Annotated in this window: 41 protein-coding genes, 1 pseudogene and 1 riboswitch (1 of these 43 only partly in view); of the genes and pseudogenes, 6 read left to right on the top strand and 36 right to left on the bottom strand. The window is 37.7% G+C overall.

What is annotated here, in order from left to right; all coding sequences use genetic code 11:
* Positions 1 to 80: 80 nt before the first annotated feature.
* A pseudogene (locus tag MHB53_RS15405) lies at positions 81 to 924 on the top strand (cbb3-type cytochrome c oxidase subunit I); the annotation flags it as partial.
* Between the two features lie 133 nt (positions 925 to 1,057).
* Here the strand turns inward: MHB53_RS15405 and MHB53_RS15410 are convergent.
* Positions 1,058 to 4,096, bottom strand: a complete 3,039-nt coding sequence (locus MHB53_RS15410) for a DEAD/DEAH box helicase (RefSeq protein ID WP_340919921.1) — start codon at positions 4,094 to 4,096, stop codon at positions 1,058 to 1,060.
* Positions 4,097 to 4,290: 194 nt separating this feature from the next.
* Here MHB53_RS15410 and MHB53_RS15415 point away from each other — a divergent pair, with 194 nt between their 5' ends.
* Positions 4,291 to 5,217, top strand: a complete 927-nt coding sequence (locus MHB53_RS15415; RefSeq protein WP_340919924.1) for an aldo/keto reductase — start codon at positions 4,291 to 4,293, stop codon at positions 5,215 to 5,217.
* A gap of 449 nt (positions 5,218 to 5,666) precedes the next feature.
* Here MHB53_RS15415 and MHB53_RS15420 read toward each other — a convergent pair whose 3' ends face one another.
* The 9 genes from MHB53_RS15420 to MHB53_RS15460 all read right to left on the bottom strand — a co-directional run bounded on the left by MHB53_RS15420 (position 5,667) and on the right by MHB53_RS15460 (position 16,006).
* Entirely contained in the window at positions 5,667 to 7,139 is a 1,473-nt protein-coding gene (locus MHB53_RS15420) for a xylulokinase (RefSeq protein WP_340919926.1), read from the bottom strand.
* A 2-nt stretch (positions 7,140 to 7,141) separates the two neighbouring features.
* Positions 7,142 to 7,933 (bottom strand): tryptophan synthase subunit alpha, encoded by a 792-nt coding sequence (gene trpA / locus MHB53_RS15425; RefSeq protein ID WP_340919928.1) that lies wholly within the window; start codon positions 7,931 to 7,933, stop codon positions 7,142 to 7,144.
* The gene (locus MHB53_RS15430; protein WP_340919930.1) at positions 7,930 to 8,901 is read right to left on the bottom strand and encodes an ABC transporter permease; all 972 of its coding nucleotides are present in this window, start codon (positions 8,899 to 8,901) and stop codon (positions 7,930 to 7,932) included. The genes trpA and MHB53_RS15430 overlap by 4 nt, the downstream gene beginning before the upstream one ends.
* On the bottom strand, positions 8,898 to 10,412 hold the full coding sequence (locus MHB53_RS15435) for a sugar ABC transporter ATP-binding protein (protein WP_340919932.1): 1,515 nt from the start codon (positions 10,410 to 10,412) through the stop codon (positions 8,898 to 8,900). The genes MHB53_RS15430 and MHB53_RS15435 overlap by 4 nt, the downstream gene beginning before the upstream one ends.
* A gap of 25 nt (positions 10,413 to 10,437) precedes the next feature.
* Positions 10,438 to 11,376, bottom strand: a complete 939-nt coding sequence (locus MHB53_RS15440; protein ID WP_340919934.1) for a sugar ABC transporter substrate-binding protein — start codon at positions 11,374 to 11,376, stop codon at positions 10,438 to 10,440.
* Between the two features lie 215 nt (positions 11,377 to 11,591).
* Positions 11,592 to 12,551, bottom strand: a complete 960-nt coding sequence (locus MHB53_RS15445) for a sugar-binding transcriptional regulator (RefSeq protein WP_340919936.1) — start codon at positions 12,549 to 12,551, stop codon at positions 11,592 to 11,594.
* Positions 12,552 to 12,831: 280 nt separating this feature from the next.
* The gene (locus MHB53_RS15450) at positions 12,832 to 13,800 is read right to left on the bottom strand and encodes a hypothetical protein (protein ID WP_340919938.1); all 969 of its coding nucleotides are present in this window, start codon (positions 13,798 to 13,800) and stop codon (positions 12,832 to 12,834) included.
* A 172-nt stretch (positions 13,801 to 13,972) separates the two neighbouring features.
* Positions 13,973 to 15,205 carry a Zn-dependent hydrolase gene (locus MHB53_RS15455; RefSeq protein WP_340919940.1) on the bottom strand — a complete coding sequence of 411 codons (1,233 nt, stop codon included), beginning with the start codon at positions 15,203 to 15,205 and terminating at the stop codon, positions 13,973 to 13,975.
* Between the two features lie 432 nt (positions 15,206 to 15,637).
* Complete coding sequence (locus MHB53_RS15460) at positions 15,638 to 16,006, bottom strand: DUF488 domain-containing protein (protein WP_340919943.1); 369 nt, start codon at positions 16,004 to 16,006, stop codon at positions 15,638 to 15,640.
* Positions 16,007 to 16,437: 431 nt separating this feature from the next.
* Here MHB53_RS15460 and MHB53_RS15465 point away from each other — a divergent pair, with 431 nt between their 5' ends.
* Positions 16,438 to 17,835, top strand: a complete 1,398-nt coding sequence (locus MHB53_RS15465) for a purine-cytosine permease family protein (RefSeq protein WP_340919946.1) — start codon at positions 16,438 to 16,440, stop codon at positions 17,833 to 17,835.
* A gap of 258 nt (positions 17,836 to 18,093) precedes the next feature.
* Here the strand turns inward: MHB53_RS15465 and MHB53_RS15470 are convergent, their stop codons facing one another.
* The 10 genes from MHB53_RS15470 to hprK form a co-directional block, all read right to left on the bottom strand.
* Positions 18,094 to 18,531, bottom strand: a complete 438-nt coding sequence (locus MHB53_RS15470; RefSeq protein ID WP_340919948.1) for a CBS domain-containing protein — start codon at positions 18,529 to 18,531, stop codon at positions 18,094 to 18,096.
* A gap of 172 nt (positions 18,532 to 18,703) precedes the next feature.
* Positions 18,704 to 20,503, bottom strand: a complete 1,800-nt coding sequence (gene ade, locus MHB53_RS15475; RefSeq protein WP_340919950.1) for an adenine deaminase — start codon at positions 20,501 to 20,503, stop codon at positions 18,704 to 18,706.
* Between the two features lie 102 nt (positions 20,504 to 20,605).
* Positions 20,606 to 21,907: an NCS2 family permease gene (locus tag MHB53_RS15480; protein WP_340919953.1), complete on the bottom strand. Its 1,302-nt coding sequence runs from the start codon at positions 21,905 to 21,907 to the stop codon at positions 20,606 to 20,608.
* Positions 21,908 to 22,042: 135 nt separating this feature from the next.
* Positions 22,043 to 22,144: riboswitch (purine riboswitch) on the bottom strand.
* Positions 22,145 to 22,584: 440 nt separating this feature from the next.
* On the bottom strand, positions 22,585 to 24,327 hold the full coding sequence (locus MHB53_RS15485) for a hydantoinase B/oxoprolinase family protein (protein WP_340919955.1): 1,743 nt from the start codon (positions 24,325 to 24,327) through the stop codon (positions 22,585 to 22,587).
* Entirely contained in the window at positions 24,324 to 25,802 is a 1,479-nt protein-coding gene (locus MHB53_RS15490; RefSeq protein WP_340919958.1) for a hydantoinase B/oxoprolinase family protein, read from the bottom strand. Before MHB53_RS15490 ends, MHB53_RS15485 begins: the two co-directional genes overlap by 4 nt.
* Positions 25,799 to 27,907, bottom strand: coding sequence for a hydantoinase/oxoprolinase family protein (locus MHB53_RS15495; protein WP_340919960.1), 2,109 nt, complete (start codon positions 27,905 to 27,907; stop codon positions 25,799 to 25,801). The genes MHB53_RS15490 and MHB53_RS15495 overlap by 4 nt, the downstream gene beginning before the upstream one ends.
* A gap of 27 nt (positions 27,908 to 27,934) precedes the next feature.
* Positions 27,935 to 29,293 (bottom strand): cytosine permease, encoded by a 1,359-nt coding sequence (locus MHB53_RS15500; protein ID WP_340919963.1) that lies wholly within the window; start codon positions 29,291 to 29,293, stop codon positions 27,935 to 27,937.
* Positions 29,294 to 29,311: 18 nt separating this feature from the next.
* Complete coding sequence (locus tag MHB53_RS15505) at positions 29,312 to 29,695, bottom strand: OsmC family protein (RefSeq protein WP_340919965.1); 384 nt, start codon at positions 29,693 to 29,695, stop codon at positions 29,312 to 29,314.
* Positions 29,682 to 30,320, bottom strand: a complete 639-nt coding sequence (locus tag MHB53_RS15510) for a TetR/AcrR family transcriptional regulator (RefSeq protein WP_340919968.1) — start codon at positions 30,318 to 30,320, stop codon at positions 29,682 to 29,684. Before MHB53_RS15510 ends, MHB53_RS15505 begins: the two co-directional genes overlap by 14 nt.
* A 379-nt stretch (positions 30,321 to 30,699) precedes the next feature.
* Positions 30,700 to 31,629: an HPr(Ser) kinase/phosphatase gene (gene hprK, locus MHB53_RS15515; protein WP_340924759.1), complete on the bottom strand. Its 930-nt coding sequence runs from the start codon at positions 31,627 to 31,629 to the stop codon at positions 30,700 to 30,702.
* A gap of 561 nt (positions 31,630 to 32,190) precedes the next feature.
* On the opposite strand from hprK, the gene MHB53_RS15520 reads away from it, so the two are divergent.
* The gene (locus MHB53_RS15520) at positions 32,191 to 32,358 is read left to right on the top strand and encodes a hypothetical protein (protein WP_340919971.1); all 168 of its coding nucleotides are present in this window, start codon (positions 32,191 to 32,193) and stop codon (positions 32,356 to 32,358) included.
* A 206-nt stretch (positions 32,359 to 32,564) separates the two neighbouring features.
* Here MHB53_RS15520 and MHB53_RS15525 read toward each other — a convergent pair whose 3' ends face one another.
* From MHB53_RS15525 to MHB53_RS15595, 15 genes are all read right to left on the bottom strand, one after another.
* A complete protein-coding gene (locus tag MHB53_RS15525; RefSeq protein ID WP_340919973.1) occupies positions 32,565 to 32,744 on the bottom strand; it encodes a hypothetical protein in 180 nt (59 codons plus the stop codon).
* 155 nt (positions 32,745 to 32,899) lie between these two features.
* Positions 32,900 to 34,525 (bottom strand): MDR family MFS transporter, encoded by a 1,626-nt coding sequence (locus MHB53_RS15530; RefSeq protein WP_340919975.1) that lies wholly within the window; start codon positions 34,523 to 34,525, stop codon positions 32,900 to 32,902.
* A 26-nt stretch (positions 34,526 to 34,551) separates the two neighbouring features.
* Positions 34,552 to 34,971: a MarR family winged helix-turn-helix transcriptional regulator gene (locus MHB53_RS15535; protein WP_340919978.1), complete on the bottom strand. Its 420-nt coding sequence runs from the start codon at positions 34,969 to 34,971 to the stop codon at positions 34,552 to 34,554.
* Positions 34,972 to 35,188: 217 nt separating this feature from the next.
* Positions 35,189 to 38,407: a DEAD/DEAH box helicase gene (locus MHB53_RS15540; RefSeq protein WP_340919981.1), complete on the bottom strand. Its 3,219-nt coding sequence runs from the start codon at positions 38,405 to 38,407 to the stop codon at positions 35,189 to 35,191.
* 215 nt (positions 38,408 to 38,622) lie between these two features.
* The gene (locus MHB53_RS15545; protein ID WP_340919983.1) at positions 38,623 to 38,922 is read right to left on the bottom strand and encodes a TFIIB-type zinc ribbon-containing protein; all 300 of its coding nucleotides are present in this window, start codon (positions 38,920 to 38,922) and stop codon (positions 38,623 to 38,625) included.
* 286 nt (positions 38,923 to 39,208) lie between these two features.
* A complete protein-coding gene (locus MHB53_RS15550) occupies positions 39,209 to 40,483 on the bottom strand; it encodes an MFS transporter (protein ID WP_340919986.1) in 1,275 nt (424 codons plus the stop codon).
* Positions 40,484 to 40,680: 197 nt separating this feature from the next.
* Positions 40,681 to 41,955: a cation:dicarboxylate symporter family transporter gene (locus tag MHB53_RS15555; RefSeq protein ID WP_340919987.1), complete on the bottom strand. Its 1,275-nt coding sequence runs from the start codon at positions 41,953 to 41,955 to the stop codon at positions 40,681 to 40,683.
* A gap of 174 nt (positions 41,956 to 42,129) precedes the next feature.
* Positions 42,130 to 43,020 carry a response regulator gene (locus MHB53_RS15560; RefSeq protein ID WP_340924761.1) on the bottom strand — a complete coding sequence of 297 codons (891 nt, stop codon included), beginning with the start codon at positions 43,018 to 43,020 and terminating at the stop codon, positions 42,130 to 42,132.
* Positions 43,002 to 44,303, bottom strand: a complete 1,302-nt coding sequence (locus MHB53_RS15565) for a sensor histidine kinase (protein ID WP_340919990.1) — start codon at positions 44,301 to 44,303, stop codon at positions 43,002 to 43,004. Before MHB53_RS15565 ends, MHB53_RS15560 begins: the two co-directional genes overlap by 19 nt.
* 684 nt (positions 44,304 to 44,987) lie before the next feature.
* A complete protein-coding gene (gene frlD, locus MHB53_RS15570) occupies positions 44,988 to 45,770 on the bottom strand; it encodes a fructoselysine 6-kinase (protein WP_340919994.1) in 783 nt (260 codons plus the stop codon).
* An 85-nt stretch (positions 45,771 to 45,855) separates the two neighbouring features.
* The gene (locus MHB53_RS15575) at positions 45,856 to 46,869 is read right to left on the bottom strand and encodes an SIS domain-containing protein (protein ID WP_340919996.1); all 1,014 of its coding nucleotides are present in this window, start codon (positions 46,867 to 46,869) and stop codon (positions 45,856 to 45,858) included.
* A 200-nt stretch (positions 46,870 to 47,069) separates the two neighbouring features.
* Positions 47,070 to 49,280, bottom strand: a complete 2,211-nt coding sequence (locus MHB53_RS15580) for an ABC transporter ATP-binding protein (protein WP_340919998.1) — start codon at positions 49,278 to 49,280, stop codon at positions 47,070 to 47,072.
* Positions 49,281 to 49,426: 146 nt separating this feature from the next.
* Positions 49,427 to 49,984, bottom strand: coding sequence for a DUF1854 domain-containing protein (locus tag MHB53_RS15585; protein WP_340920000.1), 558 nt, complete (start codon positions 49,982 to 49,984; stop codon positions 49,427 to 49,429).
* Positions 49,985 to 52,276: an ABC transporter transmembrane domain-containing protein gene (locus MHB53_RS15590; RefSeq protein ID WP_340920003.1), complete on the bottom strand. Its 2,292-nt coding sequence runs from the start codon at positions 52,274 to 52,276 to the stop codon at positions 49,985 to 49,987. It lies immediately after the preceding gene.
* A gap of 450 nt (positions 52,277 to 52,726) precedes the next feature.
* Positions 52,727 to 53,617 (bottom strand): LysR family transcriptional regulator, encoded by an 891-nt coding sequence (locus MHB53_RS15595; RefSeq protein WP_340920004.1) that lies wholly within the window; start codon positions 53,615 to 53,617, stop codon positions 52,727 to 52,729.
* A 113-nt stretch (positions 53,618 to 53,730) separates the two neighbouring features.
* Here MHB53_RS15595 and MHB53_RS15600 point away from each other — a divergent pair, with 113 nt between their 5' ends.
* Complete coding sequence (locus MHB53_RS15600) at positions 53,731 to 54,921, top strand: coenzyme F420-0:L-glutamate ligase (RefSeq protein WP_340920006.1); 1,191 nt, start codon at positions 53,731 to 53,733, stop codon at positions 54,919 to 54,921.
* A 56-nt stretch (positions 54,922 to 54,977) separates the two neighbouring features.
* On the opposite strand, the gene MHB53_RS15605 is transcribed toward MHB53_RS15600, so the two are convergent.
* Entirely contained in the window at positions 54,978 to 56,021 is a 1,044-nt protein-coding gene (locus MHB53_RS15605) for a flavin-containing monooxygenase (RefSeq protein WP_340920008.1), read from the bottom strand.
* A gap of 266 nt (positions 56,022 to 56,287) precedes the next feature.
* Between MHB53_RS15605 and MHB53_RS15610 the strand changes: the two genes are divergently transcribed.
* A protein-coding gene (locus MHB53_RS15610) for a class I SAM-dependent methyltransferase (RefSeq protein WP_340920011.1) crosses the window boundary here: on the top strand, positions 56,288 to 57,671 show its 5' portion. The gene runs 707 nt beyond the window's last position; the window shows 1,384 of its 2,091 coding nt (coding positions 1-1,384); the start codon lies at positions 56,288 to 56,290; its stop codon lies off the right edge, out of view.

Raw genomic sequence — 57,671 nt, forward strand, 5'->3', positions numbered from 1 at the left:
GAATTCGGACAATTTAGAACCTTCTTAACAACCCTATTGCTATAAAAAATTGTCAAAACTGCAGGATTTATCACCTATAACTAACAGAGCCTGGCATCTCAAGTTTCTGGAAGGTCTTGCAGATTGTATTGACGTTCATGGTCATTGTTCCGTCACTCATGACTGCATTTTCCATGTTGCTACATTTGAAATTGCTGGGAGAAAAAAAGGCGGAAGTGGATTATTTGACTGGTTTCCTCAACTGCCGTGGAAAGATGTTCGCTTCACATCGATTTTTATTGCTATGTTATTTTTCATTCCTGGTGGAGCAGGCGGGATTATCAATGCAAGCTTTCAGTTGAATGAACTTGTGCATAATACGCTTTGGATTGTTGGACATTTCCATATTACAGTCGGAACCCCAGTAGCGATGACTTTCATGGGAATCTCATTTTGGCTTGTTCCTTATTTGTCAGGTAGGAGGTTTACAAAATCTCTACAGAAACTTGCATTCATTCAAATTCTTACTTGGCCCATTGGTATGCTGCTAATGTCTGCACAGCACATTTTAGGACTGCTTGGGGCGCCGCGCAGAACAGCATATGCAGGATATAACGGGCATCCGTCTGCACTGGAATGGTTTGAAGGACTTTTAGCCAATCATGTCACGATGGCTGTTGAGGGAACAATCTTATTCTTCTCTGCGATGCTCTTAATCTATATCATAATTAATCTTATGTTTTTTGCTCCAAAAGCAACATTGCCAGGAAGTTGAAGCATTTCCAATTGCGGAAAGTGATACATCGCATACACCGAAGTTTTTGGAAAACTGGTGGCCTTTGGATTGGCCTTGCAGTCGCCCTTATTGCCATGGCATATGCAATCCCACTAAACGATATGATTCAACATTCGTCCCCTGGTTCGCGCGGGTTTATCACTCGGTAGGAGATGATGAATATGTTCTTAGCTATTTTAGCAATGTTAATAGTGATTACCGTTGAAATTAATACACTTGATTATGATTGAAACAATAGAAAGTCGGAAATCAAGTATATGAAGTCCGACTTTCTGTTACTTTTTAGAGTTTCAAAAGCTCACTATCAATGGTTCCATAATAATCCTTTTCCTTAAATCTTTTTCTGTCACCAACAATATAGAACTCCTTTTTTGCTCTTGTTACAGCAACATTGATCAAATTGGGCTTTGAACAAGACCATTGGGCGGCACCATCGGATTGATCATCTGTTCCACAAATAAAGTATACGATATTCGCTTCTTTGCCCTGGAAAGTATGCACGGTACCAATTGACTTTTTCACCCAATCTTCCACTGTCTTTTTATTAAATCCGGCCCCTATCAAACTCTTTTTAACTATTTTCATTGTTTCGTTTTTCACAGCCGAAAATGGCGTGATAATATAAACATTTGGAAGTTTTCCGGCTGATGATTTCCCCCAATATTCTACCATTTTTTTCGCCACATATTCTCCTTGCTCAGCTACATATTGATCTTTTTTCGTTTTTCCTTTGATATCAAACCAGTCACCTTTACCGGCCCCATCTTCAGCGTTCACCATTTTGGAGTTATAGGCTATCTTATTAGCGATATTAAACATTAGATTCATACATCTTCTATGTACCCACAGTGGCGTGCCAATCCATTCTTTCTCTTTATACATTCCATATGAGTTTGCATGGTCAGCTAAAACCTGAACAGAAGCTGATAATCCAACAAACTTTTCATCTACATCGAATTGTTTTCTAATATCAGACAATATTGTTTGGTCTGTAGTTACTACCGGCTCAATTTGGATCGGATCTCCAACAGCTACTACACGATTTGCTCTCCATATCGCACCAACAGCTTGTTGTGGACTAGCCTGGCCTGCTTCATCTATAAATAAATAACCAATACTATCCTTTCCTATTCCTTTAAACATTGAACCGAGGCTGGCAAAGGTAGTACTTGTAACCGGCGTAATTAGATGAATCGTTTGCCACATATGATCAAGTAGATGTAAGTTTTCTTTAATATTCATATCTACTGATTTTCGATTCACTAATATACTTAACATAGATTTAAGCGGCTTATGATTAATTGCATTAAAGATTTTATGTATATTTAACGCTTTAATAAATAATAATCCTCTTTCGAACAATAAATCATCTGTTAACCAAGGTGTATTTTTTTGACGTTGATCATAATTCTCTTTAGCCCAATATTGTTCATTAGGTAATGTAATGTTCTGCTGTTGATACTTATCAAGGCTTTTCTCATATAATTTTAAATCACCAATAATCAATGCTAGTTGATTATTTCTTTCCTTAGCATCACTAACCAGTCTATCTTTCTCTTTCGCTAATCTTTCTATTTCTTCAATAATATGGAGTTTTTCCCCTTTGAGTTCTACCTTTTTAGGGCTTTCCTTACCAATCAATCTTCTTAAAATAGATTCCTTAGGAAGTAACTCTAACTTTTTATCTACAGTGTTTTTATCTACCTGTAATGATTCTATCTTAAGCTGTAATTCTTCGGTTGATTTTTTGATTGATTCCATTATATCTTCCAAGTCCGCTTTTTCAGTAAACTTGTTTTGACAATTATAAAAGTCATCATGGAATTTCTGTAAATCATCTTTCTTTCTATTAATTTTTGTAAGTAAATCATTAAATTCTTTTACCGCATTCTCCCAAGCATCAGAATCTAATGATTGATTATATTCTTCAAGTTCTTTAATGAAAGGAACATTACCGATATTTGCTTTCGATGTAAAAAGGGACCAAGCATAGTTATCAATGTTTGGGCCTCTGCCAAGTGCAGCGGAGAAAAGCCCCCAGTTTTCGTTTTCATTTATCTCCTTACCATTATTCTTTAACAATGATGACGCTTTACTAAATAAATTTAAAGATTCCATCTCTACTTTATAGCTATTTTCATACTCTTTATATGTATCTTCGGGATCTATTTCCCTAATAATTTGATCTCTCTCTGGTAACTCTTTCGATATATTTTCTACGGCTCCATTATTACTAGATGCAACAACAATCGAGTGATTTTGAAGTTTCTCATCCAAATGATAGCTTGTATAAGGAAATCCATTTAGGTTGATTTTCCCTACAGCTTCAAACGCTTTAGTTGGATCAGCAAATGTCGTCATTTGAACAGCTCTATTTACTACAATATTAGCAATAGCATCTTTTAATAAAGTTGTTTTACCTGTACCAGGAGGACCATTTACAGAATTAATTGGTTGATCATTATTTACAATTTGATTAACAGCTACTTGTTGCATTAACGATAATCGAAATTTAATAGGTGATGGCCATCTAGCAATAGGAAGATTTTTAGGTTGTAACACATCCTCCAGATACGCTTTGTTTTCATCGATATCTATTTTCTTATCCGTCCCTTTGATAAATTGCTCAAGTGATCGATTATAACTTTTTTCTGTGAGAATTGTTTCGATATCTTTTATGTAAAAACTAGTGAAATTCATACTTTCTTCTTGTTTATCTTTCCATATGTTTACTTCAACGTATGGCTGACGATCCCCGCCTAATAAAATTAAATACTCACCTAGACATAGCTTAAATTCTGCATAACTAGAATCGTTTACGCCATTTAAAAACAGACGGTTTGCTTCCTCACTTAACTTTTCAATTAAAAAATGGTACTTTTCGCTTAGATTTTTATAATCGATAGAACCGCCTTTTTCCATCTGAGATAAAACATAGATTACCTGCGGAATAAATAAAGAGTCTTTTATATACTGACCCTCTTTATCAACCTTGTACGAACATCCAAAAAGACGCGACATATCCTTATTAATGATTTCGTCCTCAATTTGATAATAGGATCTAAAGATCTGTAACATTTCATATTTTCGATGAATATGTGAATACACTGTAAACTCAATATTATTCTTATATTTCTCTTCAACACCTATTTCTTCAATATTTTCCCACGGTAGTTTATCAGTATCTAAAGGACCTATTTTAGGGATCTTTTTATTGTCTTTTAAAAATTTCTTCTCCATTGTATCTGTCAATTTAGGTAGTTCACTTGGTGTTAAAGTCTCTAACAAATGCCAGGACTGTAAAGCCTTTTCCACTAACATCTATGATCTCTCCCTCATAAAAATCCCTTATATTACGTTATTGTAATTAGTTTCCTATTACTTATAGTACCAAAATATAGAGTGTTCCGATAATAACTTGATAATGTAGCGATTCTCAAATCATTTCGTTCACCATTTCTATTCATTATAGGTTATTGTATTAGTGTAGATAAAATTGAGGGAGGCTTTTACGCATGAAATATAATCAAATTAAAAACACTGATTTAAACGTGTCTAATATTGTCATGGGGAATATGCGGTTACCACAGCTTTCAGTATCTGAAATTGAACGTTTAATTCGCTCGGCGATGGAAGAGGGCATTAACTTCTTTGATCATGCTGATATTTATGGTGGCGGACAGTGTGAAGAGTTATTTGCTGAGGCCATTCAAATGAATGCGAGTATCAGAGATAAAATGATTTTGCAAAGTAAATGTGGGATTAATAGTAAAGGAAACTATTTTGATTTCTCAAAAGAACATATTCTTTCATCTGTCGATGGAATTTTAAAGCGCTTAAATACAGAATATCTGGATATTTTACTACTCCATCGTCCAGATCCATTAATGGAACCTGAAGAAGTCGCAGAGGCATTTGATGAATTACATAACAGTGGAAAAGTAAGGTATTTTGGGGTATCGAACCAGAATCCGGCTCAGATTGAACTACTACAAAAGTATAATTCACATAAATTAGTAGTTAACCAGTTACAGTTAAGCATTGCACACACACCAATAATTGACTCAGGTATTGCCTTGAATATGAATATTGACCAATCTATTAACCGAGACAGTAGCATTTTGGAATATTGCCGTCTGAATGATATTACTATTCAAGCATGGTCACCATACCAAAATGGTTTCTTCAAAGGCCCGTTCCTTGGTGATGTCGAGAACTTCCCTGAGTTGAATGAAGTGATTGATAGTATTGCTGATAAATATGAAGTGACGAACACAGCAATCGCTACTGCATGGATTACTCGCCATCCTGCCAATATCCAAGTCGTGCTTGGAACAACGAATGCACAGCGATTGAAAGATGCTTGTAAGGGATCTGAAATCGCTTTGACGAGAGAAGAATGGTATCAAATTTATAAAGCTGCAGGGAATATCGTACCGTAAAATAGGCGGTATATGTGCCTTGTTAACATTTCTAGGGGGGCTAAAAAGTCATATAATTGGCTTTTTAGGGGCCCCTCTTAATTTTATTCTCATCGCGAAAAAGGCACGACCTGGTCATGGGACGCACTTCGATGTCCCCTCACTGCGAAAAAAGCAGGACTAGGGTAAATCGAACGTCTACCGATTTACCCTTACTGCAAAAAGAGCAGGACTAAGGTAAATCGAACGTCTACTGATTTCCCCTTACTGCAAAAAGAGCAGGACTAAGGTAAATCGAACGTCTACTGATTTCCCCTTACTGCAAAAAGAGCAGGACTAAGGTAAATCGAACGTCTACTGATTTCCCCTTACTCCAATCAACTTACATTTTATAAATTAGAGCAAGATGAAAAATCAACAGAAAGCCGTTTTACCGATTCTCCTGCTTATCGGACAGCTACTTTTTTATATTAACTATAAATATTTTTCATTAGTGGATAAAGCTTTAAATAGCGTTCATATGCATGATCGTATGTATCTTCTGTTTCCTTATTAGGAATATATCTATCTGCTTGATTACTTAATATGAATGTATGAACAAACTCAGAATATGACTTTACCCATCCTAAATGGAGAAAAGCAGATGATGCAGCACCATATGCCGGTAAAAGTTCCGTATTTCCAGGAACCCTTACCTCTTTTTGTGTAACATCTGCCAGTATTTGGCACCATACTTTGCTTTGTGCGCCTCCGCCAATGAGTGTAATGTTTCCATTTTCCTCATTCATTAGCATTTCCATGATTTGACGAAGTGATAGGCTGATACCTTCTAAAACCGCCCTAAGGAAATCTGGTGTTCTTGTGCTCGGTCCAATCCCCCAGAAAGCTCCTTTTGCTTCATTATCTATAACTGGACTACGCTCGCCATACATATATGGCAAACAGAGCAGACCATTTGCACCTGGCTCAGTTTCCATGACACATGCCTCATACAAGTCATAGTTTTCTTGGGCCAAAAAAGAGTGCATTGCCCAGCGATGAACATTCCCGACGTTAAGTAATGGTGCAATAGCGATATTAAGATTAGGGACCATATGTGCCAATGTAAAGATACCTGAAGGTTTTATAGTTGGATCAGCTGTAGGAACAGCCACCCAACCAGTTGTCCCCAAATACAAATAACAGTCTCCTTCGTTAATGGCACCTGCCCCAATCGTACTAGCACCCGCATCCCCAGATCCGCAAAGGACTGGCGTACCTTCAACAAACCCTGTTAGCTGTGATGCATAAGCTGAAACATTCCCGATAGATTTATCCGGTGCGGTTAATTGCGGTAGGTTTATATGATGAATACCAACCGTTTGCAAAAGATCGGGCTCCCACTGGCGTGTTTTCAGATTCATTAGTCCAGTAGTGGCACTTGTAATGTAATCCGATACAATTGCTCCTGTAAGTTTATAGAGAATATAATCTTTAGCACTAAAAACCACAGACCGTTGCTGCTTCCCAAACTCTAGGTCATTTTTCTGCATCCAAAGTAATTTTGCAAATGGGGTTGATGCTGCAATTTTATTTCCCGTTATCTTTTCCAGTTCAGGCAATTGTTCACGAATAATCTCTGCTTCGGCAGAAGCACGAGTATCCGAGTACAGAATTGCGCGTGTCGTTACTTGATTATCATTAATGATTATTACATCTTCCATTTGTCCACTAAAAGAAATGGCTTGGATATCTTCCGCCCGAATTCCTTGATCATTAAACCACTTATTCGTTATTATCTGGATTACTTTCCACCATTCCTCGGGGTTTTGTTCTAATTCACCATTTTCTCCAAAATTCGTATTAAGATTAATAGTATGCTCTGCAATATTTTGTCCTTCTCGCGTTAGCAGACATCCTTTAATTGCGGTCGTCCCCAAATCAAAAGCAGCGACACACTGCATAACTATTCCTCCTCGTGCAATATTTTTACTTTTGCCAACTCCTTGATGAACTCTGAAAGATGTTGCATATTTTGATCTTCAATGATCCGGACGATTTCGCTTCCGACTACAACACCTTCAAACCCGCTTTCAATTACTTCTTTTGCTAACTGGAGGTTTTTAACACCAAACCCGCCCATTAATACCGCATCAGTCAAGGTACGAATTTTATTATAAAAAAGTGGGAGTCCACTAAAATCAGGTGTTGCAGATCCAGTTTTCCCTTGATATAGCTGGCAATAAATAATATCAGCCTCTGCAATAGCCAATTTAAGATCTCCATTCGACATTGTATTGTTAATAACAGGAATAACAGATACATTTTGTTTTTGTAACTTTTGACGAAGTTGAAACATTTCCTGCAATGGAAGATCTGGAATAATTAGTCCATCGATCAAATTATCTCCTACCAACTTATTGTAAAGACCTGAAGCGATAATATCAGTATAATAACCCATGATCCATATCGGAGCAGGTACTTCATTTCTCAATGTTTTCAGAAAAGCCCTTATCTGCTCAACCTCACGAAAATGAGGATACGTCCTTGCATGACAACGTTTGATGACATCCCCTTCCATAAATGGATTCGGGCTTGGGATGCCAATTTCGACAGCATCGATACCTGATTTTACTGCCTCTTTAATGTATTGGACCGTTTCATTTGGCGTCGGATCTCCTCCAACGAAGTATCCTGTCAAAAATGGTACTTTCTTAGACTTCACTTGATGTATAATCTTCTGATGTTCTGCAATCATGCTTGTTCACGACCTAACTTCTGAATGATCAAAGCGAAAATAATAATGATTCCTGTAATTACATCTTGCATAAATGTAGGTATCTCAAGGATTGTTAAACCATTCGCCATAATACCGAGAATCGCAGCTCCAAACAGTGTACCAACTATGTTCGGGACACCACTTTTCATAACAGTCATGCCTAGAAATACAGCTGCATATGCATTAAGGAAGAAACCATTCCCACCTGTAGGATGTGCAGATCCTAATCTGGATGCTAGTAAAGCACCCGTCAATGCGGCAAGCATTCCACATAATGCAAAAGCAAGTGTTTTATATTTCTTAATTGGAATACCTGATACTTGTGAAGCGCGCATATTTCCTCCGATTGCATAAAAGCGCCTTCCTACTGCCATCTGGGACATGATAAACCAAAAAATAATAACAATAATAATCATAATAATCGATAAAAGCGGGATCTTTGCAATGCTCGTTTGTCCAATATATTTAAATCCATCAGGAATATTTTCAAAAATCGTAGCTCCACCTGTTAACCAAAACGTGAAACCACCGATAATCGTTCCCATTGCAAGTGTAGTGACAAACGATAACACATTAAATCTTGTAATAATTCCACCATTGATTAAACCGACGACGAAACCGACGACAACAGGAATTAATAGACATAAAATAATTGGTACACCTTCTGTTGCAAGCTTTGCGGAAATAACTCCACCCAAGCTCGCCATAGAACCAATGGATAGATCAAACTCGGTTACTGACATGACCAAAGTTGCACCAATTGCAATGATCACAAGAAATGAAATTTGCCTTGTGATATTGATCATATTATCAAAAGTAGCAAAGGATGATGGGCTCATTATGCTAAATATAATCACGATGAGGATTCCCGCTATAATTGTTCCATAAGCACTAATTAAACTTTTATAAGAAAATGAATGATTAGTTTTTTCAGTTTGTATATTCATAGCTGAGCTACCTCCTTTTGAAAACTGTAGCAAATATCCAATATATCGTTGGGCTGTAAGTTTATATTCGGTAAGTCTGCAACGGTTTTCCCTTCACTGAAGACAATGATTCGATCACTTATCTCCAAAATCTCATGCAAATCTGAGGAAACATATAGAACCCCTTTACCCTCTATAGCCTGTTCACGTAGAAAATTATGGATATCGTTACGTGTCATAATGTCGACCGCTTGAGTTGGTTCATCACAAATATAAATATCAGGGTTCGACAGTAATGCCTTGGCAAAAACAACCTTCTGTTGATTTCCACCACTTAGTTCAGCGATCGTCTGTTTTGAATCTACTGCTTTCACTTGAAATCGTTTCATTTCTTGATTTACACGCTTTTGCTCATCTTTTTTTTGCAATACACCATTTCTCGTAAACTGGTTAATAATTGGTAATGTCATATTTTCTGTAATTGTATTTTGCATAATAAGGGCATCATCATGTCGATTTTCAGGAATCAGAACCATTCCACTCTGTATCGAGTTACCCGGAGTCGGATTCTCCACCTTTTGTTGTTGGAAAAAGATGGTGCCATCTTTCATTTTCCGAAGCCCATAGATGGCTTCCATTGTTTCAGTTCTACCCGCTCCCGCTAGGCCATACACCCCGAGGATTTCTCCTGCCTTCAATTCAAAGTTTGCACTTTTCACCGTTTGATCAACAGTACTCAAATTCTCAATTTTAAGGACTGTTTCTCCTGTTGATGCATGATGCGTAATATCTGAAGCCGCCTTTGCCTGACCGTCAGTCATGTAATGGACAAGTTTTTCAATTGACAAATCCTCACGCTCGAGCGTCTTCATCCATTTTCCTCCCATAAGCACTGATACTCGATTAGATAAACGAATAACCTCTTCCAACCGATGGGATATATATATAATTGCGACACCTTCATCTCGCAAACGTTCGATAAATGTAAACAATAGCTCTGATTCCTTATCTGTTAAAGAGGCAGTTGGCTCGTCAAGAATAAGTAGCTTCGAATCATGCATCATTGCTCGGGCAATTTCTAGCATTGTCCGCTCAGACGGAGTCATGTTTGAAGCAGGAACTTTAAGGGGAAAGTTCATTCCCCATCTTTCAAGTAATTCCTTTGCTTCGTTCATCATTTTATTCCAATCGATACCCAATCCAAAAGCTTTATTTGGATAGGGTATACTCAAATATAAATTTTCAATTCCTGTGAAATAGGGAATCAGCTGGCGATCTTGGTGAATGACATTAATCCCTAATTGTTGTGCTTCTTTTGGGCTGTTCACTTGGACTTCCTGCCCATTCCAAATCAATCTTCCATCTGTTGGCTCGTACACGCCGGTCAATACTTTAATAAGTGTCGACTTACCCGCACCATTTTCGCCTACGAGTGCATGTACCTCGCCTGGTTCAATCGTTAGCGTAATTCCATCTAATGCTGTATTAACACCGAAGCTTTTTGTAAGATTTTCAATTTGAAGTAATGTCATATAGACCCCGCCTTTTTCGATATGATTACTTTCCTTCGATTAATTCTGCCGGAGCATACATTTCAGTACTATCTACGTCTCCTCCACTAAACACCTTGTCTATTTGCCCGATTACAAGGGCTGCCATTCCTACAAAGTTTTGTTTTACAGTCGCCTTAATAGGAGATCCCTCTTCAATCATTTCAATGGCCTGGCTATTTCCATCAATACCTGTAACAATGATGTTTTCTCTCCCAGCAGCTGTAATGGCTTGAGCAGCACCAATCGCCGGCTCGTCCCATCCTGCCCAAACTGCTGTAATTGCGTTCTCTCCCTTATTTGCAAGCAAAAGGTTTTCCATATGCTGACGTGCACTTTCAATCGGACCTGGAACTTTGATTTCTTGTTCAGTAATCACATTGATCCCGGGATGGCTTCTTAAGATTTCATCCAATACTTCCGTTCGTTCCAATACTCCAGGGTGAGGGCGATGTGACAATACGATTATATTCCCTTCTTCCCCAATCTGTTCAATTAAGTGTTCAGTAATCATTTTAGACATCTCTGAATTATCGCTTGTCGCGTTCATTTTCATTCCTTCAATAAAGCTTGCATCACTTCCGAAAACAGGGATACCTTTATCCTTTGCCATTTGTATCTGAGACTTTACTTGATTCGGATCTGTGCTGACAATAACAATAGCGTCCACCTGTGAAGAAATAACATCCTCCATGCGGGAAGCTAATGCTCCTACATCACCATTCGTATCAATAATATTTGATGTCCAACCCTTATCTTTAGAAAGGATCTCCAATTCATCAACCATTTGTTTTGTTGTTACAGATGATAAAAATGGTGTTAGAATAGCGATCTTCTTACTTTCTTTCACTTCTTTTTCTACTCCACTTTCTTTTTCCGTCTTTCCACAAGCACTTATGACGAGTAAAAGCATGATTAAACTAAATATCGTTACTAATTTTTTCATTAAAAATTCCCCCATTTTTTATTCTGTTTTTCCTAAAAGTTCGTGTTCAAAAAGGTACCAAATTAGAAACAAGAAGTTGGAGGCGAGAAGATTTTGAGGATCGGGACTTGCACAAGACGTGCTGGCCTCTGTGTTGCGCACAGGAAGTGAGCGGTCTTAACAGAGGATCCTTTTCTTAGAAGTACCTAATTGCCCACGAAGAAATTCGCCGTTTATCATTTGGTGACTTTTTGAACATCCTCTAAAAGTGCTTTAGCAGTTTTCGTATCAGTAACTAATATATCTATCCATCCACCACTTAAAGTAGCTTTTATACTAGTTATCTTTCCTTCACCACTAGCGACTGCAATAACAATAGGCACCATTTTCAAATCGTTTCCCGAAATCCCAATCATTCGGTCGGAAAATGCCGTTGATAGCTGCGTTCCATTCTTATCAAGAAATATTGTACCTATACTTGCTACAACACCCTCCCTTTTTAGAGCCTCAATTTCCTCTTCCTTCATGTTCGTGGACTTCACATGTGTTGCTTCTTTTGAGATCTCACCCACTCCGATTAAGGCTACATCTAGCTGCCGATATCGATTCAGCAATTCAGCAATCTCAGGCTCCCTCAATAACGTATCCTTCGTTCCTGCTGAAGTAACAACTGCGGGAGCGTGCAAAATCGAGTAACTTCCTTTTGTGCTTTTTGCAATAATGGATGCGTTTGTATTTGCATGCCAGTTAAGCCCTTCCGATCCCCATCCACCTACCAATGGTACGTAATAGAGATTTTTTTTCTGCGGATCTTTCACTTCCCGCGCTAAGGATGTAATTGATTTTCCTGCCATTACACCTACTGTATCTCCACTTTTTATAACGTTTTCAAAAACAGTAGAAGCAGCTTTAGCAATCAAAACATCTGTCATTACTTCTTCCATAGCAGGTACGTTCACTACAATGGCATCTCGTAATTTGAAACATTTTATTAATTCTTCCTCAAGGGCAGACTCGTCACTAAGGGGATTTCTGATTTTAATCTCGACTATTCCTTCGGATTTAGCAGATGAAATCATTCGGCTCACTTGAGAACGAGATATTCCATATTTACTCGCTATCTCTTGCTGGTTTAAGCCCTCCATAAAATATTGCTGACTGACTTTCACTATTAGTCTAAGACGCTCATTATCCACTGAATCCCCCCTTGCTGGGTTACGTGCACGTTTGTTCAACGTTGAATTAATGTTTATTTCATATTTTCAATTTACACTGAAATTATTTTAATGTCAATAAAAACATAGACTTTATTCCTAGGAAAATAGGTGGTAAAAGTAGAATAGCATACAACCAAACCGCTCATTTTCGAGAAGAATTTATACTTAAATAGAAATAAAAAACGAGACATCCCAGAGCACCTAAGATGTTTCGTTTTATTTTTATTACTTTAGTACTATACTTTGTGTAATTAAACCCTTATGGAAGCTCATAGTATCCATCATAAACAGCATTTGCCTCTTCCTTAGATACCCGTTTATAATATTGGCCGTCAGGAAACTTTACCATATCTTTATTAGATACATCATACTTTGTTGAACCTTCTTCGAATGACAGTTCAATTTCCGTACTACTTAAATGACTAATATTGATTATTTTAGTATTTGTGATATGGTCTGAATTAGCTAAGGCACATGCCGCCAATTCAGCAGTAATATGACAAGCCATTGTACCGTTAAGCCAATACCCACCAAGGGCCCCTATATCCTTTGAGGCCGCTTTTTTCTCCTCAGCTGCTTTTAGTTCAGCGGCCTTTTTCTCAGCTTCTGCCTTTAGTTGGGCTGCTTTTCTTTCTAACTCGGCTTGCTTTTCTTTTTCAATCTTTGCTTCTGCAACCGCCTTTTCCTTAGCTATAACCACTTCACCTTTGAAGGTTTCTACATTTTTTTTCATTTCAGTATGAAGTGGGTGGCTTAAATCCTGCTGTAATAGTGTTTCAAGTGTCTGAATGGACTCGTCATACGCTTGCTCGTTTAATTTCTTCTTTGCATCTTCAAAACTAGCTAAATATTCGCTTTCCTTGGATTTTAATGCTTGAATTTTTTCCCGCATTAGTTGAGCTTGTTCTACTAACAGATCAGACCCTTCCTCGACCTTGATCACTTTACCTAAAAGTTTCGATGCGTTATCTATATTACCATCTGTTAATTCCCTATCTGCTTCTTGGATTTGTTGTGTTTGCTCTAATAATATACTTGCTTGAGCATCATCCGGCCTTTCTTCTAATGCCATTTCAAAGAAACCTTCTGCTTTAGCAAATTCCTCTTTTTCAATTCGCTCCAGTCCTTTTGCCATCATCTGTTCATATGCCTCATTACTTTGCGAACAGCCTATTAGTGCTAATGATAAACCTAGTATTATACTAATAAATTTAAATTGCTTTTTCATCCAATTAATCTCTCCTCATATCTTTATAGATATATCGGTATTTTATCGGAAAGCATACCGAGATATCTCCCCTTTCAGTGACAACTTTCACTACTAAATTCATACCACAATCTCGGCAAATAGAAAAGCCCCATTGCATTATGCAAGGGGAAGGGGTCTGATATTGCATCTATTATCTAGATATCATTGTTAACACTGTATCTAAGAGAACATTTACTCCTTTTTCACAATCCTCCCAAGTCGTACATTCTTCCTCACAATGGCTCTTTCCGTTTATACTGGGAATAAACACCATCGCTGTGGGTAGCATATTTGCCATGAATTGAGCATCATGCCCAGCACCACTTACCATTCTTTTATTGGAGTATCCTAATGACTCTGCGGATTGCTCTAACTGTTGACAAATTGCTTCGTCGAACCAAACTGTATCACGGCCCCAAAGTTTCGTAACCCTTACCTCACAGCCATCTTTTAAGGAAAATCGGGGAAGACCCTGAATAATTTCTTCTACTTCGACGATGACCTCTGGATTTTTATGCCTGGCCTCCAAGGAAAAAATAACTTTATTCGGAATCACTGTATGGATGCTCGGAGATGCATTGATCCTACCGATCGTGTACACTAAATCACTCTCTAAGGAGCCTAATCTATTACGTATTTCAGTTATTACGTTATTCGCCGCAAATAGCGCATCTTTTCTCATATTCATTGGTGTCGTACCCGCATGATTAGATTCACCTAATATTTCAAGCTCATAACAAACCATTCCAACAACACATTCCACAATACCAATTGAAAGGGATTCCTTTTCAAGGATTGGCCCTTGTTCTATATGCAACTCTATTAATGCTATACCTTCTTGTAAACGATTCGCTTCTTTACCCATGTATCCGCTAGCATTCAGTGCTTGCCCAAATGTTATTCCCTCTGAATCTACTTTGTTCATCATAACATCCTTCTCAAATTTACCTGAGATTACACCCGATGCCATCATGGAAGGCTCAAATCGAGCACCCTCCTCATTTGTAAAATTGACAATCGTAATTGGTATGGAGGGTTTAATACGATGGTCGACCAATGTTCTAACCACCTCTAGACCAGCTAATACACCCAATACTCCATCAAATCGTCCACCCTTTTTTACTGTATCTAGATGCGAACCAATTATAATTGGAGGTTTGCTTTCTGTACCTTCAAGCGTTGCATACATACATCCCATATCATCCATCTTGACAATTAAACCAAGTTCTTCACAACAAGAACTAAAATAATCTCTAACTAAACGATCTTCTTCCGATAGGGACAATCGGGTGACACCATTATTTTCTGTACGTCCGAAATCAGCAAATCGCTCAACCTCATCCTTCAATCTTTCCCCATTGATCAATACCTTTTGCCTTTGCATCTTAACACTCCTTTTTAAATATTCAATATATTCTAAAGGGCATAACATCTTTTTTGTTAATCAATGCAATTTTATCTTCGAAAAGAAGCCAATTAATAAACGACGAATTTCTTCTTTGCTGATTTTTTCTAATTTGGCACATTTTTGAACACGCACTTCTAATTGGTCTAGTTATAAGAAAAGCACAACAGGTATTTCCCACTAAATAATGTATACGCAGAACTTGGAAGCATTAATCCAAACTTTATCTTCTTTATTCATATAATCATGGGTTAAAACAATTATATACCATTTCCTTTCTCTGTCATTGGACAAAACATAAAATCAAACACATATTTTTATGGATAGTTTGTATGATTGATACTTGTATCGAGCTACTCTCATATTCCTGAATACATGACTTTACCTTTAAGTGCGTGTTCCGCTTGAAATTCATACTCGCTGACGATCCAAAATCTCTTTTAGTACAACAGCCTGATTGTGTTTTTTATCCTTTGCCCCATAAACTAACGTCACATGTTTTCTATGATCAATCACAAGTTTTTTTAACTCTTTCAATTGATCCTTTTTCTCTTCCTCCGATCGTAGCTCTTCTTTATATCTACTTTTGAACTTATCGAATTTATCTGGATCATGATCGAACCACTTACGTAATTGTTCAGAGGGCGCCACTGTTTTCATCCAATGTTCAATATTTAACATTTCTTTTGAAATGCCTCTTGGCCATACTCTGTCAACAAGTACCCGCACACCGTCATCGCTCGAAACTCCTTCATAGGCACGCTTCATTTTTACTGGCATTAGAAGCCACTTCCTTTCTTCTATTTCCATGGCGTATAAACATCTTTTCCCTCATTCATCGTAATCATAAACTAAGTGGATTGATATTAGTCGATTTTGGATTTTGGTAATACATAAAAGCAATCCTATTTTGAAGGATAATTTACCCACTTATAATAAATAATAATACAAGCTCCTTAAAAATTCCGATATCAATGCAGGACTATATGAAGTTAGTCTCTTCTTTTTAGTTATGCTGAATTTTAAAGATCATTCATTAAAGCATTATTTCTATGATAAATGCAGAACTTTTTAGAAAAGTGCAGATTTTTAAAGGCAGAAAGCAAGACATACCCAATTATGAGGGTTGATACATGCTGTATTACTTTGATATATTAATTAATAGCAAAATAGGATTGTGAATAAATACACAATAATAGGAGTTGATAAGTATGCGGTCTGTCCATGATACAGATCACAGTATGGATGAGGGGAAGGATGATTATTCATTAGATAGGGTACCACGACAACATAGGAATATGGGATGGTTAAGCATAACCAATATTACATTTGGTATAGCAACAGCCATTTTCTATTTTCAAATGGGAAGTGTGATGGCGCTTCAATTCGGAGCAATTAATGCTATTATATCAGCCATTTACGCAATCATTGTAGCCGGAATACTGGGAACATTCATTGCTTACTTTTCGGCAAAGTCAGGTATGAATGTAAATTTATTATCCAGAGGTGGAGGATTTGGTTATATTGGTGCATCATTAACCTCGTTCATTTATGCAACAAACTTTATTATGTATTGTGCGTTTGAAGGCTTAATATTAGTTTCTGCCGTCCACGCGTTTTTCCCCACTATACCAGAATGGGTATTAATTATTTTCTTCGGAACAATTGTGATTCCTTTAAATTGGTTTGGTATAAAACAACTCGATAAATTACAAAAATGGTCTTTACCGCTCTTCGGTATTTTTTTAGTAGCGGCAATCGTTATGTCCACATATAAAACATCTGTCTACGAAGGAAGCTTTTGGACGTATATGCCTGAAGGCGTACAAGTAGGAGGAACAGCTTTACTGATGTGTATAGGAATGCATCATGGTATTATGGGTCTAACAGCTCTTCTTGCTTCTGATTATTCCCGTTTCCTTAAACCAAAAGATATCAGAATAGGCTCCGTGGCCATTGGGTTTATTCCGCAAATTTTCTGTTTTGGAATCATGGGCGGTCTTGGTATATGGTTTGGCGTTCGTTTAGGTGAACCGAATCCAGGCGTTTATATTGTCCTACTCCTAGGCATTTGGGGGGCATTATTTACTATGTTAACGCAAATTAGAATTAATGTGACAAATATATATAGCGGTTCCTTATCACTGGCAAGCTTTTTTGAAAATGTTTTCAAATTTAAGCCGAGCAGACGTTTCTGGGTTGTTATAACCGGCGTATCCGCAATGGTATTAATGCTAGGCGGCATCGTAGATCATTTAGATACTGCAATGACATTCCAAGGGGTATTTTTATTGACTTGGGCAGCAATATTAGTCAGCGATGCTTTGATCGTCAAGAAATTATTGAAAATTGGTCCTCGTTATTATGAAGCTAGGCAGGAGTATTTGTATAAATGGAATCCCGTTGGAGTAGCATCCTTGCTTATAGCAAGTGGTTTGGGTACGATAGCTGCATTAGGGTATATGGGAACTTTCTTACAAAGTACTGCGGCATTTTTCGCTGCGATTCTAGCAGCATTACTCACAGTTATTCTGGCTATTTTCACGAAAGGTAAATATTATCTCAAAAGTGAACCTAATGACATTCCAGAAGAAGACTTTATTGCATAAGCGTTCTCGATTATTAATATTACTTTTCGCTAATCAAGAGCCTACCGCCTAATATTTTATTCCGTCCGGTGCGTTTCTAAAAGTTGTGATTCACATTACAGTTGGCTTCACACGCTTTGCGTTCAACTGAAAGTTTTTTCTATAAGTAAAAGACGAGAGAAGCGCCTCTCGTCTTTTTATCTTTAATACTTTATTACCACCATTTTCAAACAAAAACAAAAAACCTCGATTAACTGTCGCGCCAAGTTTCTTATATCTCTAATGACTTAGATGATTATCTCCGCTTGGCTCTGAAATTTCAGTTAGGGCTGCTTGCGCTTGCTCATCTGTTAATTGGCGTACTGCAAAATCTCCGAGTGCTACTATTCCCAATAATTTTCCTTCTTCCACTACAGGTAACCTACGGATTTGATGCTTCGCCATTAGCTCAGTCGCTTCTCGGGTATCTATTTCGGGTTTAATTGAAATTAAATTACTACTCATTATTTCTTCTACTTTTGAAGATGGTGGCTTTTTTTCAGCAATACAGCGAAGAACGATGTCACGATCCGTGATCATACCGACTAACCGTTCATTATCAATAATCGGTATCGATCCGACATTTTCTTCTTTCATTTTAACAGCTACTTCAAAAATATTATCTAATAAAGAACATACTTCTACTTCTGTAGACATTAAATCACGAACTTGTGTCATGTATTTGCCTCCTACTAATAGTACTTGAGGATTACGCAGGACGTTCCCCCATAATGTATGTTGCCTTCTTAGTATTAAATTATACAATGAATAGCCAGCTTGGTTTTTCATAAAAAACCGGTTAGGACGTGTCCCAAACCGGCTAATTATTCCTTCCATAAAACTTGTTAGTTTAACTTTCAGTCTCTACCTGTATCAGCATAAACTCAGTAACATCAACAATTCCTCGATTAGAAATACGGATTTCTGGTATAACTGGTAAGGCAATTAATGAAAAGGTCATAAATGGCGCATTTAATGGACAGCCAATATCTTTCCACGCTTCTTCAAGCTGTTGCACTTCTTTTACTACCGTTTCTAATGGCTGATCTGACATAAGACCTGCAATTGGCATGCTGACTCTAGCAAGCACCTTTTGATCTTCAACGACAATCATACCGCCGCCCATTTTGGCAAGTTCATTCGCCGCAAATGCCATATCTTCCTTATTCGTACCCATTACAAGTAAATTATGGCTATCATGAGCTACTGTTGAAGCAACAGCTCCTTTTTTCAACTGAAAGCCATGTGCATATGCGAGTGAAATCTGTCCTGAGGCATGATGACGATCAATACATGCAAGTTGAATGATATCTTTTTCGACATCAGGTCGGATGACCCCGTCTACAATTTTTAATATAGCGGTCATTTTTTCCGTTCGCGCACTGTTTTCAATAATTTTGATCACATTTACACCTGTCTTAGCCTGTTTAGATTCACTATGTAATAAAAAATCTTCAGGCTTAAGAGTGGACTTTAAATGAATAGAATTTCTCACATGTTCAGGGTAAATAAATTCAGGGAATGGTTTCACGATCTTTTCATTTTCAAAAATCACTTCCCCGTCCGTCACGACTGTTGATGGCTCTACTTTATTTAGGTCTTCCATCAGTAAAATATCTGCATATTTCCCAGGTGCAATTGCTCCTAGATCTTGATCTAATTTAAAATAACGAGCCACATTAATAGTAGCCATTTGGATCGCTGTGACAGGGTCAACGCCTTCTTCAATTGCTCTACGAACAACGTGATTTAAATGTCCCTTTTCTATGAGCGTTTGCGGATACACATCATCTGTCACTAAACTAATATTATCTGTGTTTACCTTATCCTCTGTCACAATTTTAATCACTTCTTTTACATCATGCCACGCGGAACCTTCACGGATCATTAGGTGCATACCTAATCGCACCTTTTCTAAACCTTGTTCCCTTGTAACCGTTTCATGATCGGAAGTCACCCCAGAAGCGATATAAGCTTGAAGCAAATGATTATCTTCATCAGGAAAATGACCGGTTACCGCTTTATTCACCTTCATCGTTTCCTCAATTTCCCCACTCATAGTAGGGTCTCCGTACACAACCCCAGGAAAGTTCATCACTTCACCTAGTCCAGCGACATTATCCCATTGTAAACCTGCTTTTATATCCTCAACACCTAATGATGCCCCTGCATCTTCCATATCTGTAGTCGCGGGAACACAGGAAGGAAAGGTTGTATATACTTTTAACGGGAGCTGTTGCCCCTCTTCATGCATTAACTGCACACCTTCCACGCCGAAGACATTTGCAATTTCATGTGGATCCATGAAAATTCCTGTTGTCCCTTTTGCGATTGCTGCCTTCGCAAATTGAGTCACAGAAAGCATTGTACTTTCCACATGCATATGTGCATCAAGAAAGCCTGGTACTAAATATTGATTATTCGCATCAATGATTTCTGTGTGATCTCCAATGGTATGATCAGCATTCCCAACATAGGCAATTCTACCTTCACTGATCGAAATATCCATATGTTTTAATAACTCTCCGGAGAAAACATTGACCAAAGTTCCATTTTTAATAACTAAATCGGCTTTCTCAACGCCTCTAGCAACCTTAGATAAGCGCTGACTCACTTCATAAAGCTTTTTTCTTTTGTTAGTAATCCGCATGTTTGATACTCCTTCTTGTTTAACTATAAAAATGGGGAATGCCCATTTTATTATGTGCATTCCCTATATTTGGTTTCCCAGAATTCTTATAAATTAATTCTACTATACAGCCCATCCAAGATATGCAACGAAAATCACAAATAAAATGTACATGACAGGGTGTATTTCTTTATACTTCCCTTTAAACACCATTGTTAAAGGATATAAAACAAAACCTAGTGCAATCCCTGTTGAAATACTATATGTTAAAGGCATTGCAATAACTGTGAAGAAGGCAGGAATTGCATTTTCAAATTCATCCCACTTAATTCCTGATAATGCAGATGCCATCAACACACCAACAATAATTAATGCGGGTGCGGTTACTGCTGGTGTGACAACACTTAATAAAGGTGAAAAGAATAATGCAACGATGAATAACCCTGCTGTAACGACAGAAGTAAATCCTGATCTACCACCAGCTGCAACGCCCGCGGATGATTCTACAAACGAAGTAGTTGTGGATGTTCCCAAAACAGCTCCAACCATTGTACCTACTGAATCAGCTGCTAAAGCTTTTCCAGCCCTTGGTAATTTCCCATCCTTTATCAAACCAGCTTGTCTAGCGACTGCCATTAACGTTCCTGCAGCATCAAAGAAGTTAACAAACAATAAAGTGAAAATGACAACTAACATTTCGGGAGTAAATAGATCACCAATATGGCCAAATAATTTTCCAAAAGTTGGTTCAAGACTCGGAACCGGTGCGATAATTCCAGATGGCAACGGGATTAAATTAAATATAATACCCACCATCGATGTAATAATCATTGCGTAAAAGATTCCGCCTTGGAAGCCCCTTATCATAAAAAATGCCGTTACAATTATACCTAAAAAAGCGAGCAATGTTGACGGTGCCGTAATATCACCTAATGCCACTATTGTCGTTCCAGGTGCTGCTTCCACAACGATTCCAGCATTTTGTAAACCAAGAAATGTAATAAACAAACCAATACCTGCGCCTACTGCAAGCTTTAACTGTTCAGGGATCGCGTTGATAATAGTTTCACGTACCTTTGTTAACGTTAAGATAAAGAAAATAACCCCAGACATAAATGTTCCTGCTAATGCTGTTTCCCACGGTATTCCCATTCCTAATACCACTGTAAAGGCAAAGAATGCATTTATTCCCATTCCAGGTGCGAGTGCAAGTGGATAGTTGGCCCAAATCCCCATCACTAAACAACCAATAGCTGATGCCAGTCCTGTTGCTACAAATACGGCCCCTTCGTCCATTCCAGCTGCACTTAAAACCGAAGTATTCACAAACAAAATATAAGCCATTGCAAGGAAAGTAGTTAAACCTGCAACAGATTCTTGACGATAGTTCGTATCTAATTCTTTAAACTTAAAATAACGTTGCATACATTTTCCTCCTAAAATTCGAATAAAAGACAAAAAACCTGAGCTACAGTCCACTCAGGTTACAATCCACATTTAAAAACGTCGGAAAATGATGGTTAACAATGATAAAAAATAATGCCAATAAAAATCAATGTCATTTCCAATCGTTCTTCATGTAGTCGGGTAATTAGTGGTTACCTGGTAGAGACGCTTGAGCCATATTCCCAAGCATATACATTCGAATAAAATTTTATTTAATTGTTTTCTACTTTATATTAATAGCATAAAAGACCCATAAAAGTCAATAAAACACGAATATTTTTATATATTTATTATTTAACGTTCGTATGTAGCCTGAATAACATCCTTACATAGTGCGTTAGACATTACTATTGATCAAATAATATTGTGGCTCATTTGCAAGAAACCATCGATCCTTACAACTTTCTCTACTATGTTGATCGTTGCTCTGGCTTTATAAAACTCATCATTGGCCCATCGGTAATACTAAGATAATAAACATAATTGCAGGTCATTTAATTATAACAGTTAAGAAGATATAATGCCTAAAAAAGTAGCGAACAGTGACTCACCATTCGCTAAAAAGCCAATCTAGTTCTACTTCAATTTATTCAATTAATTTTATAAACAAACTTGTATTTTATGTTTTTTGTTTTCCTTCCCTACAACTAACATATTTATCGATCAAGTCGAGTAGTGCGGATCCGATCTGTCTCTAGTTGATCGATCTGTAATGTATCCGGGTTAATTATAACGCCATAATCCTTTAAAGCGGAATCAATTGAAACAAACTCATTTAATACGTCACTAAGAACTGCTTCCGGCTCCCGTTCAAAAGGATTCCCCCAACCGCCTCCACCGGCCCTGTGAAATTGAATAATACCACCTGGCGGCATTTTCACTTCAAATGCTGTTTCTTCAACTACTGACGCTTCTGCTGTGCCGAAATTCATGACAACACTGTTCCCTGGTGCATCATGACCAGTACAATATCCTTTTGTGGTATTACGAACACCTGCCATCATCACGCTCGTTTTGCTTTCCTGCATATGTTGAATTTGCACATCCAAACCCGGTGTGCCCCGCCAGCGACCAATACCCGTAAAATCACTTGTATATTCATGTTTTAGTACACGGCTCGGATATTGAATCTCATTCATTTCAATTGAAGGAAGAATAACTCCAGTCATAACGGGTGGATATAATCCCCAACCATCCGTTTCGTAGGCGGCTCCCGCACCACCTGTATATCCGTAAAAGTTTAAATTTACCCAAGGTTTTCCGTCATCATATTTTCCATGGGAATAGGCAAGCGGTAATTTATGGACATTCCCCCCCACACGAGTTGGAGCACAATGTGATATCGCTAGTAAAACACTTTCCGCTATTTCCGCGCCTACACAAGCAGTCGAATGTCCACACGGAGCCGGGAGCCGAGGATTCACGACAGTACCTAATGGAGCTGTGACACTAACTGGATTCATATAACCTTCATTGATAGGGATATCCTCATCACAACAAGTAGAAATCGCAACAAATGCAAATGATGTTGTATTGGATATGGGGCTATTAATAAATCCCTGTACTTGTGGAGAAGAGCCTGTAAAATCGATGTCCAAATTGCTCCCTTTAACCGTTACAGTTGCACGTACTTTTATGTCCTTGTTACCTTGAAAATCATGATCTGCATAGGTTTCTCCAACATACGTGCCATCTTGCCAACTTGATATTTCATCTCGCACACGTTTTTCCGTATACTCAATTCTATTATCAATTGCTTTTATCACTTTTTCAGCACTATATTTATCAAGCATACTTTGAATCCGATTTGCCGCAAGTTTGCAAGCACCAATCATTGCATTTAAATCTCCCTCTAGCCAATGAGAAAGACGATTATTTGCTACCAACATATCAAATACGTCTTTGCGTTTCTCACCACGTTCATAAATCTTTATAGGAGGGATGCGAAGGCCGTCATGCCATATATCTTTTGAACGCGGATTATACCCGCCGGCCACAGGCCCACCATTATCCCCCATATGACTTCGAACGGCGGGTAATAGGACAGGTTTTCGATTGTGAAAAACAGGCATGACAATGGTCCAATCTAAACTATGTGACCCGCCATGGTATGGATCATTTACTAAAAGAATGTCCCCTGGATGTAAGTCATAGCGGAAAGCATCCAATAAATGGTCTACTGCTCCGACAACCGCATATAAATGCAATGTGCACCCAGGTGCCTGCGCGACCAATCGGGATTTTTTTCCTGATAGATCAAAGATACCTGTTGTAAAATCATGTGCTTCATTAAAAAGAGGTGAGCGAGCTGTCCTTGTTACAGTAACACTCATCTCCCTAGCTACAGCATCAAGGGATCCTCCTACAACCTGTGAAAGTATGACATCTTGATTGATCATAATTGAGTTCCCTCCCCAGAGTATTTAAAGACAAGCTGTTCTCCACTTTTAACAACCTCACCGGTAGTACTCTGGAGATAGTTCTTATTCTGTTCTCCTTGTTTAGATAAAGAACCATACGTTTCTTCTTCACTGTATGGGAGCAAAAGATTGAAAAAAACGTCCTCTGATTGATTAATTATAGACACTCTCATCTCATTTTCATTTTCTATCCATTCCCTAGAAAACATTTTAAAGCCGTGATAGAATTCAAGTTCTTCAGCTGATACTAGCATTTTTTGCCCATATAATCCTGGCGGTCCCCAACCTGTTGAGGTAACTGGGAAGCCTGGCACAAGAACCAAAGCCTTTGTTTCCGGTCTCTCTCCAAGCGGGGGATAGAAAATAGCTTGAGGACCAATCCCAAATATTGGCGGGAAGTCCTGTGTCGAAACTTTTCCTTTTTTCAACGCTCTAAATATTGCCTCGGATATAAAGTGTCCAGTTATGCTAGGTGATAAAGCAGTCGAAGCTGGAAAATCCGGATCTACGATGGACCCTTTTTTTGTTTTCACAATAAACGGCTCAAGCGTCCCCTCATTGATGGCAATTTCATCTGCTAAATTTGCTAGAAATGGCCACACAGCAAAAGCTTTAGTAGTTGAAATAGGGGAATTGATTGGTTTATTTGACTGATTGGAAGAACCGGTGAAATCAACTCTCATTTGATTCTCTGTTCTATTAATGATTACCTCAATGAAAACCTTTTCCCCTTCTACTATTTCAAATTCCACAGTAGATTTCATGTCACAAATAGGAATTTGACTCAAGTGATGGATGACTTTCTTTTTATTGTATTGAAACATACTTTCTATTGATTGATATAATGTATGCTGACCATAATTACTCAATAGTTTTTTTATTTGTTCCTGTGCTCCTTGCAAACAGGAGTACATCGCATCTAAATCCGCTTTAAATGAGGTCGGAACACGGCTATTTGCTAATAAAAATCGTAAAACGTCCATTTGCAGAAGGCCCTGCTTATAGAGTTTAATCGGCGTGATCCTAATGCTTTCTTGCCAAACTTCAAACGCTTCCGGATGAAAACCACCAGGATATTCTCCAGCAAGATCCATCATCTGTGCTCGGATAACTGGAAAAAGAACAAGTTCTCCTTCATGGAATAAGGGAGCAACCATTGTCAGTGTTTGTCCCTTTGTACCCCCACTATACGGATCTGCCACTAATAAAATATCACCATCCGCAACATCAAAGGAGAAATAATCGAATAGATTTTCCACACTATCTTTTAGAGCAAATAAATGCTCAGGTTCATACTGATTTTGAACGGCTACTTTTAAATCATTAGTAAATAATCCTGTAGCGAATGCTCGATCTTGTGAAAGTAGAGGAGAACGCGAAATACGTTCTAAACGATCTCCCATCTCTCTACAAATTGATTGAAGCTTATTATAAAGAATTTGTGCTTGAATCATGGAGTTTCACCTCTTTGCCGTTGTTCGGCAGCATGTTTTACCTCAATTACACAATTACGGTATGAATCGATTAAAGCTTCATGTCCTGGATAAACAACAATGGTCGTACCCCATTGCTCGATAATTGCAGGACCAACGATTAAATTGCCTGGCTGAAGCAATGAGCCATCATAAATAGGCGTGGTAACTGGATCAATGTCGAAGTACATTTCTCGCTCCCCTGAATTAGCCTCTACAGGATCCTCTTGTTGAAAAGGTTCTTCCTGTAGCTTTAGCTGTTCGCGTACCCCTACTAAATCCAATCGTAAATTTAATACTTCAATCTCATGCCCGGGATCCTTATGAGCAAACAGCCTTTCATGGAGTTCATGAAAATCGGCAATGGTAGCATCTAGGTTTAACTCTGTAATTCGACGTGTTCTTGATTTAACGGGCACAGTTACCTCATGAACTTCCCCTGCATAACGCATATCAATAAAGCGACGTGTTTCAAATTGACTCGTAACTGATTGTCCACCTAATTTTCCCCGAGCAGTTGCCTCCATTTGTTCAAAATCGGTATTAACAGCATCAAGATCAATCGTATGTATGCTATCAAAACGGGTGCGAAGCTCTGTCACCTTCAAATTCGCAGCAACATCACCAAGTGCACAAAAAACCGGTGCAAGGGATGGGACAATCACGGTGTTGATACCAAGATCCTCCGCTTGTTTTCCAGCCTGAATAGCGGCTGCACCACCTACGGCCAGCAGTGCAAAATTACGTGGATCATGACCTTGTTGTGTAGTCACATATTGTACGGCATTTGACATGTCACTATTAACAATCTGTGAAATAGCCAAAGCAGCTTCTACTGTAGAAATACCAAGTGGCTCCGCAATATACGTTCTTATTGCTTGCTCCGCTAATGACCTACTAAGTTTCATTTCTCCGCCAAGGAAGTTATCTGGATTTATATACCCTAAAAAAACATTTACATCCGTAACAGTTGGCTCTGCACCACCTCTGCCATAACATGCTGGTCCTGGGTTCGAACCTGCACTTTTTGGTCCTACTCGCAAAGCACCTCCTGTATCAATCCAAGCAATACTCCCTCCCCCGGATCCAATTGTATGGATATCCATCATAGGTAATGCAACTCGGTAACGACTGATCCAATTTTCCGTTGTAATAGCTGGTTGGAGTTTTTCAATAACGGAAACATCATAACTAGTTCCGCCCATATCTACCGTAATCAAATTTTCATACCCTGATTTTTGCCCGATAAAAGATGCAGCAGTAACACCACCGGCAGGCCCAGAAAGGAGAGCGCCTGCTGCAAATTTACTGCTTTGAATAACATTTTGTACACCACCATTAGATTGCATAACAAATAATTCACCAGCAAATCCATATTCACGAAGACGTTGATCCAAATGATTCAAATACTTTTGCATAACAGGTCCTGTAAACGCGTTAACAATCGTTGTACTTACTCGTTCAAACTCCCGAATTTGCGGTAATACCTCATAAGAGAGTGTCACAAATACATCAGGTGCTTCTTCTTCTATAATTTCGCGAACTCTTTTTTCATGATTGGAGTTAATAAAGCTGAATAAGAAGCACACAGCAATTGCTTCTATTCCCTCTTTAACTAACTGTCGAACAGCCTGTCGTACTGCCGTTTCATCTAATGACTTCACGATATTTCCTTCGTGGTCTAATCTTTCCGGAATACCTATTCGATATCTCCTAGGAACAATTTGGTGTGGGGCTTGCAAACGTGGTGAAAAAACACTTTCTTTGTAAGCCCTTCGAAACTCAATTTCATCACGGAATCCCTCTGTTGTAAGTAATCCAACTTTTGCACCGTTATATTCTAATAGAGTATTGGTTGCTACAGTTGTACCATGGACAACTAAAGGACTATTAGATAAGATCTCTTCTACTTTTATACCGATAATATCAGATAATTTTTTTATTCCATTGATTACCCCGTCTGACTGATCAGATGTTGAAGGTGTTTTAGTGGTATACATACTCCCTGAATTATCCATTGCTACCAGGTCAGTAAAAGTCCCACCGACATCAATTCCAAATACCCAATTACTTCGATTTTTTTCCATAATTCATTCCTCGTTTCATATCCATTTTTAGAAGCCTGATGATTCTTCTCTCACTTCTCCTATTTCAAATGGGAATTTTAATTTATTGAAAATAAATGCAAGGAAGGTATAAATCAAGAATGCAAGAATAGTTGAGTTAATTGGACCAATTCCAAAACCAATCCTAGAAGCCAAGTAGCCTCCTAAAATAACTGAAAAGATCGCGACATAATTCACTTTTGAATACTTTGTACCAGGGCCGAATTGATACGCCCTTTTTCTTATTTTAGGACCTACTATCCAATGGTCCGCGATCATTATACCTGCAATAGGTGGTACATATAATCCTAAAAAGTTTAAAAAAGGAACGAACATGTTTTGAATCCCCATTAAGGCGATGAATATGCCCATGACACCCATGATGACAACAATTACCTTTTTAGGGAATTTCACTACATTCCGCAATCCAAGTGAACCAGTATAAAGATTATTGTCATTCGTAGTCCACTGAGCAAAGACTAAAATTAATAAAGCAAAGAATCCCATTCCTAGCTTACTCATCGCAGCCGGAATATTTGGGGTTGACCCAATTGACGGTACTTGCGCAGCAATCGCCATAGCTGCACCTGCAACGATGCAAAATAGACCACCGAGAAAATAACCAATGGAAGAACTCATTCCTCCCGATAATGCAGTCTTCCCATATCTCGTCACATCTGGAAACACAACTGCTCCCATAGCAGCATTTCCTACTACTATTGTAATACCAGCAAAAACGGTCATTGGGTTACCAGCTGGTTCATATGTTAAGAGAGCATTCCAGCTGCCTGAATACTCAACTGCTTTAAGGATTCCCCATACAGATAAAATCGTGACTAACGGAAGTGCAATAAAACTTAATGCAGCAAGGCCTCGATATCCAATAAATGCAGTAAGCATCATTAAGATACCTCCCCAAACAATGGCTACCTCCTGATTTGCCAGCCAAGCATTAGGGAACATCTCAGCAATCGTAGTTCCAAAAAAAGCAACTTGCCAACCAAACCAACCAATTCCCATCGTTACCGCTAATACAACTCCGAATAGTCCTGCACCGTAGCGACCAAAGGCTTGGCGAGCAAGTACTGTTGTCGAAATTCCATACTTTCCACCCATCCATCCTTGAAAAAACCCGTAAATGCCTAATATTAGCATTCCAAAGATCCCTGCAAGGAGCGCGCTGTTAAAATTCAACCCTTCTATAAGGGCTCCACCTGTCACGATCGTCGATAAGGAAATAATCCAAGCTGCGCTCGTAACAGCAATATTTAAAGATGATTTTCTATTTTCTAAAGGCACGGATGTGATGGCATAGTCATCTGTATTATAAGCGGATGAATCCTTGGATAGATTTGTTTCTAATTCCATCTTTCATTTCTCCTTTATTTAACGGTTTGTATGGATTATAAGTCCCTTTTTCAGGGTATTTCCAATCGTACAAGCCCTTTCCGCGGATACGATGAGCTTTTTCTTATATTCATCTGATAAATGCTTTGGAAGTGTTATATTTACCATACATTTTTCAACTCGAGATGGGCCATCACTAGCTTTGGTTGCATCGACTTTGACTGAAAATTCATCATCTCCCACATCTATTTCATCTCTTTCAAACATTTTTTGAAGTGAAATAGAAATACATAATCCTAATGAACTCTCCAATAATTCAAGTGGAGAAAGTCCCTTTGAATCAGGATTATAGCTTCCTTCTACCTGAAATCCAGCTGCATTATAAACGTCAAAGCTTCCATTTATTTTTTTAATGATTGTCATATGTGCCCTCCTTTTGCCCATATAGGCCAAAAAATTCAAATTGGACCATTTCACGTGTGACTTCCTCTACAGAAAGTGTTGGGGTATGATCCACATCAAATGATGGTCCAAATAGCCATTTCGTGATCGTTCCGATGACAAGGCTAGTCAACATATTTGCCTTGAGATCGACCATATTACTAGTCTCCAGCATCCCCAGTGCAATTGCTCTATCAATATTCTGTTTGAAGGCATTTTCGATACTCGTGAATGTACCCACAATTGCATTCCTTATCAATAAATCAGCACCTAGTCCTTTAATTAAAAGAAAAATCATTAAACTCTTGTTTTCTTTGGCAAAATAAAAGATCTTTTTCATAAAGTTACTTGAGGATTCGATCATATCTTGAGTAGAGCCGAATTGTTGGCGGTACCCTTGATGAACTGCATCCAATAAATTTTCTTTTCCTTTTTCAACAATCTCCAAAGCAATTTCTTCCTTGCTTTTAAAATGCCAATAAAATGTACCTTGAGCCACCCCTGCCTGTTTCACAATGTCAGAAACTTTGGTTTGGTGATAACCTTTTGTGGCAAACAGTTCTAAAGCAATATATAAGAGTTCTTCTCTTCGATCTTGATTTCCCAATCAGTCATTGCCCCTCTCCTTTGATTGACAAGTCAGTCAGTTTATAATTAAATAATCTGATATGTTTAATAGGATTAATATACAATATTATTTCAAATTGTCAATACATTGTGGTAAATTATTTATCTTCTATTCTAGAGATTCCGTTACAAGTAATATTAATAAGATGCCGATATTAAAAAGAACATGGTAATTTTCATTGTGAAAATCCATGTTCTTTTCCCCATGCAATTATGGGAGTCAACTATTATCTTTTATTGCGCAATGAAGTAAAAAAGCATTTTCCAATCTCTTTCGGGATGCTTGGAATCCATTTAATATAGGAGACCATACATTATTAAGTAACTTCCCCATTTGCTTTATAGCACTTTCTTGGGGATCATTCCGTGTCAGGATTAGAATCATCCTCCGCAAGTCGTTGCATAAATTCTTCTGCGGCGCTGTATCCTTGCTGCTTGAGATTCCAGTTATTTGCTGCTGCTTCAATTAATCCTACAACATCACGGCCAGGTTGAAGCTGAATCTCAATGTGAGGAATCTGCACACCCATATACTCCGTAAATCTGGATTCAAGTTCCAATTCATTGTTTAAGGAGTTTTTTTGCCATTTTGTCAATTCAATATCTAATGCTATTCGCGTCTCATCTTGAAAAGCCATATTCCCGTATACACGGACAACGTTCATTAACCCAATACTCCGCATGGCAAGAAATTCTTTATTTTTCTCATTATGGGTACCAAGAATTGTTTGGGGGCTGAGCTTTTTCAACACAACGATATCATCGGCTACCAATCGATGGCCCCGACCAATCAACCTGTGTGCTGTTTCACTTTTGCCCACACCCGAATGGCCACGTAGTAAAATACCCATGCCAAATACATTGAGGCAAACTCCATGTACTGCGGTTTCTGGTGCCAGTGCCTTTGTCATATAAGTATCCAGTTTCGCAATAAATTCAGAAGTAGGTTCATTAGTACGTAACAAAGGAATCCCTTCTTGTGAACAATATTGTGTTAAATATGTTAGGCCCTCTTGCCCAGTTGTAACGATAAAACAAGGAGGGTGATATTTTACGATATTTCCTATCCGTAGCTTGCGTTCATCATGCGTTAGCTCATGCAAATAATAAATTTCCTTTTGACCGAGGATCTGAACTCGATTCATCGGAAAAAAGTCAAAATAGCCTATGAATTCTAATCCGGGACGATGTGTCCTCGATCTTGTAATAGTCCGATGTAACTGATCTTCCCCGGCTAACACCTCTAGTGAAAATTGACGGGCCAAACTTTCAATCGTTATTGATTTCACATCCATTATATCTCCACCTTTATGACATTCTAGTTTTGATACCGTTTGATAATATTTATTTCTTCTAATTCTTGTATAGGGAAAAGCAATTTATAAAAATACCGATCATCCCATATCCATTATAAATATGTATATATCGACGCTATTAGTGTTTGTCCCTTTATTCAAGTGATATATAAACGATTCGATTATAATTATCTCTAACGAAGACAGATGGAATATATCCCCATTAAATTACATTAATTTTTATGTTGATTATAACATCAAAGATGTATACTCTTTCAGTTTTTTTAAAAGATATTTCCAATTACTATGCTCGAATTGTCTTTTCTAGTTTAGAAACAACCTTAGTTCCGTAAAATTCAGAACTAAGGTTAAATAAGTAATTTATATACCAGCTTAAAGATATGTTTAACTATCACTCCAAAGTAGTTTGCCTTTACATTTGTTTCCTGCTGTTTAACCATAAATAAAATACATTACATCATAAAAATAGGTAATCATAATTTTTCTACCATCGAGAAAACTATAGAAGTAAGAAATAAAAGGGAGTGATTAAGCATGAGTCGTGGTAAAGGTTTTAAGCATAAAGAAAAAGGTCATCCAGGAAACTTCCCAAAAGATAGCGTAAGTGAGGAAAAGGAGCATAGTCGTCAATTTGAACAAAGCGAAGACATTGTTACACATGAAGCTTTTAAAAATAGGGTAAAAAAAGACGAAATGCCTTAAATTAATAAAAATTGAGTATTATTTCATCAAACATTTTATGACAATGAAGTTGCTTCTCAGCTTCATTGTCATAAAATCATTTGCAGCCCGACCGACCTAAAACCTAAAAGCTTGACCTTATTATTACTCGGAAGCTCTTTGTGTTCCTGTGACATTCCAGCATCAACGCTTCTTATGCTGTCAATGTATGCTGCTAATGAAAACTTTTAGTCAAGTTCTTGATACTCTAACTGATATCTCCCACCGTCAGCAACTTCTGAATGATACAAAGCCTTAAGTGCAAAGTTTTTCTCAAGGTCATGTTCTTCCATCAACTCTTTTAACCGTATTTGCAATTCTTTATTTTCCTTGATCAGTTGTCTCATCTGTGATTTCATGTACTTCATAAGATATCTAACTCCTTTCAGATACCGAATCTATGCTCTAAGTATATCATGAATCATATTGTTTACGATTGACCTGTTTTAAACAAGTAGAAAAAATGACTGTCGAGCTTTCTCGTCAGTCTAATGGTTCGGACCATCTCTCGGTCCCCACCTTTTTAGTTTGAATTAACTGGGCGGGGATTCACTTTGCTAGAATTACCCACTTCCTTCTCTGTCTCCGGCATTTTATTGGATGTACGCAGCGGAATTTCTCTTAAGAAAAAAGTAAGTAGTAAAGCGACTACAACCAATGCTGCACCTGCAAGGAAAACAGTGGTTAGTGATGCGCTTAATGCGTCACGAAGTGTATCTATCATTTGCGTCACGACCGGCTGCAAGTCCGCCGGGAGCGTCTCTTTCAACTGTTCCATCTTAGGCTGATCAAGCAGCATTTGTGGATCTTGGAATGCAGCTAATTGTTCCGCTGTTTTCGGATCAAGTTGCGCGACATTCGCTCCATCCCCAGATACTGCAGCCTTCATATTTTTGACTAAGCGAGACTGCATGATCGTCCCCATGATGGCAATTCCAATCGTCCCCCCTAAATTACGGAACAATTGAGAGGATGCCGTTACAACACCAAGTTGTGCGGGACTGACTGCATTTTGCACCGTTAGTGTGAATACTGGCATCCCAATACCAAGTCCGGCCCCAAATACGATCATCGCAACGACTGCAAGCCATACACTATTCATAAATGCCATGATGAGCATACCAGCAACCATTATTGGCATTCCGATGAGAGCAAATCGTTTGTATTTTCCCGTTTTGCTGATTAGCCTACCGATTACAGCACTAAAGATAACCATGACGACTGACATCGGCATTGTTACATAGCCTGAATATGTTGGTGAAATCCCTTCTACGCCTTGTACGAAGAACGGAAGATAAATAAGCGCTCCCATCATACCGGCATTCATAATAAACCCAATGCTATTCGATATCGTTACAATATCATTACGGAACAACGATAATGGGAGTACTGGACTTGTTGCTTTTCTCTCTACGAATACAAAGGTAATGATAAAAACAATCGTTGCTGCAAATAAGCCAATTATTTCAAAAGATCCCCAATCATATTTCGTTCCCGCCCATGAAAAGCCTAGAAGTAAAGCAATAATCGCTAAACTAAGAAAAAGCATACCTAGATAATCGATTTTTTCCGCTGCTTTGCGTTCGACTTTTGGGAAAAGCTTAAGAATCAATACGAATGCAACAATACCTAACGGTAAGAAGATCCAGAACAACCATTTCCAGTCCATATTGTCCACCAACCAGCCTCCAAGCGGTGGTCCAAGAACGCTGGAGAAACCGAAGACAGCCATCATTAGACCGGTCCATTTCCCACGTTCACGAGGTGAGAATAAATCCCCAACAGCTGTAAATGCGGATGCCATAATAATACCTGCCCCGACACCTTGTATTCCGCGATATATGATCAATTGATATATATCATTAGAAAAACCACTTAGAAATGCACCAACCATGAAAAAGCCAATACCGGCAAGAATAAACGGTTTACGTCCATATATGTCAGACAGCTTACCAACGAGCACCGTTGCAATCGTTGACGTAAGCATATAAATTGTAATAACCCATGTGTAAAGCTCCATTCCACCGAGAATTGCAATAATTCGCGGCATTGCAGTGCTCACAATGGTTTGATTAATGGCTGAAAAGAACATCGCTACCATAATCGCAATCATAATTGTTACTTTTTTCTTTTGTGTCAAATCTCCCAAGTTCTACACTCCTTTTTTCTATGTCTTTACTTTTCGGAACCTACCAATTTTTCCAACAACTCTGTAAACAAAAGAATTTCTTCTTGTTCTAGTCGAGATAAGTACGTTTTTAAGATTTCATTTCTTCCCTGAATCGCCTTTTCTAATGCTTCTTTCCCTAAGGGAGTCATTTCAACAAGCACGGATCTGCGATCAACAGTACCATGGGTCCGTTTGACATAACCAGCCCCTTCCAGTCGATCAATCATCACTGTAATGGCGCTAGGTTTTACTTCCATCATTTCCGCAAGATGCGAGATCTTACATTGCCCATATTTGCTAAGAGCGTACAACATAAACGTCTGTGGTCTAGTAATTTCGGATTCAAACGTATTTTGAACATCAGATTCCATATTCCGCTTGAATAATTGAAGCGCAATTTGAACTCGATTCACCAGAGAATCCATTTCGTTCTCCTCCTTAAGTAGGTATTTCAAAAAACTAAATGTTAGGTGGATTAAATATTAAACAGTTTAACTAAATTTGTCAATAACTTTTTTAAAACAAAAAAAAGACCACAACTAATAAACAGAAGGGTCTTGAGTGTAATATTGACAAAAGAAATATGGTCGTTATACTTTATTTTATGTATTGACCTCATTCTAATAATCGATGTCATATTATTTAGATCATTAATATTTCTCTAATGTCCTCTTCGTTAAAAGTAGCTGTGGTATTCTCTTCAGAATCAATTACCTCTTCAATTAGGTGCCTCTTCTTTTCTTGCAATTCATTCATTTTTTCTTCAATTGTACCGCGGGCAACAAGTTTGATGACCTGTACATCGTTTGTCTGACCCATGCGATATGCACGGTCAGTTGCTTGCTCCTCAACTGCTGGATTCCACCAAATGTCGTATAGAATAACGGTATCTGCACCCGTCAGATTAAGACCTGTACCTCCTGCTTTTAAAGAAATGAGGAATAAATCATGTTCACCTGCATTAAACCGATTACAGATTTTCACTCGTTCTGCCGATGGGGTTTGCCCATCAAGGTAGAAAAAGGATCTCCCTTGAATAGCTAATTCTCTACTGATAAGTCCAAGCATTTTTGTAAATTGTGAGAAAATCAATACCCTTCTTCCTGAAAGCTTAGATTCCTCTAAAATTTGCAGCAGCTGTTCAAACTTCCCCGAACTACCTTTATAGCCATCCACAAACAAGGCAGGGTGACAACAAATCTGACGTAATCGGGTCAAACCCGCCAAAATCTTGATACGATTTTTCCGAAGTGTATCTTTATCGAGATGTTTCAATGTATCGTGTCTGAGCTTAGCCAAATAGGCAGCGTAAAGTTTCTTTTGGTCAGGAAGCAACTCCGCCGATTCCAGCAATTTGATTTTTTCAGGAAGTTCCGCAAGTACATCCTTTTTCAACCTCCGAAGCAAGAATGGACGAATCCTTCGAGCGATCGTTTTCCTTGGAAGATTACTATATTCCTTAAACCCTTTAAATAACTCTGGAAAAACGACTCGAAATATAGACCAAAGTTCCTCCAACGAATTCTCTATCGGTGTACCAGTAAGTGCAAAGCGATTATCTGCTTGAATTTTCTGCACCGCTTTCGCTGTTTGTGTCACAGGATTTTTAAATGCCTGTGCCTCATCAAAATAAACAGTGTGAAAAAATTGTTTCCCATACCAGCTTATATCACTGCGCAATAACGGATAGGAGGTAATAAGAACATCGATGTCCACAATATCCTTTTGTATATTGGACCGTTCCATTTTATTACCATCAACGACAACCGCTTGTATATTCGGAGAAAACTTCATGATTTCATTTAGCCAGTTATACGTCAAGGATGATGGGCAAACAATTAGGACTGGTTGCTTCCTTTTACGGATATTGGGTAATTCAGATAAAATAAACGTGATACTTTGCAGTGTTTTTCCCAGTCCCATATCATCTGCAAGAATCCCACCGAACCCGTAGTGGGCAAGTATTTTCATCCATTTGTAACCATCCTTTTGGTAGTCTCGTAATATCAATTCCAAGTTTTTTGGTGTTTCAAACTCCAAGTTTCCGGGACTATGGATACTTTCCAAAAACTGAAGAAATGATTCTTCCAATGTGAATGCATCGCGATCATCGGAGGATTCAAGAAGCTGTAGACCTCGAACAAGCGGTAATTTCAAACCATTTTCTAAATCTTCATGCTGGTCTGGAAGTACATCCAAGAAGCGTTTCACTTCTTCAAATTCCCTAGTCTCCAATGAGAGAATTGATCCATTCCCAAGTCGATAGTACTTCCGTTTTTCTTCTAGCGCCAATAGCACTTCTCGAATGTTTTTTTCGGGAATACCATCAATCTCAAATTTGAATTCTAGCCAGTTGGTCCTTTCCTTTTTCATCTTCACCCTGATCCGAGGCCGATTATTTCCTTTGACTATCCTAGTTTTCACAGCTGTAGTTGCATATATTTGTACAAGCTTCTGAAGTTTCGGAACGACATAATATAAAAACTCATATTCCAACTCTTCATTATGTAAAAAATATCCGCCGTCCGTCTTAGCAAATAAACTCTCCTCTATTAGACGCAGGATCTCCTCTTCCTTATCTACATCCCTTATGAAGGAACGGTTTGCCTGGGAAGTCTTAGTAGGTTCCAATGGATTAATCATGATATTTTCATAATGAAACTCAATCCCGACAAGCAGCCGGTTTTTCACACGATCCAAGTAAACTTTGGCGATTAACGGAGTTTTAACTAGCTGTTTATATAAACTTCCCGATATTTCTACATTACCTAACTTTTTTAAGCCTGGCACAACTTTTTCCATGAATAAACTAGCTTGCCCTTGAGGTATCGAAATTTCACTTGTTCCTGAAGCGTCAAGCAACCTTTTTAAGTCAGAGAGGCGTTTATAGTCTTCGCTCTTCAGTTTTATTAGTTTTCCTTCAGATAAGATAGAGCTATATGAATCCAACATAACCATTAGACTTAGCCCTTCAATTTTCAGTTGATAATCTTTTTCTTCGGATTCAGAAAAGTCAAACTGTAAAGAAAGCCGTTCGTTCGATAAACGGAGACCAGTATATGTATGCCCACCGTATTCCAATTTCACCAATGGTGCTCTTTCAAGTATAGGAAGGATCCTATCCCAGGTAGATGGAGGAATGAGTAGAATATGCTGATTGTGTATATAAGCCGATTTATCTGGCAACCCGTCAATATACACTTTTTCATCATGGATAAGTTGGATAAGTTGCTGAATCAAAGCATCTGTTTCCTTTTGAAAGCAATGAAGGTTTGGGTCATACGTGAATAACTGAGAAATGCAGCTAGGACGCCCATCTTTCACATGCCCAAGGAAATCCCTAATATTTTGCACAGTAGTCGGACCGATCTTTACTTTTATCCCGATCATATGTTGGTCATTTCCAACAGTAACGGATTTACACGTAAACTCCGCATCAAGCACTTGCCTATTTTCAAAGTGAAGCTGATGGCCGGTTGATCGGACAGGATGGTCATTAAATAGGGTCAGCAAACCTTCCGTCAGAACATGATTCGTTGGGGAATCAGATTGAATTTCGTTTCGACTAATTGTTCCTTGACGCTGAAGTCCGTAAATCGATAATAATACGGCTGCAATATGCTGACAATCCATTTGAAAGGTAGCCAGCTTAGGGCAGTTGCATTTCGTGAGTAAACCACGACTCTCATCCTTTTTAATCGTAACTTGGAAATCTTCCATTCCAGCAACCGTTGCTTCACAACTATCAGGACCATAATTTTCAAATGTTACTTTATTAGCACGGTAAAAAGCGTCTCCTCTTTTGAAGGAGACTATACCGCACATTTCTTTAATTAACCTTTGGTTTAATTTTATATCCAATGCCTCGCTCCTTCATCAAGATGTTTTGCTTGTTTTATCAATGCCTTTTTGCGTTTTAAGCAGAAAAAACCTAAAGGGAATTTACCCATCCTTCAGGTTTCTTTACGTTCATTAATCAAGTGAATCCCTAGCTGATTTCCCAATGCTTCAGCTTGTGAAACATGTTCACTACCTGTGATTACTCCATCTTCATTGAAGTACGGGAGCGGAGCCTTTTATAAAAAATCACTAAGTATATCAATCATTGATTTTTTTCGTTTTTTCTTTGGATAGTGTTTTGAATCATAGTCTTTTCTGTAGTCATCTTTTCGGTAATCTCGGTCATCCCGATAGTCTTGGTTATAAGATTGATCGGATCTTTCAGAATATCTTTGATCCTCGCGTAAACCTTCCGTAATTTTCTCAAGCTCTCCCCGATCTAACCAAACTCCTTTGCAATTTGGACAAATATCAATGAGAACATCATCCTTCTCTACCTCGCGCATACGGACTTCATCACAAACTGGACAATTCATTTCTTCACCCTCTTATTTTCTCTTTTTTTATTATTTGTACTAGCTTCATTTAAATTTTATAGCCTATGCCAGAAGCTCCGTTTTATTTATGGCTGTTCATGGTTATCACTACATTAAGTAATGACCGCGATTCACTAACAGGTTCTCCATGTTTTTTTCGTATTAAACTTTCGTTTATACTTACTCCCATAGTAAATGATTTGATAAACAAATAATATAGAAATTGATTTTTCCAAAAGATATTATAGACAATTTATGACTACTCACTATTCAAATCACATATACATTAAACCATTAATTCACCTGATTGCTTTGCATCCTGGCGTTGCTCCTTAATGAGAAGTCCACCAATCAAACCAATCATTGAGAATATGACCGGAATAATAAAACCATAGTGATATCCAACACTATCTGGAGAAGCTTGAAAATGGTCTAGTACTTTTCCAAATATGCTTGGTAATAAAACGGCACTTAAAAACCCTCCCGTATTGGCAAATCCCGAGACAACACCAACTTCTTTTATATCAAAAGATTGGCGAACTATCGCAAACGTTAATGCACTTGCTCCATTCCCGTAACCAATAATCAAGAAAAGTATAATCAGCATAAAGTACGGAGGCTTTCCACTAAATAATAGCAATGCAACCCAACTCAAAAAGATAATCATATGAACAACAACATATGGTCGTTTAAATGATTCTAAACGGCTTGCAATCCAACTTGTAAGAGGTGCACCTACGATTGCACCAACAAGACCAATCATAATGAGCTGACTCGCATCCGATCGCGTCATTCCATACACATGCATCCCATATGGTACTGCCCAAGAACCAATAAATCCTACATATGTACCGACAAGACCAAAATGACAAAAGAATGTTGCCCACGCTTGACGACTAGAAAATATACGGCGTAACATTACTAACGTCTTTTCTCGTACTCGATCTTTTTTAGCAGGAGTTGTATTGGAATCGTTTTTCATCAATTGTTTTGGCTTTTTAACGAGTACAACATAAAGAAGTAACCCGCAAAGACATAACAACAATCCTATTATAAAAAATGGTGTTCTCCAACCCGATAAAGTAATCCATGCTGAAAAAGGAACGGTCGCCATCAAGAAGCCAAAACTACCGGTCATTCCAGCTATACCAAGTAAACCAATAAATTCTTTCACTTTAAACCATTGACTTAATATTAAAACCACACTGACCCAAATGGTCGCATCTCCCATTCCTACCATTAATCTAGCGAGGAACAGAACAATTTCATTAGGTGCAAGACTATAAATTAAAGTACCTATACCATTTAGCAATGCCCCCACTATAAGAAAAAGGTTGGGGCCAAAACGATCAGTCAAAATTCCAATTGGAATTTGTAAACAAGCATATGCTAAAAATTGAATACTTGTTAGTAACCCAATTGTAGAAGCTGTGAGTTTGAAATCCTTCATCAATTGATCTGAAATTAATCCTGGTGCTGTTCTCTGACTCACAATTAAAAAATACGTAAACAATACGGCTGCAAAAACAACCCATCTATATTTGCTATTTTGTTTCTCCACTGGTCACTACTCCTGTTGTAATCTTTTATTCTCTTCACATTATACTCCTAATTTTCCATCGTGAATTTACTATTTAAATTGGAAGCACTTTCGTCTCAAAGAAAAAGTGTCAGTTCCTAAAAAATAGGATCTGACACTTTTCGCTTCCATTAACTTTTTCCAAAAGTTAGATTGTATTAGTAAAACAAATCTTCACGTTAAGCAATTCTTTTAACTGAAGCATAGTATTTCTGTTCTTTCTCCGTGTCAAATCGACCTTCCCACTTAGACATAACAACTGTAGCTAAAGCATTACCTACTACATTAACAACTGTCCTCGCCATATCTAGAATTCGGTCGATTCCAGCAATGAATGCAAGTCCTTCAAGTGGAATACCTACCGTTCCTAAAGTAGCCAATAGAACAACGAAGGAAACTCCTGGTACACCAGCAATCCCTTTTGATGTAACCATTAATACCAACATCAATGTAATTTGTTCTATAATACTTAAATCAATCCCATACATCTGAGCAATGAAAATTGCTGCAAGTGCTTGATATAGTGTAGATCCGTCCAAGTTAAATGAATAGCCAGTTGGGATGACAAAGGAAACAATATCTTTCGGACATCCAAATCGCTCCATTTTTTGCATCACTTTTGGCAATACTGTCTCGGAACTTGATGTGGAATAAGCTAAAATAAGCTCGTCTTTCAGCACTTTAATAATGTGGAAAATATTTATGCCACAGATCTTCGCAATTATCCCAAGCACGACAACAATAAAAAAGGCCATCGTTGCATATACGAGAATCATTAACTTTCCAAGTGGGATTAATGATTCCAATCCAAACTTAGATACTGTTACTCCAATTAAAGCAAATACACCGAATGGAGCAAATTTCATGATAAGATTTGTTACCCAGAACATAGCATCCGCAGTACCTTGGAAAAAAGCAAGTACTGGTTTTCCTCTTTCGCCAACCGCCGCAACTCCTAAACCGAATAAGACGGAAAAGAAGATGATAGCCAGCATATCACCTGCTGCCATTGATTCGATAATATTGCTCGGAATAATATTAACGATAATATCCATAAATCCATTATTTTGCACTTCTTCTGTTGTTTGAATATATTGATCAATATTACCTTTAGTCAAGGTAGAAATGTCCAAACCAACACCAGGCTTGAAAATATTTGCTGATAGCAAACCAACAAGAATAGCAATTGTTGTAACAATTTCAAAATAAAGCAGCGTTTTCCCGCCTAGTTTACCCAATTGTTTTATATCACCCGTACCAGCAACACCGACAATTAAAGTAGAAATGATAATTGGGACAACTATCATTTTAATCATATTTAAAAACATTGTACCGATCGGTTGTAAATATTTTTCTACGCCAGGATTTCCGAAGAAAATCGCGCCGATAATAATTCCCAAAATTAACCCGATTAGAATTTGATAAGCCAAAGTAAACTTAAACTTTTTCTTCATCAATAAGTCACCTCTTTCCATCTATTGAAAACGCATTCTTTACAGAAATAAGCTTTCTCAATATTTTAAAGGCAACTTATTGAATCCTACAAAATCCGACATTTTATTCTTTGTTTTTTCTTGGAAAAGGATAATAATACAGGATAAATCGATTATCAGTAAGTTACAGCATATCTAAGACCGAATGTATTTATCTTCTGTTTCAAGATACAGCACTTGAAGGAACTTCTTACTATTAATTTTTACTTTAGTTGGCCCATTACTTCCTTCCTTTATATGCTTCATTTGATTTCTTATTTCTTGAAAGTCAAAAAAACGGGGCGCGTAATATTCAAACTCAGGATTTGCGTAATCAATTGTTCCCAGTGACGCTAAATTATTGACTGCTGTAAGTATTGTTCTTCGGATACGCTGTTCCATTGCTTTACATTCCTTTTTAATATTTACATTTTTCGCTACCGTCTTACGAGCAACTTCCTCATATAAATCTTTTAAAGGAGGCAATGGGGCAACTCTTTCACTGCATTCCATAAGGACTTCCATGATCGATACGATATCATCGCTTCCTACTTCTCCAATAATCCCCATATCATTTAATATCGACAAAACGATTTCCTTTACACTTCTCTGTCTGTGCGTCATTTTAGTTGGTTCCATGTGTGCTAGTGATTCACGGATCTCCATTAAAGAATTCTTCAGACGAAACTGTTCTGCTGTTTTTTTTAACACACTATACACTTCCACACGATTAATGGGCTTATGAATAAAAAATTCTACACCCTTTTCATAAGCCTCTCCGACCATTTCTTTATTCACAATTTGCGAAATCATAATAAATTGTCCGCTAAATCCTTCTGTTCTCAAATGCGCTACAGTTTCAATTCCATCTAGTTCTGGCATTAATAAATCTATCAAGACAACGTCAGGATAGGTGGAAAGAATTAGTGAGAGGGACTTCACTCCGCTTTCTGCCTCACCAATTACCACCCCGAGTTCGCCCTCTGTTATGATTTTTTCCAGCATTTTACGGCTAGCTGTATCATCATCTACAATAAAATATCGCAGCTTTGTTCAACTCTCTTTCTAATATTTTTCGTTGGTATGTTCATGTGGAAGATAGTCCCTTCCTTTGGTAGCTCTATTTGGATTTCCCCTTCTAACATTTGAATTATTTCTTGTACATGTGAGAGGCCGATCCCCGTTGCGGCAACACCGCGGTCGTTAAACTTCGTTGTATATCCAGGTTCAAAAATGATCGATGCATCTTCCTTAGGAATGCCCTTGCCTGAATCTTTTATAATAATGCGCGTCTGCTCGGATTCCTCAAATACCGTCAGATTGATATTACCTCTATTTATAATAGACTCGACTGCATTAGCAGTAAGATTATTTAATAATGCAAGGAGCGGAATATGTAGATCGGTTTCGAAGTCAATGGACGAGGTTAATTGAAAGTTAATATTTTTCTCTAACAGTTCGCTATATTTTTCATTTGCAGTAACTACGAGGTTTAGCACGTCCGAAAGTAAGAGATTCGCGTCTTTTTTTTGTTCGGTTATTTTAGTAAGTCCTGACAAAATTCGTTGCGAATCCTTTTTTACTTCGTGTATTTCTTGTGCGATAAGTAGTGCTTGTACACTTAGTTCCTCAAGATTTTTCATTTTTAATGTTCGATATAAATCATGGCTAGATGCAGTAACTTTTTCTATATGATTCATGGATTTCTGTAAATATAACGTTTCAGCATATAATTCTGAACCAAACCCAAGCATCTCTTGCATTTGTTTCTTTTGCTCTGAAACAGTGATCGAACTAAATAACCCTACTACAAAATAGCTTCGAAGTAATGCCACCCCGCTTAATAATGCCCATTCCCGAAAGCCTAGGTTTGTGTGGTTTAATAACCAATAACGTGTAAGGTGCTCAGCGCCGTTTCCGACAATTTCTAGTCCTGTGGCCCATGCCCCTAAAAGAAGCGGGGATGTCTTATATTTTTCAATTCGTATGACTTTTAATCCGAGTGCAAATGAAAAATAGAATAAAAAAGCAGGTAAATGAGTTTTTAAGCTGATCGATATAGATACTTCACCAAGCACTATATCCCCAAATAGACGAAAACAAACGACTATTATACCTGTAACAAGCCCGGTTCGTACAAGTGATGCTGGGCGGCGAATTAGAATTAGCAGGAAGAAAGTAATGCTTCCTAAGCCGAAACGAAAATCCTCGCCATTGAAAGGAACTACTTTAAATTCACTAGCAATGGCGGTCAATAAGGCTGTAAGAAACAGTAATATTCCATCGGATCTCTTAAACCTTTCATTAAAAGCTGTATGTTTTCTAAACATTGATATCTCCTGTGTCATAATGAGTAACATATGTGCTTAATCATAGCAAATGAACGTATTGTCTATACACTATTCTAAGTTGTTTGAGGTGAAATATCCATTTCAGCAAGGTAGACTTTTGATTGTCAAACTCTTTAAATTTTTAAAAACTGGAACCTGCTGTGGAAACCAGAATATAAATAGTTAATCAATAATTGATCTTCCTAAAAAAAAGAGAATAAACACGATGTATATGTTCAGTTATTTCACATGTAGATTTCATTCCTTTTGCCTATCTAATGAAGCGTTAATACAATACAAAAAGGCTTAATCAGTGATTGCTTGAGATCCTGCAAAAACAAATAAAATCTCAATACTAAACTCGAGGAACAACACGAAGTTAATTGTGCAGCACAAAATAAGTCAATCGAAATTAAATTATAAGGAGCAACATTTGAGTTAGAAGTCATCGAAGAGGACACGATACAGCTACTTTCCAAGATATATATAAAGTAAAATGTTGTAAAAAGCCAAAGGTTCGTCTTGAAGCCCTATGAGACAAGGGGATTCAAACGAGCACATTACATCATTTACCCATGCCATATTCGAGTGCATAACAAAACCTAAGAAAGCAGCTGGTCCATTCTTAAGTCCAAGTATATATATTTTATAGAATCTGAATTTATTGATTGATTTACAACCTAGTCACCATGTACCAATATATTCTATTGTTTTGGCTGCAGTTTCTGTACCCAACTCTAGGCATTTGTTAATTGGGAGGCCTTTCAATATTCCAAAAATAAAGCCAGATATAAAAGAATCCCCAGCTCCCATGGTATCCACTACATTAACTTCAACCACGCCACATTGATAATATTGTTCACCATCATAGGCAAGCGAACCATTTTCACCTAAGGTTGCCACTGCAATTTTAGAACCAATATTTTTAATATCTTTTAAAAATTGACGGATAAAGGCATCATCCTTCGTATAAGAGAAGAAAGAATAGTCAACAAACGGTGGTAATGTTTTTACTAGACTATGATTTAATTGATCTGAGAAATCAAAGGAAGTATGCAACCCCATCTCTTTAATAAGTGGATAATATCCTTCAACATGCCCCCAAATCCCGGAATGTACGAGTTGATGTGTTTCAATGAAGTCGAGTTCTTCTTGTGTTAAGGAGAAGGCAGCCATTACGCCTTCATTGTACCCTACAAAACTACGGTCATTTTTCACTAATTCAACATAGGTAACGGCAGTTTTTCCTTCCTTCTTGGAAAGGTGAGTGGTATTCACACCCTTATCTTGGATTGCTTTGCTCATTTTATCACCGTATTGATCGGAACCAACCCAGCCAATATAAGCGGAATCGGCACCTAGTCCCTTTAAATAGACAGCTACATTAACAGGATTACCTCCAGGGTAGATCTTCCCGCTTGCTTGATAGACATCCATACAGTTATCTCCGACTGTTACAATCTCCATCCTTTTACCCCTTCTTTCTTATTCTTTTATGATGTATTTAAAAAGATGAGCACTACGATGTTAGTGCTCATGCTCATTAACTATTTTAATATTCCATTTTTCGATAGTATCTTCTAAGATCTAATGAGTGGTTTCTTTCTCGCTCTAGATGGACACTAATCCGACTTAGGACGGACCAGTTAATACTAATAGCAAAATACTTTCTGAATTCGTCGCTAATGCCTTCCATTTTAAATTCTTTCGTATCAATAACCGTAAGTTTTTTTGTGATTTTCTCAGCAAATCTCTCGACACGGTCCGTTAGTGGTCTAGTTTCGTCTTCACCTTTTAAAAGAATAACACTTGTATCTTCGACAACAAGCTCAAGTGTACCATGGAAAAACTCAGCAGCATGAATCGATTTTGTTCGTATCCATTGCATTTCCTCTAGGATACACATTGCATATGAATAAGTATTTCCCCATAGGTTACCAGAACCAACCATCATGTGATAGTCTGTATCTTTATGTTTAATAGCAAATTCTTCTGCCTTCTTGTCAAAAGCTTTAACTGCACTTAGAATCGCTTTTGGGAGTAAAGCAACTTCCTTCGTGAATTGCCCATATTGGGGAAATTCATTGTTGTTATACATGAACCGGAAAGCGACCATATACAAAAGCATAAAGAATGTATCAAAGGAATGTTCTTCAGAACCTGTAGTGATACAGTAGTCGACAACTTGTGTTAACAGGGTATTTGGCTTCGCAACTAAAGCAATGGTTGTGGCTCCTCTTTCTTTACAAAATTCTGCAGCCGCAACCGTTTCTTTTGTTGTACCTGATACAGATGTAAAGATACAAACTGAGTCCTCGCTAAAACGCTTATTATTCATTACAATGAATTCAGCTGCAATCTCCGCATGGACTTCAATAGTAGAATTAGACTTTAAAATGTATTCATAAGGATACATCATGGCAATGGTTCCACCAGCGCCGATAAGAAAAATATTACTGTAGCCCCTTTTTGAGATCCTATCAACAATATCTTCAATTTCACCCCTAAAAGCAAGACCCTCTTTTTCTACAAATTTAAGAAATAATTCTTCATTAAATTTTAACATGTAGTTTTCCTCCCCTAAGTGGACAAACTAATTGTTATGTTTTGTATCATGAACAAATATTAAAATACAATGATATGAGAAAGGTGTAGGATATACTGAGCGGTATTTGAATAAATACGCTACCAATCGTTATTACTTGCGAGCGTCCCTATGGGAGGAGATAGCTTAACCTTCCATTGTATACATTAACAATTTCATGTTTATCCAGTTTGTTTGACCTTCGATTTAGTCATATTCCGCTGGGCCATGATCAAATTATAATAGATTCCTTGTTTTTGCATCAATTCCTGATGGGTACCGACCTCAGCGATTTCACCTTTATCTAGGACAAGAAGTCTATCAGCATTCCTTAATGTAGACAGCCTGTGTGCGATGGCTATGGTCGTGCGATTTTTCATAATACGCTGTAATGCTTCCTGGATAGCTGTTTCGGTATCAATATCAAGGGAGGCAGTCGCTTCGTCCAAAATTAAGATGCGCGGATTATGGAGTACAGCGCGAGCGATCGTCACTCGTTGTCGCTCTCCCCCTGACAAATTATTGCCGTTTTCTTCTAATCTAGTATCATATCCATCAGGCAGGCGGATAATAAATTCATGTGCATTTGCAATTTTTGCCGCTTGAATAACTTCCTCCATCGTTGCCTCAGGCTTAGAATAACGGATATTTTCCATGATTGAACCTCTAAACAGTAATGTTTCTTGAAGTACAACACCTATTTGCGAACGGAGCTCTTCCTGTTTGATCGTTCTTATGTCCATATCATCTATTAATATTTGCCCTTCGTTTACATCATAGAAGCGGGAAACCAGATTAATAAGCGTTGACTTCCCTGAACCAGAATGCCCTACAAGTCCAATCATTTCTCCCGGTTTTATCTCAAAATCAATATGTTTTAAAACGGGTTCATAAGATTTATACCCAAAAGTTACATCATTAAATTGGATATGGCCATGGATAGAATGCTTTACAGATGTTTCCTTATCGAAAATCTCTGGTTCTTCATCGATGACGGAAAAAATTCGGTCAATAGCGATTACTGCATTGGCAATCCACCGCGGCATATTCATTAGCCATGCAAGAGGTCCAAAAATCATACTTGCATATCCTGTAAACTGGACGAGTTCACCTAGGTTCAATTCACCCTTCAGAATCATATGACCCCCAACTAAAAACACAAAGTAAGTTCCAATTTGAAGTAAATAAGTTGAAATAGGTGTTACGATGCTGTATATTTTTTCTGATCGGAAAGTAGCTGCCGCGTATTCGGTATTATATTGTCGAAACCGTTTTATTTCACGTTCTTCTTTGCCAAACGTTTTTACCACCCTAATTCCACTAAGTACGTCATGTAGATAGGAATTTGCCTTATCAAATATCACCCACTGCCTGCGGAATAGTCTTTTAACAACAACTCTCCAAATCGTAAATTGTAAATATGCTACAAACGGCGCTGGTAATAGTACAATTAATGCCAACCGCCAATCCGTGATTAATAAAAGGACCGTCACCGATATAAGCATGATCAATTGATAAATTGCCGTTGTAAAGACCTCTTGGATGAGACGTCTGATTCTATTCGTATCTGACGTGACTCGGTTCATAAGGTCGCCCGCTTTTTGGGATGTCAAAAAGCCAAGCGAAAGGCTTTGAATTTTATCATAGACCAATTTTCGTAGATCAGCTGCAATAACAGAACTCACAGTGGCCATAACCCTACCCTTTGCTACATTTAGAAGTTCCCCAGCAATAAGCGCAAACAGGATACCTCCAATTGCAATAAAAAACATGTTCAAACTTGGGCTTTGTCCTTCCGGCGGCTGAAGCGATGAGTTTACAAGTATCCTATGGAAATAAGGTCCTGATAAAGCAACCGCAGAAGTAATAAATAAAATAAGTAATCCTAGTGCGAGCATCCTCCAATGAGACTTGGATACGCTGAACAGCCTTTTTAAAACCGCCGTTTTATTCATACATTTAGCACAAGATCTCGTACCATGAAGAAGTCTTTCACCACAATTCGAACAAAACTGTTCTTCTTCATCATTGTAGATGCGAATCTCACTATTTGTTGCCATGTAGTTCAATATTTGTGCTATATAAGTAAATCGTGCCACATGCTCCATTGAGATCCTAACAATGATCCGTTTACCAAGTTCTTCTGAAGATTCAAGAATGGCGTTACCAATTAGCGGAACAACTTTATAGTCATTCGCTTCCGAAATAATACAACTTTCTTGTACCTCTCCATCTTGAACATAGGCCCACTTTTCGTTACCAATCACAAAGTATCCTAAGGTTCTTCGTCCTGCTAGGGACAAATCGGCAGGTACACAATAACGGATAGTTTCCCCTATAACTTGCTGAACAGCTAACCTATCTAGTTTTGAAAGTTCATAGTTTAAGTTCATAACAGCCTTCCTTTTTTTATTGGGATAAGGGGGACAGTTCCCTTGTCCCATATACCCGGCTGGGACGAGGTTCCTGTCCCCCGTCCCGCGCTTTTCTTATTATCTAGCTCCGGCGCCTATCGACTAGCAAGCCGTTTCCATTTTTCTCATGTCATGCACATCTCTACCATCTTATATTCCTTATCACTCAAAGCGCCTAAATCTTCAATAATAAAGCGGTTCCCATCTATATCGGTAATTAAAACCTTACTGGCTGTAACTCCTGTTACATTTCCTCTGCCCATTCGGACAGTGAAACGGCAGTTCCCTGCACTCGTTTCCGTCTCCCAATAAGAATAACCGAATTCCTCTTGTATTTTAATTACATTTGTAATTTCAGGAGCAAAGTATCTCAGTTTTATATGCTCCTCTAGCAAGCTTATAACACCACTCGGGAATTCATCCAGTGTTTTTATGATGCCAATTTCTTTATTCTCTCTTGTTCTAACAGAAATAAAAATTCTTTTATTCATATGCGGGAACGAGCAATGTAAATACACAGCAGGATGGATTTCTCCATCTACGTGAACCGAAAGCATATGTCCTTCTGTCTCCAAAAACACCGTATTACTTTCCGTCAAGTAATTAATTTTTGCTGCTTCGGATAGATCAGTTCTACCTTCGACTAATTCATGAGTACTAAGGTTCATATCCTGCTTCGACATTTAAATCACCTCTTTCATCTTTAAAGCTTCTTCGTGTTTTTTCACCATGCCGGCGTACATTGCATCTTTATTCATTAGCTCTTCATGTGTTCCAGCTTCTATTACCTTCCCATCTTCCATGACATATAAATAGTCAGCATTCCGCAATGTCGATAACCTATGTGCAATTGCAATAGTTGTTCTTCCCTTTGCTAGTGATTCCAGTGCTTCTTGGATTTGTAGTTCTGTTTCAGTATCTAGTGAAGCCGTAGCCTCATCCAATATTAAAATCTTTGGATCATGCAAAATAGCTCTAGCAATAGAGATGCGTTGCTTTTCACCACCTGAAAGGCTATATCCTCCAGTGCCTACCGCCGTATCATAGCCTTCTGGAAGATTCTCGATAAAGTCATGAGCATTTGCGACTTTAGCCGCATATATAATATCATCTAGTGAACAATCGGGGTTAGCATAAGCAATATTTTCAGCAATTGTTCCCATAAATACATAAACCTCCTGAGAAACAATCCCAATATGTTTCCGTAGCGTGTGGGTGGATAAATCTTTTACATTTATACCATCCAGCTTTATGTCTCCTTCATTTACCTCATAAAGCCTTGAAATTAAGTTCACAAGTGTGGATTTACCTGCTCCCGAAGGTCCCACAACCCCAATCATTTGACCAGGTTTTGCAACCAACGTTACATCCTGTAAAATCAGCTTATTAGGCTCATAACAGAAGCTGACATTTGAAATCGCTATATCCCCTGTAAGCTTCTCCAAATGAAGTGCATCTTCTTTTTCTGTAATATCAGGGACAGCATCTTGAATCTCAAAGGTACGCTGTGCAGCTGACATACAGTAAGACCACCAGCCAGCAATGTCATTCATAAATTGAATCGGACCAAATAGCATGTAGATATAAGTAATGAAGGTCATAATTTGCCCAAACGTTAAATCTCCCCCCATCACTCTCCAGCCACCAAAGGCCCAAATCAAAACTCCTCCAATCTGAGTTAACATATTGATGATTGGAAAAATGGTACTATTCATCTTATTCAGTCGCATTTCAGCATCGGAAAAAGAAACATTGGCCTTTTGAAAGCGATCCATCTCAACTTTTTCTTTACCAAATGCCTTCACGATTCTTGCACTTCTTACTGTATCACTGATAATAGAGTTCATAGCACTAGCCTTCTTATGCCTTCTCCATGACATTCGCCATAGTTTTGGAAAAACCCAGCGGATTAATAAAACTACAAATGGCAGCGGAATCAAACAAACGAGTGTAAGTTTCCAATCCATCACAAGTAGTATGACTGTAATTCCGATTATATTCATTGCATTTACAACAAAATAGGGAATACCATCAACAAAGAAAAACTGAAGCTCATTCGCATCATCATTAACTCTTGTCATCAATTGTCCTGTTTGCTTTTTTTGGAAAAATGATAAAGACAACCGCTGCATGGAAGTAAAAATACTTGCCTTTAAATCGAAGACAATGTTCGCTGCCATTCGGGCATTAATAACGCCAAATAATATTCCGAAACCCAATGACAACGTCCGAAAGATGATGATTAACAAAATTACCAGACCAATTTTCCCCGCAAATGTACCGGTCCCTCCTAGTGCTTGGTCAAAAAATACAGTACCCTGTAAATATGGGATTACGAGCCCCGTTGCTGAATTTAGTAACATAAATAAAATAATTAAGAAAATAGATACTTTATGATTTCCTGTAAATCCTAACAACCTTGTAAATATTGCGCCCTTCTTTAGGCATTTTGGACATACCTGCCTACCCTCTTCAGGATAAATCATCCCACATTTCGGACAAGTATTTTTACTTGTGTCGTCCTCTTCAGTCATGTCAGCGGTTTCATTGTTTATTAGTTTAGTAAGGGTAGACACAAACTTAGCAACATCAGCCATATATCCATTTGTAACAGCCCCAATAACCCTTTCCTCTGGTGCTTTTATGACAATCATTCCAGAGGCAACCAGGTTAACCGTGTAAGCACTTTCAATTTTGGTAATTTCAAGGGTTTCCACATTTAATTTGTCTGTGTCAATTAAATTAGGTTCCTTATTTTTCTTATCTACTGAACGAAATCCTTTAAAGACCTTTTCCTTTGCTTTACTATGGTCATTTGATAATCGATATAGTGAATTCTTCGTAAGAATCAAATATGTATCGACAAAATCACCATCAATGCCTCGATCACAGATTATCCAATAAATAATATCTTCTTCTTCCAATAGATCTTTTTGCGACAATAAGCGTATTAGTTCTTTAGGTAATTTCTTCATATCCTTTTCAATTATGCACCTCTCATGATTACTATTCTATTTTGAAAACAGGTTAACTTCTGTATGTAATAAGATTGACATCTTGGAAGTTCATTTTAATTCATTCAATGGATTTCAAAAATTCAGTAAATCGTCCCACCTAAAAATAGCACATGCCCCTGCCGAAGTAAAACTGTTTATACCGAATACTTCAAATTTTTTTAATCGACAAAAGGAGTGGGGGATGCTTTTATACAAAAGCTGTTGAAACAAGATACAACTGAATTAGTGTTGAACGAAATTAATACTATTATCGCGTTAAAGATGAACTGATTATTATGAAAAAAATCGTAGGAATTTGTGCATGTTCAATGGGAATAGCTTCACACTATAACTACTCCCATACTAGGCGCACAATAAAAGTGTCCTTCAGTTTTGAGTGACACTGTAAAATTAATGAACAGAAATATATTACACCTGTTTGTTTTCTATGATCTCAACAAACTTTGTTGAAGCTGGTGATAGAGGTACACTTTTTAAAAAGCACACTCCTATACTTCTTTTAGGTATCTCTTCTTTTATCTGCACCTCATATAATAGCCCTTTATTTAAATATTCTTGGGAAAATTCTCTCGTCACACATGCTATTCCTAAATTTATTTTGGCAAATTCCAATAATAAATCATATGAGCCTAATTCAAACTCTGGGGAAACTTTTATTCCTTTAGATATCATATAGTTCTCTACATACTTTCTGGAATTCGATTTCGGTTCCAGTAATATTAATGGCAGATTTATTATTTCTTCAAGGCTTAATGGGTAGGATAATATATGCTTATATTTTTCCCCACATACAAAAATATCATGGATATCAATACATGGTCTTAATTCTAATGTTGGATCATCAAGCGGAAAATTACAAATAGCAATATCGACTTCTCCTGATTTTAAGATAGAACAGATCTCTAATGTTGTACCATTTACAATTCTAAATTTAATATTAGGATATTTATTATGGAAAGTTTCTAAATATGGAAGTAAAAAATACCTAGAAATCGTATCGCCAACACCTATCGTTAGTTCGCCTGTCGTTAAATTCTTAAACTCGAGAATCTTTTCTTCTCCAGCATCAATTAAATTAATTGCCGAATTCACATATTCAAATAAAAGACTTCCCTCATTTGTAAAAGTGACCCCTTTAGGTGTTCTATTGAAAAGACGTGTATCTAATTCTCTTTCTAATTGCATGATTGCTTGGCTAACGGCCGGTTGTGTCATATAAAGCCCTTTTGCTGCCTTAGAAAAACTTTCACTTTTCCCTACTTTACAAAATACTTTATATAAATCTAATTTACTTACCATATAAGCACCTCTTATACCTATCATTCGATATAGTCATTTTACTTATACCATCAAACTAATGTATATTACAAGTAGGTAATAACTTAACTTTAATAGTTATAAGGAGCGATCATATGGAACGAATAGTCGGAACAGTCGTTAGGGGTCTTCGTTGCCCAATCGTCAATCAAGGGGACAATATTGAAGAAATCGTTGTAGATAGCGTGCTAACAGCTTCAGAAGTTGAAGGTTTTAAAATTAATGATAAAGATATCGTTACTGTAACAGAATCAATTGTTGCTCGTGCGCAAGGTAATTATGCTACTATCGATCATATCGCTAAAGATGTTCATTCGAAATTTGGAGAAGATACTGTTGGCGTCATATTCCCAATTTTAAGTCGTAATCGTTTCTCAAACTGTCTCCGTGGTATTGCCAAAGGAGCCAAGAAAATTATTTTAATGCTTAGCTATCCAGCAGATGAAGTTGGCAATCACTTAGTCGATATAGATACACTTGATGACAAGGGAGTAAACCCTTGGACAGATGTTTTAACAGAAAAACAATTTCGCAATCATTTTGGATATAAAAAACATCCTTTTACTGGTGTTGATTATATTGAATACTATAAATCGATAATTAATGAATATGGAATTGAATGTGAAGTTATATTCTCCAATAACCCAAAAACGATTTTGGATTATACAAAAAGCGTTCTTACTTGCGATGTTCATACTAGATTTAGAACGAAGAAGATATTGAAGGCAAATGGCGGGGAGAAAGTTTATGGTCTCGATAATATCTTATCGGAATCCATTGATGGCAGCGGAAATAATGAAGATTATGGTCTTCTAGGATCAAATAAATCAACAGAAGATGGCGTGAAGCTTTTCCCACGTAATTGCCAACCTACCGTTGATAACATCCAGCATATACTTAAAGAGAAAACTGGAAAAGATGTAGAAGTCATGATTTATGGCGATGGAGCATTCAAAGATCCAGTAGGTAAGATCTGGGAGCTCGCTGATCCAGTTGTATCACCAGCTTACACAGCGGGACTTGATGGTACACCTAATGAAGTAAAGTTAAAATATCTTGCTGATAACAACTTTGCTGACTTAAGAGGCGATGAACTGAAACAGGCAATATCCCTATTCATTAATAATAAAGACGCTGACCTTGTAGGCTCAATGGAAGCCCAAGGGACAACACCTAGAAAACTTACTGATCTTATCGGTTCCCTATCCGATTTAACTTCAGGAAGCGGAGATAAAGGTACACCGATTGTCTTTATCCAAGGGTATTTTGACAACTTCACGAAGTAAAATTAAGTGCCAGGCACCCAAACAATTCAGATTTGTTTGGGTGCCTGGCACTCACTCTACTCTGATAACTTTCCCGATAGAAATTCAGCATCTTTCCCTACACCTAACAATAGAGCGGATCCACTTTGATATTGCCAAGATAAGCCGATGAAATACAGACCCTTTTCTTTTGTTACTCCTCTTTTATGTATAGGAAATCCTTCATCATCTAATACTCCTGCAATTTTAATCCAGTTATAATTTGGTTGAAATCCTGTAGCCCAAATAATATTTTTCGGCAAAACTCCATAACCATCTTCGAATAGGACTTTCTGATTTTTTATTCCCACAGTTCTAGGAAATAATTTAATCCTTTTTTGTTTGACTAGGCTTTTTACTTCTCTTCCAATGATCGGATCATTATTTTTTAATATTTTACCAAGTGTTGAATCCACAGTTAAATTCAAGATTCCAAATAGATCGAACCACCAAAATATACTTTTGGTAAATACTTGGTAGGGTAAGAACTTTGGTCTTTTCCCAATCGATATACACACTTCTCTATTAGACGCTAATTCGGCTGCAATCTGCATACCGGAGTTTCCCCCTCCAACAATTAATGTTAAACCTTCATTTAATTGTGATGGGTTTTTATAAAGTGCGGAGTGTATTTGCATTATATCTTTTGGTAAAGTTGAACCTAATGTTGGTATATAAGGTTTTTGGAACGAACCTGTAGCAATTACAATATTTTCAGATATAAGTCTATTACCGGAATCTGTAAGAATATGAAACATCCCATCCTCTTTTATAACCTCCTTAATTTTGCTATTCATGCATATCGGGAGATTAAAAAACCCTGCATACTCCTCTAGATAATCAGCAATTTCTTCTTTTGTGGGAAAGCCCTCCTGATTGCCTAGTATTGACATACCAGGTAACGCACTTTGTGCTCTCGGCGTAAATAACTTCAAAGAGTCATAACGAAAACGCCAAGAATCCCCCACTCTTGAATGACTATCAATTAAAAGAAAATCTTTCCCTTTCTTTTGCAAATAATATCCCATTGCTAGACCAGCCTGCCCAGCTCCTACTATTATCGTCTTATACTGGTTTACCACAATATCCTACCCCTTCTTGCATCACTTACTTAGTTACTTCATGAGCCGTATCATCCAAATGTCACATCTTTATTCGTTGAGTATTCCGAAATTAAATACTGAGATTTAATTATATAATATTATGTTTACTTGAAGCCTAATGATAAAGCAGTAGATTTATAATAAAGTGGGGGATTCAATAGCTATTCTCTTTATATGATACATTTAAAATAGTAAACTTAAGGAAATAATTTGAAGACAATTTTAACATAGAAAGGATGGCGAATATGTTAGAATCCTTACAGTCCATTCAAAAATTGAAGTATGGCGATAAAAACGTGCTAAAGAGAGAAAACTGGCTGGAGTATCTTTATGTGACAGAGCAAAAGAATATCAATCTAGAACAGGTTCAATCCTTATCAGATATTGGAGAGCATCCTGTTTTACAATACACTGAACGAACACTGCAAATATTGAATCGTTTGGAGCTTTCTCCTGAACATAAACAAATCCTTGAAGATGTCCTGAAATGGAGCGAAGTAGCTAAATGCGGATCCCTCCACATTCGCATGGAATGGGAAAAGCAAGGGTATCCCTTAGCAATACATAATATCGCTTCCGCACAGATTTATGCGGCCGAACAAATGAAACAGAATTTTTCAGATCGAGATTTATTTAAAGAAGAGATGATTTACACCCTTATTTTAACACATGGTTTAGTAGGTCAATACATCCGTGGAGAAGTTCGTTTCCAACAAATGCTCCCACTCTCTCCATTTATTCTCTTGAACAAGCTGTCTCCTTCTGCTTTTAAAGAATTATTGTATGTTCTAAATCAATGTATCATTGAAGCCGTTTCTCCTGATTTGTGGGAGCAATTAAAGGGACAAGTAACAGAGGTGGTCCAATCGATTTCCCAAGGTGAACAAGTGAATGAGTATCCTTTTAGGGAACGCCTAGAACGACTTCGATATGGTTCTATCCATAAAGGAGAAAACTTTCCACGGGAGATACAGCAATTATTATCTGATCCCCGGATAGAAAAACGTTTATCGCTCTTTTTTCACAAAACGGATATGTGGTATGTGGAATCCGCTTTGTCCGAATTCACATTAGAAGAGTTCGTTAAAATCTTTCTACTACTCATCCGCTCCTCCAATTCCTTGACAGTGACACAAATAACCTTTGAGCCATTAATGAAAGACCTTCATTATGATTATAAAGGGAAAAAGTCAGTAAACCTGTATAAGAAGCGAATCATTGAGGCGTATTTAAGCGAGTTATCAATGGAAGACCTTTTACATCACGATTTGCCAGACAACCAGCATGTTTGCTTGCAAGTATTCGCCTATGACACGGCACAGCAATTGGTCGGCATATCCTTCCAATTTTCAAAGGCAGGGGAAAAGCTGATCGAGTTCTGCCAAGAAGCAGAGAAACACCCCTTATATGAACGGGCAATTATTATGCTGTATGACTTCTTCGGCTTCCGTAAAGATGCCTATGATCGCTTGCAAAATGAACAAACCTATCTAGCAGATATGAATAACTCGCAGGATTTCAAGAAGAAAATTGTCAATTATGCAGTTGGGAATACCATGCTTGATATCGGGCCTGGCGGCGGGTTTCTCTTAGATTTACTTGCTGAACGACACCCAAAAGCCAACATCA

Origin of the sequence: Bacillus sp. FSL K6-3431, from assembly GCF_038002605.1 — a bacterium.
Taxonomy (GTDB): Bacteria; Bacillota; Bacilli; order Bacillales; family Bacillaceae_C; genus Lederbergia.

Coding starts and splice junctions, on each gene's coding strand:
- MHB53_RS15410 (WP_340919921.1), bottom strand. CDS start 4,096: ATGTTAGTGGAAAAGGCTTTACAGTCCTGGCATTTGTTAGAGACTTTA.
- MHB53_RS15505 (WP_340919965.1), bottom strand. CDS start 29,695: ATGACAATCATTAAAAAAATAAATGGAAGCTTTGACGTTTATAATGCA.
- MHB53_RS15520 (WP_340919971.1), top strand. CDS start 32,191: ATGAGTCGTGGTAAAGGTTTTAAGCATAAAGAAAAAGGTCATCCAGGA.
- MHB53_RS15595 (WP_340920004.1), bottom strand. CDS start 53,617: ATGGTAAGTAAATTAGATTTATATAAAGTATTTTGTAAAGTAGGGAAA.
- MHB53_RS15600 (WP_340920006.1), top strand. CDS start 53,731: ATGGAACGAATAGTCGGAACAGTCGTTAGGGGTCTTCGTTGCCCAATC.
- MHB53_RS15460 (WP_340919943.1), bottom strand. CDS start 16,006: ATGCCAGTAAAAATGAAGCGTGCCTATGAAGGAGTTTCGAGCGATGAC.
- MHB53_RS15485 (WP_340919955.1), bottom strand. CDS start 24,327: ATGATCAATCAAGATGTCATACTTTCACAGGTTGTAGGAGGATCCCTT.
- ade (WP_340919950.1), bottom strand. CDS start 20,503: ATGCGGATTACTAACAAAAGAAAAAAGCTTTATGAAGTGAGTCAGCGC.
- frlD (WP_340919994.1), bottom strand. CDS start 45,770: ATGGAGATTGTAACAGTCGGAGATAACTGTATGGATGTCTATCAAGCA.
- MHB53_RS15465 (WP_340919946.1), top strand. CDS start 16,438: ATGCGGTCTGTCCATGATACAGATCACAGTATGGATGAGGGGAAGGAT.
- MHB53_RS15415 (WP_340919924.1), top strand. CDS start 4,291: ATGAAATATAATCAAATTAAAAACACTGATTTAAACGTGTCTAATATT.
- MHB53_RS15440 (WP_340919934.1), bottom strand. CDS start 11,376: ATGAAAAAATTAGTAACGATATTTAGTTTAATCATGCTTTTACTCGTC.
- MHB53_RS15590 (WP_340920003.1), bottom strand. CDS start 52,276: ATGAAGAAATTACCTAAAGAACTAATACGCTTATTGTCGCAAAAAGAT.
- MHB53_RS15450 (WP_340919938.1), bottom strand. CDS start 13,800: ATGAAAAAGCAATTTAAATTTATTAGTATAATACTAGGTTTATCATTA.
- MHB53_RS15420 (WP_340919926.1), bottom strand. CDS start 7,139: ATGCAGTGTGTCGCTGCTTTTGATTTGGGGACGACCGCAATTAAAGGA.
- MHB53_RS15535 (WP_340919978.1), bottom strand. CDS start 34,971: ATGGATTCTCTGGTGAATCGAGTTCAAATTGCGCTTCAATTATTCAAG.
- MHB53_RS15545 (WP_340919983.1), bottom strand. CDS start 38,922: ATGAATTGTCCAGTTTGTGATGAAGTCCGTATGCGCGAGGTAGAGAAG.
- MHB53_RS15470 (WP_340919948.1), bottom strand. CDS start 18,531: ATGACACAAGTTCGTGATTTAATGTCTACAGAAGTAGAAGTATGTTCT.
- MHB53_RS15500 (WP_340919963.1), bottom strand. CDS start 29,293: ATGGAATTAGAAACAAATCTATCCAAGGATTCATCCGCTTATAATACA.
- MHB53_RS15580 (WP_340919998.1), bottom strand. CDS start 49,280: ATGAACTTAAACTATGAACTTTCAAAACTAGATAGGTTAGCTGTTCAG.
- MHB53_RS15555 (WP_340919987.1), bottom strand. CDS start 41,955: ATGAAGAAAAAGTTTAAGTTTACTTTGGCTTATCAAATTCTAATCGGG.
- MHB53_RS15455 (WP_340919940.1), bottom strand. CDS start 15,205: ATGCAAAGGCAAAAGGTATTGATCAATGGGGAAAGATTGAAGGATGAG.
- MHB53_RS15495 (WP_340919960.1), bottom strand. CDS start 27,907: ATGGAAAAAAATCGAAGTAATTGGGTATTTGGAATTGATGTCGGTGGG.
- MHB53_RS15565 (WP_340919990.1), bottom strand. CDS start 44,303: ATGTTTAGAAAACATACAGCTTTTAATGAAAGGTTTAAGAGATCCGAT.
- MHB53_RS15435 (WP_340919932.1), bottom strand. CDS start 10,412: ATGACATTACTTCAAATTGAAAATCTTACAAAAAGCTTCGGTGTTAAT.
- MHB53_RS15525 (WP_340919973.1), bottom strand. CDS start 32,744: ATGAAGTACATGAAATCACAGATGAGACAACTGATCAAGGAAAATAAA.
- MHB53_RS15585 (WP_340920000.1), bottom strand. CDS start 49,984: ATGTCGAAGCAGGATATGAACCTTAGTACTCATGAATTAGTCGAAGGT.
- MHB53_RS15430 (WP_340919930.1), bottom strand. CDS start 8,901: ATGAATATACAAACTGAAAAAACTAATCATTCATTTTCTTATAAAAGT.
- MHB53_RS15575 (WP_340919996.1), bottom strand. CDS start 46,869: ATGTTAAAATTTAATGAAGAATTATTTCTTAAATTTGTAGAAAAAGAG.
- MHB53_RS15490 (WP_340919958.1), bottom strand. CDS start 25,802: ATGATTCAAGCACAAATTCTTTATAATAAGCTTCAATCAATTTGTAGA.
- trpA (WP_340919928.1), bottom strand. CDS start 7,933: ATGATTGCAGAACATCAGAAGATTATACATCAAGTGAAGTCTAAGAAA.
- MHB53_RS15480 (WP_340919953.1), bottom strand. CDS start 21,907: ATGCAACGTTATTTTAAGTTTAAAGAATTAGATACGAACTATCGTCAA.